This window comes from Roseateles sp. AC306 (genome assembly GCF_979253795.1).
Window position 1 is genome coordinate 1 of sequence record NZ_CEEDEB010000022.1, and the last position, 54,009, is coordinate 54,009.

Annotated in this window: 53 protein-coding genes, 1 pseudogene and 1 riboswitch (1 of these 55 only partly in view); of the genes and pseudogenes, 20 read left to right on the forward strand and 34 right to left on the reverse strand. The window is 68.1% G+C overall.

Annotated elements, in window-relative coordinates; genetic code table 11:
* Positions 1–111: 111 nt before the first annotated feature.
* From AC0IZJ_RS26300 to AC0IZJ_RS26345, 10 genes are all read right to left on the reverse strand, one after another.
* Complete coding sequence (locus AC0IZJ_RS26300; protein ID WP_471854876.1) at positions 112–1,008, reverse strand: ABC transporter permease subunit; 897 nt, start codon at positions 1,006–1,008, stop codon at positions 112–114.
* Entirely contained in the window at positions 1,005–2,018 is a 1,014-nt protein-coding gene (locus AC0IZJ_RS26305) for an ABC transporter permease (RefSeq protein ID WP_471854878.1), read from the reverse strand. The genes AC0IZJ_RS26300 and AC0IZJ_RS26305 overlap by 4 nt, the downstream gene beginning before the upstream one ends.
* A 9-nt stretch (positions 2,019–2,027) precedes the next feature.
* Positions 2,028–2,960 carry an N-acetylmuramoyl-L-alanine amidase gene (locus tag AC0IZJ_RS26310; RefSeq protein WP_471854880.1) on the reverse strand — a complete coding sequence of 311 codons (933 nt, stop codon included), beginning with the start codon at positions 2,958–2,960 and terminating at the stop codon, positions 2,028–2,030.
* A 100-nt stretch (positions 2,961–3,060) separates the two neighbouring features.
* Positions 3,061–3,813, reverse strand: a complete 753-nt coding sequence (locus AC0IZJ_RS26315; protein ID WP_471854882.1) for a hypothetical protein — start codon at positions 3,811–3,813, stop codon at positions 3,061–3,063.
* A gap of 29 nt (positions 3,814–3,842) precedes the next feature.
* Complete coding sequence (locus tag AC0IZJ_RS26320; RefSeq protein ID WP_471854883.1) at positions 3,843–4,487, reverse strand: glutathione S-transferase family protein; 645 nt, start codon at positions 4,485–4,487, stop codon at positions 3,843–3,845.
* A 33-nt stretch (positions 4,488–4,520) separates the two neighbouring features.
* Entirely contained in the window at positions 4,521–5,237 is a 717-nt protein-coding gene (locus tag AC0IZJ_RS26325) for a hypothetical protein (protein WP_471854885.1), read from the reverse strand.
* A gap of 98 nt (positions 5,238–5,335) precedes the next feature.
* Entirely contained in the window at positions 5,336–5,884 is a 549-nt protein-coding gene (locus AC0IZJ_RS26330) for a DUF2894 domain-containing protein (RefSeq protein ID WP_471854886.1), read from the reverse strand.
* Positions 5,884–6,549: an OmpA family protein gene (locus tag AC0IZJ_RS26335; protein ID WP_471854887.1), complete on the reverse strand. Its 666-nt coding sequence runs from the start codon at positions 6,547–6,549 to the stop codon at positions 5,884–5,886. The genes AC0IZJ_RS26330 and AC0IZJ_RS26335 overlap by 1 nt, the downstream gene beginning before the upstream one ends.
* Positions 6,542–9,091: a DUF802 domain-containing protein gene (locus AC0IZJ_RS26340; RefSeq protein ID WP_471854889.1), complete on the reverse strand. Its 2,550-nt coding sequence runs from the start codon at positions 9,089–9,091 to the stop codon at positions 6,542–6,544. The genes AC0IZJ_RS26335 and AC0IZJ_RS26340 overlap by 8 nt, the downstream gene beginning before the upstream one ends.
* The gene (locus AC0IZJ_RS26345; RefSeq protein ID WP_471854891.1) at positions 9,091–9,774 is read right to left on the reverse strand and encodes a DUF3348 family protein; all 684 of its coding nucleotides are present in this window, start codon (positions 9,772–9,774) and stop codon (positions 9,091–9,093) included. The genes AC0IZJ_RS26340 and AC0IZJ_RS26345 overlap by 1 nt, the downstream gene beginning before the upstream one ends.
* 133 nt (positions 9,775–9,907) lie before the next feature.
* Between AC0IZJ_RS26345 and AC0IZJ_RS26350 the strand changes: the two genes are divergently transcribed.
* Positions 9,908–11,014 (forward strand): threonine aldolase family protein, encoded by a 1,107-nt coding sequence (locus tag AC0IZJ_RS26350; RefSeq protein WP_471854892.1) that lies wholly within the window; start codon positions 9,908–9,910, stop codon positions 11,012–11,014.
* On the opposite strand, the gene AC0IZJ_RS26355 is transcribed toward AC0IZJ_RS26350, so the two are convergent.
* The 5 genes from AC0IZJ_RS26355 to AC0IZJ_RS26375 form a co-directional block, all read right to left on the reverse strand.
* Positions 11,015–11,890, reverse strand: coding sequence for an alpha/beta hydrolase (locus AC0IZJ_RS26355; protein ID WP_471854893.1), 876 nt, complete (start codon positions 11,888–11,890; stop codon positions 11,015–11,017).
* A 148-nt stretch (positions 11,891–12,038) separates the two neighbouring features.
* Positions 12,039–12,305 carry a translation initiation factor IF-1 gene (gene infA, locus AC0IZJ_RS26360; protein WP_457418465.1) on the reverse strand — a complete coding sequence of 89 codons (267 nt, stop codon included), beginning with the start codon at positions 12,303–12,305 and terminating at the stop codon, positions 12,039–12,041.
* A gap of 88 nt (positions 12,306–12,393) precedes the next feature.
* The gene (locus AC0IZJ_RS26365) at positions 12,394–12,615 is read right to left on the reverse strand and encodes a hypothetical protein (protein WP_471854895.1); all 222 of its coding nucleotides are present in this window, start codon (positions 12,613–12,615) and stop codon (positions 12,394–12,396) included.
* 77 nt (positions 12,616–12,692) lie between these two features.
* A complete protein-coding gene (locus AC0IZJ_RS26370; RefSeq protein ID WP_348013578.1) occupies positions 12,693–12,905 on the reverse strand; it encodes a cold-shock protein in 213 nt (70 codons plus the stop codon).
* 296 nt (positions 12,906–13,201) lie between these two features.
* Positions 13,202–14,488: a phospholipase D-like domain-containing protein gene (locus AC0IZJ_RS26375; protein WP_471854897.1), complete on the reverse strand. Its 1,287-nt coding sequence runs from the start codon at positions 14,486–14,488 to the stop codon at positions 13,202–13,204.
* A 172-nt stretch (positions 14,489–14,660) separates the two neighbouring features.
* Here AC0IZJ_RS26375 and AC0IZJ_RS26380 point away from each other — a divergent pair, with 172 nt between their 5' ends.
* Complete coding sequence (locus AC0IZJ_RS26380; RefSeq protein WP_471854899.1) at positions 14,661–15,368, forward strand: hypothetical protein; 708 nt, start codon at positions 14,661–14,663, stop codon at positions 15,366–15,368.
* An 8-nt stretch (positions 15,369–15,376) separates the two neighbouring features.
* On the opposite strand, the gene AC0IZJ_RS26385 is transcribed toward AC0IZJ_RS26380, so the two are convergent.
* The 3 genes from AC0IZJ_RS26385 to AC0IZJ_RS26395 form a co-directional block, all read right to left on the reverse strand.
* Complete coding sequence (locus tag AC0IZJ_RS26385; protein ID WP_471854901.1) at positions 15,377–16,108, reverse strand: hypothetical protein; 732 nt, start codon at positions 16,106–16,108, stop codon at positions 15,377–15,379.
* Positions 16,109–16,196: 88 nt separating this feature from the next.
* A complete protein-coding gene (locus AC0IZJ_RS26390) occupies positions 16,197–17,417 on the reverse strand; it encodes a DUF418 domain-containing protein (protein ID WP_471854903.1) in 1,221 nt (406 codons plus the stop codon).
* A gap of 237 nt (positions 17,418–17,654) precedes the next feature.
* On the reverse strand, positions 17,655–18,572 hold the full coding sequence (locus AC0IZJ_RS26395; protein ID WP_471854904.1) for an alpha/beta hydrolase: 918 nt from the start codon (positions 18,570–18,572) through the stop codon (positions 17,655–17,657).
* A gap of 144 nt (positions 18,573–18,716) precedes the next feature.
* On the opposite strand from AC0IZJ_RS26395, the gene AC0IZJ_RS26400 reads away from it, so the two are divergent.
* Positions 18,717–19,667 carry an alpha/beta hydrolase gene (locus tag AC0IZJ_RS26400; protein WP_471854906.1) on the forward strand — a complete coding sequence of 317 codons (951 nt, stop codon included), beginning with the start codon at positions 18,717–18,719 and terminating at the stop codon, positions 19,665–19,667.
* A 14-nt stretch (positions 19,668–19,681) separates the two neighbouring features.
* Positions 19,682–21,058 carry a family 43 glycosylhydrolase gene (locus AC0IZJ_RS26405; protein WP_471854908.1) on the forward strand — a complete coding sequence of 459 codons (1,377 nt, stop codon included), beginning with the start codon at positions 19,682–19,684 and terminating at the stop codon, positions 21,056–21,058.
* Between the two features lie 72 nt (positions 21,059–21,130).
* On the opposite strand, the gene AC0IZJ_RS26410 is transcribed toward AC0IZJ_RS26405, so the two are convergent.
* A complete protein-coding gene (locus AC0IZJ_RS26410; RefSeq protein ID WP_471854909.1) occupies positions 21,131–21,580 on the reverse strand; it encodes a hypothetical protein in 450 nt (149 codons plus the stop codon).
* On the opposite strand from AC0IZJ_RS26410, the gene AC0IZJ_RS26415 reads away from it, so the two are divergent.
* Positions 21,570–22,475: an alpha/beta fold hydrolase gene (locus tag AC0IZJ_RS26415; RefSeq protein ID WP_471854911.1), complete on the forward strand. Its 906-nt coding sequence runs from the start codon at positions 21,570–21,572 to the stop codon at positions 22,473–22,475. The two genes, AC0IZJ_RS26410 and AC0IZJ_RS26415, sit on opposite strands and share 11 nt — an antisense overlap.
* Positions 22,476–22,625: 150 nt before the next feature.
* Here AC0IZJ_RS26415 and zwf read toward each other — a convergent pair whose 3' ends face one another.
* Positions 22,626–24,089: a glucose-6-phosphate dehydrogenase gene (zwf, locus tag AC0IZJ_RS26420; RefSeq protein ID WP_471854913.1), complete on the reverse strand. Its 1,464-nt coding sequence runs from the start codon at positions 24,087–24,089 to the stop codon at positions 22,626–22,628.
* A gap of 138 nt (positions 24,090–24,227) precedes the next feature.
* Here zwf and AC0IZJ_RS26425 point away from each other — a divergent pair, with 138 nt between their 5' ends.
* A complete protein-coding gene (locus AC0IZJ_RS26425) occupies positions 24,228–24,443 on the forward strand; it encodes a hypothetical protein (protein WP_471854915.1) in 216 nt (71 codons plus the stop codon).
* A 146-nt stretch (positions 24,444–24,589) separates the two neighbouring features.
* Here the strand turns inward: AC0IZJ_RS26425 and AC0IZJ_RS26430 are convergent, their stop codons facing one another.
* Both AC0IZJ_RS26430 and AC0IZJ_RS26435 read right to left on the reverse strand, forming a co-directional pair.
* Positions 24,590–27,217, reverse strand: a complete 2,628-nt coding sequence (locus AC0IZJ_RS26430; protein ID WP_471854917.1) for an HD domain-containing protein — start codon at positions 27,215–27,217, stop codon at positions 24,590–24,592.
* A 236-nt stretch (positions 27,218–27,453) separates the two neighbouring features.
* Positions 27,454–29,403, reverse strand: coding sequence for a sigma-54-dependent Fis family transcriptional regulator (locus AC0IZJ_RS26435; protein ID WP_471854919.1), 1,950 nt, complete (start codon positions 29,401–29,403; stop codon positions 27,454–27,456).
* A 263-nt stretch (positions 29,404–29,666) separates the two neighbouring features.
* On the opposite strand from AC0IZJ_RS26435, the gene exaC reads away from it, so the two are divergent.
* Complete coding sequence (gene exaC / locus AC0IZJ_RS26440) at positions 29,667–31,190, forward strand: acetaldehyde dehydrogenase ExaC (protein WP_471854921.1); 1,524 nt, start codon at positions 29,667–29,669, stop codon at positions 31,188–31,190.
* Positions 31,191–31,199: 9 nt separating this feature from the next.
* Here exaC and AC0IZJ_RS26445 read toward each other — a convergent pair whose 3' ends face one another.
* Positions 31,200–31,868: a hypothetical protein gene (locus tag AC0IZJ_RS26445; protein ID WP_471854923.1), complete on the reverse strand. Its 669-nt coding sequence runs from the start codon at positions 31,866–31,868 to the stop codon at positions 31,200–31,202.
* Between the two features lie 231 nt (positions 31,869–32,099).
* Here AC0IZJ_RS26445 and AC0IZJ_RS26450 point away from each other — a divergent pair, with 231 nt between their 5' ends.
* Both AC0IZJ_RS26450 and AC0IZJ_RS26455 read left to right on the forward strand, forming a co-directional pair.
* A complete protein-coding gene (locus AC0IZJ_RS26450) occupies positions 32,100–32,876 on the forward strand; it encodes a fibro-slime domain-containing protein (protein WP_471854925.1) in 777 nt (258 codons plus the stop codon).
* Between the two features lie 193 nt (positions 32,877–33,069).
* Entirely contained in the window at positions 33,070–34,485 is a 1,416-nt protein-coding gene (locus AC0IZJ_RS26455) for a CotH kinase family protein (protein WP_471854927.1), read from the forward strand.
* Between the two features lie 57 nt (positions 34,486–34,542).
* Here AC0IZJ_RS26455 and AC0IZJ_RS26460 read toward each other — a convergent pair whose 3' ends face one another.
* The 5 genes from AC0IZJ_RS26460 to AC0IZJ_RS26480 all read right to left on the reverse strand — a co-directional run bounded on the left by AC0IZJ_RS26460 (position 34,543) and on the right by AC0IZJ_RS26480 (position 40,129).
* On the reverse strand, positions 34,543–35,844 hold the full coding sequence (locus AC0IZJ_RS26460; RefSeq protein ID WP_471854929.1) for an MFS transporter: 1,302 nt from the start codon (positions 35,842–35,844) through the stop codon (positions 34,543–34,545).
* Positions 35,845–36,091: 247 nt separating this feature from the next.
* Entirely contained in the window at positions 36,092–36,607 is a 516-nt protein-coding gene (locus AC0IZJ_RS26465; protein ID WP_471854931.1) for a GrpB family protein, read from the reverse strand.
* Positions 36,604–37,875, reverse strand: a complete 1,272-nt coding sequence (locus AC0IZJ_RS26470; RefSeq protein WP_471854933.1) for a glycoside hydrolase family 10-like protein — start codon at positions 37,873–37,875, stop codon at positions 36,604–36,606. Before AC0IZJ_RS26470 ends, AC0IZJ_RS26465 begins: the two co-directional genes overlap by 4 nt.
* Entirely contained in the window at positions 37,872–39,251 is a 1,380-nt protein-coding gene (locus AC0IZJ_RS26475; protein ID WP_471854935.1) for an MFS transporter, read from the reverse strand. Before AC0IZJ_RS26475 ends, AC0IZJ_RS26470 begins: the two co-directional genes overlap by 4 nt.
* Entirely contained in the window at positions 39,248–40,129 is an 882-nt protein-coding gene (locus AC0IZJ_RS26480; protein WP_471854937.1) for an N-acetylmuramic acid 6-phosphate etherase, read from the reverse strand. The genes AC0IZJ_RS26475 and AC0IZJ_RS26480 overlap by 4 nt, the downstream gene beginning before the upstream one ends.
* Before the next feature lie 228 nt (positions 40,130–40,357).
* Here AC0IZJ_RS26480 and bufA2 point away from each other — a divergent pair, with 228 nt between their 5' ends.
* The 5 genes from bufA2 (at position 40,358) to AC0IZJ_RS26505 (ending at position 44,478) form a co-directional block, all read left to right on the forward strand.
* Positions 40,358–40,612, forward strand: a complete 255-nt coding sequence (gene bufA2 / locus AC0IZJ_RS26485; protein ID WP_471854939.1) for a BufA2 family periplasmic bufferin-type metallophore — start codon at positions 40,358–40,360, stop codon at positions 40,610–40,612.
* Positions 40,613–40,761: 149 nt separating this feature from the next.
* Positions 40,762–41,580 (forward strand): MNIO family bufferin maturase, encoded by an 819-nt coding sequence (bufB, locus tag AC0IZJ_RS26490; RefSeq protein ID WP_471854941.1) that lies wholly within the window; start codon positions 40,762–40,764, stop codon positions 41,578–41,580.
* Positions 41,581–41,722: 142 nt separating this feature from the next.
* Positions 41,723–42,502, forward strand: a complete 780-nt coding sequence (locus AC0IZJ_RS26495) for an HvfC/BufC family peptide modification chaperone (RefSeq protein WP_471854942.1) — start codon at positions 41,723–41,725, stop codon at positions 42,500–42,502.
* A gap of 66 nt (positions 42,503–42,568) precedes the next feature.
* Positions 42,569–43,096: a peroxiredoxin gene (locus AC0IZJ_RS26500; RefSeq protein ID WP_471854944.1), complete on the forward strand. Its 528-nt coding sequence runs from the start codon at positions 42,569–42,571 to the stop codon at positions 43,094–43,096.
* Complete coding sequence (locus tag AC0IZJ_RS26505; protein ID WP_471854976.1) at positions 43,084–44,478, forward strand: amidase; 1,395 nt, start codon at positions 43,084–43,086, stop codon at positions 44,476–44,478. The genes AC0IZJ_RS26500 and AC0IZJ_RS26505 overlap by 13 nt, the downstream gene beginning before the upstream one ends.
* On the opposite strand, the gene AC0IZJ_RS26510 is transcribed toward AC0IZJ_RS26505, so the two are convergent.
* On the reverse strand, positions 44,468–44,947 hold the full coding sequence (locus tag AC0IZJ_RS26510) for a hypothetical protein (RefSeq protein ID WP_471854946.1): 480 nt from the start codon (positions 44,945–44,947) through the stop codon (positions 44,468–44,470). The two genes, AC0IZJ_RS26505 and AC0IZJ_RS26510, sit on opposite strands and share 11 nt — an antisense overlap.
* A gap of 42 nt (positions 44,948–44,989) precedes the next feature.
* Here AC0IZJ_RS26510 and AC0IZJ_RS26515 point away from each other — a divergent pair, with 42 nt between their 5' ends.
* Together AC0IZJ_RS26515 and AC0IZJ_RS26520 are read left to right on the forward strand one after the other, a co-directional pair.
* On the forward strand, positions 44,990–45,610 hold the full coding sequence (locus tag AC0IZJ_RS26515; RefSeq protein ID WP_471854948.1) for a glutathione S-transferase N-terminal domain-containing protein: 621 nt from the start codon (positions 44,990–44,992) through the stop codon (positions 45,608–45,610).
* An 83-nt stretch (positions 45,611–45,693) separates the two neighbouring features.
* Positions 45,694–45,912 carry a hypothetical protein gene (locus tag AC0IZJ_RS26520; protein WP_471854950.1) on the forward strand — a complete coding sequence of 73 codons (219 nt, stop codon included), beginning with the start codon at positions 45,694–45,696 and terminating at the stop codon, positions 45,910–45,912.
* Here AC0IZJ_RS26520 and AC0IZJ_RS26525 read toward each other — a convergent pair.
* From AC0IZJ_RS26525 to AC0IZJ_RS26540, 4 genes and pseudogenes are all read right to left on the reverse strand, one after another.
* A complete protein-coding gene (locus AC0IZJ_RS26525; RefSeq protein ID WP_471854952.1) occupies positions 45,904–47,043 on the reverse strand; it encodes an ABC transporter permease in 1,140 nt (379 codons plus the stop codon). The two genes, AC0IZJ_RS26520 and AC0IZJ_RS26525, sit on opposite strands and share 9 nt — an antisense overlap.
* 86 nt (positions 47,044–47,129) lie before the next feature.
* Positions 47,130–47,792, reverse strand: a pseudogene (gene ccmA / locus AC0IZJ_RS26530) (heme ABC exporter ATP-binding protein CcmA); the annotation flags it as partial.
* Positions 47,789–48,730 carry an HlyD family secretion protein gene (locus tag AC0IZJ_RS26535; protein ID WP_471854954.1) on the reverse strand — a complete coding sequence of 314 codons (942 nt, stop codon included), beginning with the start codon at positions 48,728–48,730 and terminating at the stop codon, positions 47,789–47,791. The pseudogene ccmA and the gene AC0IZJ_RS26535, both read right to left, overlap by 4 nt.
* An 11-nt stretch (positions 48,731–48,741) precedes the next feature.
* Positions 48,742–49,371 carry a TetR/AcrR family transcriptional regulator gene (locus AC0IZJ_RS26540; RefSeq protein WP_471854955.1) on the reverse strand — a complete coding sequence of 210 codons (630 nt, stop codon included), beginning with the start codon at positions 49,369–49,371 and terminating at the stop codon, positions 48,742–48,744.
* 93 nt (positions 49,372–49,464) lie between these two features.
* On the opposite strand from AC0IZJ_RS26540, the gene AC0IZJ_RS26545 reads away from it, so the two are divergent.
* From AC0IZJ_RS26545 to metW, 4 genes are all read left to right on the forward strand, one after another.
* Entirely contained in the window at positions 49,465–51,036 is a 1,572-nt protein-coding gene (locus AC0IZJ_RS26545) for a methyl-accepting chemotaxis protein (protein ID WP_471854957.1), read from the forward strand.
* A gap of 11 nt (positions 51,037–51,047) precedes the next feature.
* Positions 51,048–51,833, forward strand: coding sequence for a substrate-binding periplasmic protein (locus AC0IZJ_RS26550; protein ID WP_471854959.1), 786 nt, complete (start codon positions 51,048–51,050; stop codon positions 51,831–51,833).
* Positions 51,834–51,853: 20 nt separating this feature from the next.
* Positions 51,854–51,929, forward strand: a riboswitch (SAM riboswitch).
* Between the two features lie 42 nt (positions 51,930–51,971).
* Entirely contained in the window at positions 51,972–53,153 is a 1,182-nt protein-coding gene (gene metX / locus AC0IZJ_RS26555) for a homoserine O-succinyltransferase MetX (RefSeq protein WP_471854961.1), read from the forward strand.
* A complete protein-coding gene (metW, locus tag AC0IZJ_RS26560) occupies positions 53,150–53,725 on the forward strand; it encodes a methionine biosynthesis protein MetW (RefSeq protein ID WP_471854963.1) in 576 nt (191 codons plus the stop codon). Before metX ends, metW begins: the two co-directional genes overlap by 4 nt.
* 198 nt (positions 53,726–53,923) lie before the next feature.
* On the opposite strand, the gene AC0IZJ_RS26565 is transcribed toward metW, so the two are convergent.
* On the reverse strand, positions 53,924–54,009 hold the final stretch of the coding sequence (locus AC0IZJ_RS26565) for a hypothetical protein (RefSeq protein ID WP_471854964.1). 121 nt of this gene lie beyond the right edge of the window; 86 of the gene's 207 nt are visible here — the last part of the coding sequence; its start codon lies beyond the right edge, outside the window; its stop codon occupies positions 53,924–53,926.

The window sequence follows — 54,009 nt, forward strand, 5'->3', positions numbered from 1 at the left end:
CGCAGGGGAGAGCTTTTTGCTTACTTTTTGGCGGCGCAAAAAGTGAGTCGGCTGCCGGGACGAAATCCCGGCTGGGCTTAGCCACAAAGCCAAAGCAGCGAGAAGCGTCCATCACGCGACCTTCTTCAACCGCGGATCCAGCGCATCCCGCAACCCATCCCCCATCAGATTGATCGCCAGCACCGTCACCAAAATCGTCAACCCCGGCAGCGTCACCACCCACGACGCCCGCGTGATGTAGTCCCGCGCCGCCGACAGCATCGTGCCCCACTCTGGCGTCGGCGCCTGGACGCCCAAACCGAGGAAGCCGAGCCCTGCCGTCTCCAGAATGGCGGAAGAAAAAGACAACGTCGCATTGACGATCAATGGCGCCATGCAGTTGGGCAGCACCGTGATGAACATCAGCCGCCACACGCCGGCGCCGGCCACACGGCTCGCGGTCACGTAATCCCGCCCGATCTCGGCCAGCGCCGCCGCGCGCGTCAGCCGCACATAGCCCGGCAGCGCGCCAATCGCAATGGCGATCACCGTGTTGACAAGACCTGGCCCCAGGATGGTGATGACGCAGATGGCCAGCAGCAGGGCCGGCAGCGCCAGCACGATGTCCATCACCCGCATGATGGCCGGCGACAGGAAGCGCTGGAAGAACGCCGCCAGCAGTCCCAGCAGCACGCCCGGCAGCAGCGACATCAGCACGGACGCCAGGCCGATGCCCAGCGACACCCGGCCGCCGTGCAGCAAACGGCTCAGCATGTCGCGGCCCAGCTCGTCGGTGCCGAGCAGGAAGCGCGTGTTGCCGCCTTCGGCCCAGACCGGTGGCGTCAGCATGAAGTCGCGGTACTGCTCGATGGGGTCATGCGGCGCGATCAGCGGTGCGAGCAGCGAGGCCAGCGCGATGAGCGCGAAGACGATCAGCGCGATGAAGGCGCCGTGGTTCGCGGTGAAGCCCTGCCAGAACTCGCGCAGCGGGCTGGGCGGCTCTAGTGGCCGGTCAAGCACGGCGCTCAATGCCCACCCCCACGAATCCGCGGATTCACCACGCCATACAGCACATCCACGATCAAGTTCACCCCGATGAACGTCAGCGCCGAGATCAGGATGCCCGCCTGCACCACCGGGTAGTCGCGCCGCCCGATCGAGTCGATCAGCCACTTGCCGATGCCGGGCCACGAGAAGATGGTTTCGGTGAGTACCGCGCCGGCCAGCAGGCTCCCGGTCTGCAGGCCCACCACCGTCAGCACCGGGATCAGCGCGTTGCGCAGCGCATGCACGACGACCACGCGCGTCGGCGACAGGCCCTTGGCGCGGGCCGTGCGTACATAGTCCTCGCGCAGCACCTCGAGCATGGACGAGCGGGTCATGCGCGCCACCACGGCCAGCGTGCTCGTGCCCAGCACCAAGGCCGGCAGCACCAGATGCATCAGCGCCGATTTGAACGCGCCTTCTTCGTCCGACAGCGCCGCGTCGATGAGCATGAAGCCGGTCACCCGCGCCGGGTCGAACTCGATGCCGATGCGGCCGGACACCGGCGTCCAACCGAGGTTGACCGAGAAGAACATGATGAGGATCAGACCCCACCAGAACACCGGCATGGAGTAGCCCACCGTGGCCAGCCCCATGACGCCCTGATCCAGCAGCGAGCCGCGCTTCAAGCCCGCGCTGACGCCGAGCACCAGCCCAAGGACGACCGCGAACAACAGCGCCGCGGTGGCCAGCTCCACCGTCGCCGGGAACAGTGCCTGGAACTCCTTGCTGACCGGCTCGCGGCTCACCAGGCTCTGGCCCAGGTCGCCCTTCAACAGCTTGCCGACATAGTCCGCGTACTGCACCGGCAGCGGCTGGTCCAGGCCCATGCGCTTGACGAGCATGGCGTGGGCCTCCGGGTCCAGCCGGCGCTCGCCCATCATGACTTCGATGGGGTCGCCGGGCACCAGGCGGATCAGCCCGAACGCGACCAGCGTGATGCCGATCAGCGTCGGCACCAGTGTGGCCAGGCGTTTGAGCAGGAAGGCGAGCATCCGCTGTGTTTACCAGCGTGAGGTGTAGGGGCGGGTTTCGCCTTCGGCGGCGCCGGCCACGCGCATTGCGCTGGGCGTGGACGCCACCTCGATGAGCGCCGCCGTCTCGGCGTCGACCACGCCGGAGATGTCGCGCGGCCGGTACTTCATCTGGAAGGTCGCGACGACTTCCTTCGTCATCACGTCCATCTGCCCCGAGCGCGACACGTTGTAGCCGATGCGCGCCAGCCGCTCCTGCAGCCAGCCCACGTCGCGCGGCGCCACCTCGTGCTCCAGCATCTTGACCATCACCAGCGGGCCGTCGGGCCAGGGGATGAGGCCGGCATCGGCGAACTGCTTCCAGGGGAAGGTGGGGCCGGGGTCCTGCTTGCGGCCGGGGGCGATGTCGGCGTGGCCGATGATGCGCTCGGGCTTGACGTTATGGCGCTGCTTGATGTCGCGCACCAGCGCGATGACCTCGTCGATCTGTGCCTGCGGGAAGGGCGCGTAGACGCGCCCGCCGGGGCCGTCCACGTAGCCCGCGTTGACGATCTCGATGCCGATGGAGGCCGAATTGATGTTGGTATTGCCGGCCCAGAAGCTGGCGCCGGCATGCCAGGCGCGGCGGTTCTCGTCAACGAGGGCATAGCTGGCCACCGGGTTGTCGCGCACCAGGTAGTGGGCCGACACCTGGCCGCCGGTCGTCAGCACCTTGAGCGACTTCTCCCAGTCCAGCACGGTGTAGTGCAGCACGATGTACAGCGCCCGGCTGTCCTCGTTCTTCGAGGTGTAGCTGCGGTCGATGCGCGGCGCGCGCACGGCCAGCGACGGAGCGGCGGGGGCAGCGGTGGTGCCAGGTGCCTGAGCGGGCGCGCGAGGCGCTACAGGCACAGGCGGCGTGGCGCAGGCGGCCAGCAGCAGGGCTGCGGCGGCCACGAAAGCGCGGGAGAGGAACGACGTCATGCCCGGATTGTTGCAGCGCACCTGGGATGCCGTCTCCGGACGAGCCCGCAGCAGGCATGTCGGAGGGCGATGTGGGTATGAGTGCAGGTGATGGCCGGCGTCAACGGGCGAGCGGCAGCCGCGGCTCCAGCTCCTGCCGCGCGGCGGGTTCTGACGCGTAGCGCTGCAATGCGGCCAGCAGCACGGGCGCGTCGATGCCGTAGACCGTGCTCATGATGGCGAAGTCCGCGCCGAAGCTGCCACGGGACCGGCCCATCTGCTTGAGCAAGCGGGGCCTGTGCGTGGCGGGCTGGACCTCGACCGCGTCCAGGTCGACGCGCACCAGCACGACGGGGTTGTTGTGCATGTCGGCCCGCGCCAGGCCGGTGATGGCGCCCCAGGGGACGACGGCCTTGCCGTGCCGATTGCCGAAGGTGAGGGCGGCCGGGTCGAACTGGATGTAGCTGGTGCACAGCAGGCCCGACACCAGGCCCAGCAGCATCACCGCGCCCACGGCCACCAGCAGCCAGCCCAGCCCGACCTGTATCGCTTTGGATGTGAAGGCCACATGGGTGATGCCGACGGCGAGCAAGGCGCCAGTCAGCAAGCCCATGCGCGCACGGGATTGCCGGACAGGCACGCCGCCCGTGACGGAGGCCGTCATTGCCACCTGGCGCAACGCGCGCCGCTTGCGCAGGATGACGCTGACGGCATGCGTAAAGCACAGCCCGAAGAACACCAGCGTGACGATGCCGGTGTTGAAATTCCTGGGAAGGATCAGCAGGCCGCCCAGCGTCAAAACGCCGCCGATGACGGCCAGCGCCCAGTCCTGCAAGCTGATGCGGTCGAGTGGGGACGCGTCGTCTTGAGCCATGCGCTGCGTTGTGCCCGGGTGTCAGGCCGTCAGGCCGGGATCGGCGGCAGCTCCGGCGCGTCCAGCCCTGCGAACGGGTCGGCCCAGGCCGGCAGCGCCATCAACCGCGCATGCCACGCGGCCAGGGCGGGGTAGTCGCCCAGCGGCAGCCGGGCCACGTCGTTGTACGGCAGGAAGACGCCCATGCGGAAGTCGGCGTAGGAGAGGCCGCTCGCGAGCAGCCAGTCCTGGCGGCTCAGGTGCGCGTCGAGGATGGCGGCCGTGGCGTGGAAGCGGTCGACGCCGCGCGCCACGGTGGCTTCGTCCAGAGCACCCAGCCGGTAGCGCTGCTTGGTGCCGCGCTCGAAGTGCACCATGTCGCAGGCATGCATGAAGTTGTCGCGCGCCCAGCTGACCCAGCGGATCATGTCCGGCAGCTCCGCGCCCGTGCGCCAGAACTCCGAGCCGACGAGCTGCGACAGCCGGCAGGCGATGGCGTCCGCCTCCCAGAGCGAGCCACCCGCCTCGGCCAGGATGGGCAGGCGCAGCGAGGGGTTCAGCGGCCGAAACTTTTCGTCCTCGCCCGGCGCCAGCGGCGCGGCGAACTCGTAGGTTACCGGCGCGTTCAGGTGCTTTGCCGTCGCGACGGCCAGGCGTGGATTGGGGTTGCGGGAGAAGTAGAGGATGGGCGTCATGGCCAGGCTTCGTCGGGAGGGGCGAGATGCAAGCTATTTCGGCGACTGCGGGGCGGCTGGCGGATTGCGCTGCTCGGCCGCGATGCTCAGCAGATATTCTTTGAACGACGACAGATCGTCCTTGGCTTCGGAGGCATTCAGTTGTGCCAGGTAGGCAGACGCTTGAGCGTCCTTGCCGAGCCGCCGGTTGTATTCGCTCAGCAGGTAGAGGCTTTCCAGCCGCTGGCCCGCTTCCGTTGCTTTGGCCAGCCGGGCCTCGATCAACGGCAGCGCCTTGCGCACGTAGCCCAGGCTGACGTCCGGGCTCTCGCGGGTCTCGAATGCCATCAGCCGATAGAAGTGCGCCCAGAAGGCGTCGTCCATGCCTCGTGCGGCGTAGACCTTCTCCGCCCAGCCGAGGCGCGCCAGGCGTGACTTCAATGGCGTCTTGCGATCGAAGTTGGCTTTCAGCCAGACCGCTAGCGGGGCGACCTGTGCGGGCGTCAATTGCTCGAAGTCGCCTCCAAAGGCGATGTAGCCCGACTTGGGGTTGAACCACAGCCAGTTGCTGTCGGTGTGGGGCCAGAACACCTGGTCTGACTTCTCCGGCCACTGGTAGATGTAGCTGCCCGAGGACATGGGCTCGCTGACGCTGATGCGGGCCTTGGATACCGGGTCGGTGGCCTGACTCGGCGCCCAGGTGGTGGCATACGACGGCGTCGCCGCCACAGCCAGCAGCGCGGCCGTCGCCAGCGTCATCAGCAATCTCATGAACCCCTCTTGTGGCGTCGCGCGTCCCCAGGGTTTCGGGGTCAAGGCGCGCAGGCAATCTAGCAGCTGGCGTGCCGGCCGCGGATGGTGAAAGCCCGTTAGCGACGGCGCGCGGTGACGCGCTTCGGTGCGCCTGAGGCTGCGGCTTCAACTGCCTGCAGCGGCGCCAGTGCGGCCAGCGTGTCGAGCTGAGTCAGCAGGCGTTGCAGATAGTCGGGCGACAGGCCTTGCAGCTGCTGCAGCGCGCGGCTCACCAGCACCTGGCTGTTCAGCGGGCCGAGGTGCTCGGGCACCGGCGCGCTGACCTCGGCCATGCGGCGTGTGAGGCGCAGCGCGCTCCAGGTGCGGCGGTGCAGTTGCACGTTGCGCAGCTCGGGGCCGGCGCCCGGCTGAAGGCGCGCCACCAGCTCGGCCAGCGGGCTGGCCGATGCGGGCGTGCGTGGCGATGATGCTGGAGCTGTGGCTGTGGCCGGCGCGGATGAATGAGCCTGCGCGCGCTCCACCAAGCGGGCCACCAGTCGCTCGCGCAACGCGCCGGGCGGCTGGCGCGCAGCGCGGCGGGCCAGGCCCTCCAGCACGCGGCGGCTGACCGGGTCGGATGCCGGCTGCGCCTGCAGCCAGGCCTGCGGGTCGTCGAGGGCGTTCATCACGGTGCCGACGCCGCAGCGCGCCTGGGCCGAGGCGTGGGTGCGATCTCGACGCGGCGGTTCAGCGCACGGCCCGAGGCCTCGTCGTTGGACGCCACCGGCTGCTGCGGCCCGAAGGCGGCGGCGAACACGGCATCGGGCGGCAGGCCCTCGGCCATCAGCGCGCGAGCCACGTTGAGCGCGCGCTGGGCTGACAGCTCCCAGTTGTCCGCAAACTTCGGCGCGCCCTTGCCAGTCATCAGCCCACGGTCATCGGTGAAGCCGCTGACCATCAGGATCTCGTCACGCTGCGCGAGGTAGGTGCGCAGCGGCACGGCCAGGCTCCTGATCAGCGCGCGGCCGTCGGCGTGCAACTGGTCCGAGCCGATGGCGAACAGCACCGCGCCGCTGATGCCGATGCGGCCTTCCACCAGCGTGATGCGCCCATCCGCCAGCGGCCCGGCCAGAGCGCGCTCCAGCGCCTCGCGGCGGGCCTGCTCGGCCTGGCGCTGGGCCACCTCGGCTTCCAGCTTGTTGGCCAGGTCCAGCTGGCCCACCAGCGCGGCGGCCAGCACCAGCACGAAGGCACCCAGCACGCCGGCCATCAGATCGCCGAATGCGGCCCAGGCGGGCGCGCTAATCCCTTCATCGCGGCCCTCCTGCTCCATCTCCAACTGTTCATCCATTTGCAGCCGCCGTGGTCTGCAGCGCGTCCAACACGGCTTTTTGCGATCCCAGGCACAGGTCGATCACTTCGCGCGCCTGCGCCACGTAATAGCCCAGTTGCTCGTCGCTGCGCGTCATCGCACTGCCCAAGCGTTCCTCCAGCGCGGCCAGGTGCTGCACCAGTTGCGCGTTGGCGCCCTGGAACTGCTCCACCGCCGCGCCAAAGCCCTCGCCCAAGCTGCCCATCTCGGCGGCGCTCGCGGCGATGGTGGTGGCGGCATCGGCGAGCGCCAGGCCGGTCGCATCGGCCTGCGCCGTGAAGCGCTGGCCCAGGGCTTCGAGCTGGGTCGCCGAACTGCCCACGAGTGCGTCGACCTGGGACGCCGCGCCGCCGACCAGCGCGTCGATGGCCGCGCGCTGCTCACCCGCCGCCTGCTGCAGCGAGGCCAGCAGCGTCGACACGGTCTGCATCAGCTCGGCGCGCTCGGCCAGCGCGGCGCGGTCCTGGGCCTGGCTCTGCGCCAGTTGCTCGCGCAGCGCGGCCACCACTTCGACGGCGGCGCGCGGTGCCTCACCGGCCGCCTTCAGCAGCGCGCCGGCCTCGGTCAGCGTCGTCTGCGCCTGGGCCTCGTTCTGGGCGACGAGATCGCGCGTGTTGCGCAGCAGGCCGTCTGCCAGCTGCTGCTGTTGGGCCAGCTGGGCGGCGCCTGCGGCCTGCAGCTCGCTGCGCCAGGCGGCCAGGCGCTCGGCATCGTGGCTGGCGTGGGCGGACTGCAGCTGGCCGTGCGCCTCGGCCAGCGCGGCGATGGCGGCCTGTGTCTGCGTGGCAAAGCGGCCTGTCAGCTCGGCCAACGCATCCTGCGCGCGCTGGCCACTCGCGGCCAGCAGTTGCTGCGCGGCCTCGCGCTGGGCGGCCAACAGCTTTTCGTTGGCGACGCGTTGCTCCACGAGTGCCAGGCTTTCAGCGCGGGCTTCCTCGCGTTGCTGGGCGGCCCACTCGGCCTGCAGCGTCGCGTGGCGGGTCTGCATGTCGGCCATGCGGTCGAGCAGGTCTTTCGTCTGCGCCGCAAAGCCGGTGGTCAGCTCCGCTTGCGCCTGCTGACTGCGGGCGGCGCTGTCGGCCAGCAACTGTTGTGCGGCTTCGCGCTGGGCGGCCAGCAGTTGCTCGTTGGCGGCGCGTTGGCGGGCCAGCGCTTCGGCCTCGGCCAGCGCTTCGGCGCGGCGCTGCGCGTCTCGCTCGGCCTGGGCGGCCTGCTGGCGGGCCTGCGCCTCGGCCAAGCGGTCCAGCAGCTCTTGCGTCTGCGCGGCAAAGCGGTCGGCCGTCTGGGCAATGCTCTGCTGGGCGGCGGCGCGTTGCTCGGCCAGCGCGTCCACCTGGCTCTGCAGCGCGGCGGCGCGGGCGACGTCGGCCTCGGCCTGTGCCGCCAGCAGCGCCTGCGCCTGGCTGGCCCAGCGCTCGCCCAGGCGGTCGACGGCCTGTTGCGTGGCGGCGCCGGTGTCGGCCATCAGCTGCAGCGCGGCCTCGCGCTGCTGGGCCAGGCCTTCGCCTTGCGCGCGCGCGGCGGCTTCGCCTTGCTGCGCGATCTGCGCGGCGCCGGCCTCGAAGCGCGTGCTCAGCGCCGCAAGCTGCTCGCCCACCTGCTTGCCAACGCGCTCATGCAGCGCGCCGGCCTCCCGGGCGATGCCGGCCATCGCGGCCTCGGCGGCGGGCTGGATGGCGGCGCCCGCTTGCGCGACGCTCTCGGCCAAGCTGGTTCGCAATGTGGCGTCCACGCTGGCGGCCAGCGCGGTGTAGGCCTTGTGCGTCTCGCCGTGGAATTGCGCGTTCTGCGCGGCGAGCTGGTCGGCCATCGCTTTAGCGAACTTCTGCAGCTGGGCGACGAGTTCCAGCTGGTTCTGCTGTGCGGCTTCAGTGGCCGCAGCATCGGCGGCCTGCTGCTCGGCGGCGCGGCGGTGCGCCGCCGTCAGCGGGCGCAGGCGGCCCAGCAGGGCCACGTCCAGCCGGGCGGCCACGGCGGCGCGCTCGCGGCGGGCCAGCGCCACCATCAGGCCCAGCATGGCCGAGCCCGTCACGCCGGCCACGCTGGCGCTGAAGGCCAGGCCCAGGCCCTGCACCGGCGCGCCGAGGGCATTGCGCAGCGCGGCGAGGTCGGCCGTCTGGCCCAGCGCGCTGGCCGTGCTGCTCAGCGTGATGACCAGGCCGATGAAGGTACCCAGCATGCCCAGCAGCACCAGCAGGCCGGCCAGGGCCGGCGCCAGCGCCAGGCCGGGCAGGGCCACGCGCAGGCCATCCAGACGCTGCTGCACGGCGGCGCGCAGCGGAGCCGGCACGCTGCCAGCCCAGGCATCGGTCGGCTCGGCGTTCAGCGCCGTGTCGAGCTCGCGGCCAGCGCGACGGAAGGCCTGCAACTCCAGCGCGCCCAGCACGAAGAAGGCCGCGATCAGCAGCGTCATCGCCAGTGCCACCGGGTGGTGGCGGGCGGCGGCCAGCGCGGCGCCGGCAATGCCCGCCAGGCCGGCGGCCAGGGCGAGGGGGTAGAGGGCGTTCAGGAAACGGTTCATCAGGGATCAGTGGGGTTCAGCGCCTCAAGGGATTCCATAAGGCCTTGCACCGGTTGCAATCGGAGGTCGAGTTCGGCCCGCAGCGCGCGTTGCAGGTCGGCCCAGAAGCGTTGGCGCCAGCGGCGCGGGTCGGCGGCGTGATGGGCCTCGGCCCGTTTCGTCAGCAGCGCGGGCAGGCCGGTGAGGGCCTGGCGCTCCTGCACGGCGACGGCGCGCTCGAACACCGCATCCAGCTGCGCCAGGCGCGCCAGCGGGCCGGAGGCCTCGGCCAGCCGGGGCCGCAGCAGTTCACGCAGCGTGGCGATGCGGGTGGCCATGCTGCGCTGCTGCTGGGTGTGGTGCAGGCGGTAGGGCGCCAGCAGGTCGGCCAGCGGCACGCCTTCGGGCGAGGGCTCGGCCGAGTCCGAGGCCAGCAGCGCGTCGTCGAAGGCAGCGGTCAGGTCGGCCAGCAGGCGGTCCAGTGCAGCGGCGGCCCATTCCCGCGCCTCGTGGCGGGCGGCCGTGTTGTCTTCGGCTGTGGGCGCCGTGGCCAGCAATTGCGCCAGGCCGATGGCCTCCGCCCAGCCCAGCCAGCCGCCCAGCCGCTCGGCCACCGGCGCCGTGCGCACCGGCGCCACGCCCCATTGCAGCAGCAACCGGGCCAGGGGCTCGGGTGCAAAAGGCTGCGTCGTGGTGTCTGACATGGAGGCGCCGTGCCCTTGCGGGCGCGCGAGGAAAAAGGGCGAGAGTTTAGTGAACCTCGGCCGACAGGACCCTTCGGCATCGCCGGCGGCGCCCGGCGCAGAATCCCGCGACCCCTCAGTCATGACGCCGCGCATGCCCGCTCCCGCCTCTATCGACGCCGACACCGAACTGCGCAACCACTGCGACCGCTGGCTGAACGGCCACCGGCCGCTGCGATCCATGCGCGAGTCGCTGCTGGCCCTTGCCGACCTGCCGGAGGCTGCGCTGCCGCTGGACGTCTACGGCCAGGGCCCGGCCCTCCAGGCGCTGGAGGCCGAGGTGGCCGCGCTGCTGGGCAAGCCGGCCGCGCGCTTCATGCACAAGGGCGTGGCGGCGCAGCTGGCGGCCTTGCGCGTGCACTGCGGCGCGGGCGACGGCCCGGTGGCGCTGCACCCTCAGAGCCATATCGCGATCGACGAGGCCGAGGCGTTCGAGAAGCTGATGGGCTTGCGCGGGCTGCGCGTCGGCGGCACCGACCGCCCGTCCAACATCGAGGACCTGATGGCCGAGCCCGAGCACCCGGCCGTCGTCACTGTGGAGCTGCCGCTGCGTCGCGGCGGCTACGTGCTTCCCGAGTGGGAAGACCTCGTCATCCTCAGCAACTGGTGCCGCACGGTGGGCGTGCCGCTGCACTTCGACGGCGCCCGGCTCTGGGAGGCGGCGGCCCAATACGGCCGGCCTTTGCACGAGATCGCCGCGCTGGCCGACTCGGTCTATGTGTCCTTCTACAAGGGCCTGGGCGGCCTGGCCGGCTGCGTGCTGGCCGGTAGCGATGACTTCATCGCCCAGGTGGCGCCCTGGCAGACCCGCCTGGCCGGCAATGTCTTCACGCTGCACCCCTTCGTGCTGAGCGCGATGCACGGCCTGCGCACGCAGCTGCCGCGCATGCCCGGCTACCGCGAGCGTGCCCGGGCGTTGGCACAGCAGCTGGCCGCCCAGCCCGGCTGGCGGGTGGCGCCCGAGGTGCCGCAGGTCAACGCCTTCCAGCTGCACCTGCCCGTGGCGCCTGAGCGGCTGCGCGACGCGCTGCTCGAGGTCGCGCGCCGCGACGGCTTCTGGCTGGGCGCGCGAGCGGCTGCGTCGCACCTCATGGCAGGCGGCGCGATGGTCGAGGTGGTCATCGGCGACGCGGCAGATGGCTGGGCCGATGCCGAGGCCGTCAGCGCGCTGCAGCGGGCGGTCGCGCAGGCGTCGACCTGATCAGGCCGGCGGCCCGTTGACGAAGGCCGCCACGTCTTCCAGCACCGGCGCCAGCCAGCGCAGCGGCGCACCGAAGGCGCCGATCATCGTCACGTGGCTGGCACGGTCGTAGAACTTCAGCGTCACCGGCACGCCCAGCGATTGCAGCTTGGTGGCCAGGGCCTGTGTGTTGCGTTGCGGGTCCACCAGCTTGTCGGTGGCGGCCGCGCCCAGGAAGCTGCGCGGCGCGCCCCGGCTGGCGTGCTGCAGCGGCTGGGTGCCGGGCGGGTAGTCGGGGTGGAAGAACACCGGCTGCGCGTCGGGGTTCTCGATGGGCAGGAAGTCATACGGCCCGGCCAGGCCGATGAAGCCGGCCAGCTCGCGCGGCGAACGGCCTGCGGCCTTCAGCCAGCGCGGGTCCAGCGCCAGCATGGCGGCGTTGTAGGCGCCGGCACTGTGGCCCATGACGAACACGCGCTGCGGGTTGCCGCCCAGCCGGTCGGCGTGCGTCAGCGCCCAGGCGAGTGCCAGGGCGCTGTCCTTCAGGAATTCGGGATAGCGCACCTCGGGATAGAGGCGGTAGTCGGCCACCATCGTCAGGATGCCGCGCGAGGCCAGCGCCTCGCCGACGAAGGCGAAGTCGGCGCGCTCGCCTTTGTTCCAGGAGCCGCCGTAGAAGAACACCACGACCGGCCAGCCGCCACGCGGCGCGGCGCGGGCCGGGCGGTACACGTCCACCAGCTGGCGCGCGCCGGGGCCGTAGGACGCGCCCTTGCTCACCGTGTGCGTGTTGCTGGAAGCCAGCGCGTTCAGCACCTTCACCGGCGCGCAGGCCACCAGCACGCTCGCCAGCGCGACCGCGGCGAGCAGGACGAGGCCAAGCTTGGGCAGGTTCATGACGGCCCTACGCCGCCCGGGCCGCGCTGGATGCGACCCGCAAGGACAATCGGCCGCCAGGGCATGCCGTGGCGACCGATTGGGGGCCCGATGAGCTTGAGTTCAACGGGCTGAACGAAGGATGAAGGGCTTGAAAGGCCGCGAGGCCTTACCTACGACCCGAACCACCGCCGCCAGGAGGCGGGCCGGAGCGGCGCTCCAGATGGCGGAAGGTGATGCGGCCCTTGCTCAGGTCATAGGGCGACATCTCCAGCGACACGTTGTCGCCGGCCAGGATGCGGATGTGATGCTTGCGCATCTTGCCGCCGGTGTAGGCGATGACCTGATGGCCATTCGTCAACGTCACACGAAAACGCGAGTCGGGCAGGACTTCGTGGACAACGCCCTGCATTTCGATCAGTTCTTCTTTGGCCAAGTGTTGGGCTCCGTTGCGAGAAATTAGACGGGAGGCCGAGCACGAGGCCGTGCCGGCGACGATTGCGGCCGGTCAAGGCCGCGCGTGGTCAGTGGCAATGCGCCCAGGCCAGACCTTCGGCCCGGGCGTAGCGCAAGGCTGCCGTCGAGCTGGGAAAGTGCGGCGTGAATTGCATCACGCGGTCCACGCTGGCCATACCCTGGCCGGACCGGATCGACACGAGGGCGTCATAGCCGCCGTCGTTGCGAGCCTGCGTCATGGGCGAGACGACATAGCGCCCCACCTCGATATTGTTGTTCTTCTTCTGCATGTTCTTGTTCTTGATTGCGCCGCAGCGGGCCGCGTGCGGCCGCTACGGTTTGGGCGCCGGGTGGCGCCCGGGGTTGCTCAAAGCGAGCGGATGTTCGAGGCCTGCAGACCCTTGGGGCCTTGCTTGGTCTCGAATTCCACCTTGGCGCCTTCGGCCAGCGAGCGGAAGCCGCCGGCGTTCTTGATTTCGCTGTGGTGGGCGAACAGGTCCTTGCCGCCGCCGTCAGGCGTGATGAAGCCGAAGCCCTTGCCGTCGTCGAACCACTTCACGGTGCCGATTTCTGTAGTCATGGTGTTTCCTTTTGGGATTTTGGAATGGAAGAACACTCCGCCGGCAACATGCCATGCGGAGACAGAAACACTCAAGAACACTCACCGGGAGTTGCTGAAGCGAGCCGCTCGCGAGAACGGGCCAGGGGATGGCCAGCGGGGCTGCAGATAAGACCTTGAGAAAACGGTCTTGTGCGAATCTATGGGGGGATTTTACACGCCAAGTGCCACCTTGCGCCAGAGCGGGCCTTGCGCATGGCCCGCATGTCCGGTAGTAAGTCATCGTGGCGCGCCTTGAGCGCCCCCGGCAGCGGCGCTCAAAGCTGCGTGCGCAAGGTCCTGGCCAGCATTTCCCAGAACCGTTCCGACCAGGGGCGCTGCCGCCACTCTTGCAGCGTGATGCGGCGGGCCTTGGCCCAGTCTGCGTCGAACACGGCTTGCTGCTCGCGGCCGAAATCGGCGTTCAGCACATTCAGGTTCGCCTCGTCGTTGAGGCGGAACGAGCGGTTGTCGAAGTTGGTGGAGCCCACCGACGCGAAGATGCCGTCCACCACCAGGCCCTTCACATGGAACATCGTCCGCTGGTACTCGGCGAACTCGATGCCGGCTTCGAGCATCGGGCCCCAGCTGCTGCGCGAGGCCTTGCGCACGGTTTCCGAGTCGATGTGGCTGCTTGGCGTCAGTATGCGGATCTTCACGCCGCGGCGCGCCGCGTCCACCAGCGTCTGGATCGTCAGGTCGTCGGGCACGAAATAGGAGTTCGCCAGCGCGATGGTCTTGCGCGCGGCCGTGATGGACAGCATGTACATCAGCTGCATGCTCTCGCTGCCGCCAGTCGGCGAACTGCTGAACATCTGCGCCGTGTACGGCCCCACCGGCTTCAGCGCGGGGAAATAGGCCTCGCCATGCAGCACCTCGCCCGTGGCGCGCATCCAGTTGTCCAGGAACACCGACTGCATCTGCGCCACCACCGGCCCGGCGACGCGGTAGTGCGTGTCCCGCCACTCGTTCTCGTTGCGCGCATTGCCGCGCCACTGGTCGGCGATGCCCACGCCGCCCGTGAAGCCGACGCGGCCGTCCACCACCAGCAGCTTGCGGTGGGTGCGGTTGTTCAGTCGGCCCCAATGCTTCCAGCGCGGCTCGTGGAAGCGCTCGCAGGCCACGCCGGCCGCCTTCATCTCGTCCAGCATCGCCTGGTCCATCTTGATGCTGCCGACCCAGTCCAGCAGCACGTTCACCTTGACGCCGGCCTTGGCGCGCTCCGTCAGCGCGTCGACGAACTCCCGGCCGATGCTGCCGGACCAGTAGATATAGGTCTCGAAGTTCACCGTCGCCTTTGCGGAGCGGATGGCCGCGAGCATGGACGGAAAGATCTCGTCGCCGTTGCGCAGCGTCTGCACCTCGTTGCCCTCCACCAGCGGCGGGCCGAGCAACGAGCCCAGCGCGCGCCTGAATTCGGCGTCATCGGTTTCGTACAGCTTGGGCAGTTTCCGGTCGATCTTCGTTTCGTGGGTCGACAGGTTCTGGAACAGCAGCACGCCCAGCAACGTCGCCACGACCGTCGCCAGGATCACGCCCCAAGTGGAAGTCTTTGCCGCCTTCATGATGTTGTCCTGCGCGCGTGCCGAAGTCGGCCGCAGGCATCGTAGGCAGCGCCGGGCCCGGCTGGCGTAGGTCGGTGCCGCGACCTCGCAGCCTCGCCCTTATGCTGCGCCGCGCCGCGCAGCCCTCGGCCGCAACCCACTGCGGCACATCCGCTGGCGGCCAGGGAGAGACATGACCATCAAAGACCTCATGATCGGCGGCGCAGCAGGGGCGGCGCTGGCCGTCCTCGGCACGCTCTACTTCGGTGGCGCCACGGCCACCCCGACCGCCGCAGCGGTCAAGCCGCCTGATGTTGCGGCGCCGGCTGCTCCTTCGACCTCAGCCTCGCTGGTGGCCAGCGGCGCGGCGTCGGCCGGCAGCATTGCCGCGCCGGCCGTCACCACGGCCAGCGTCGCGCCGGGCTTGGCGTGCCCGCCACCGGCTGCTGCGGTCGATCCGCGCAAGGCCGCCTCCGCTGCGGCGCCCGCCGCTGCCGCACGCGTCGACGTGCCGGCCGTCGCACTGTCGGCCGAGCACGCCAAGATGCTGCTCAGCCCGGACGACCAGCCACCGTCATTGCCCGAACTGCACGCCCGCTTCGCCGGCGAGCCGCTGGACCCGGCCTGGTCGCAGCAGATGGAGGCGCAGCTGCGCCAGGCGCTTCAGGACGCCGGCGTGCAGAAGGGCTTCGAGTTGCTGGCCGTTGAATGCCGCCGCACGCTGTGCGAGCTGCGGCTGTTCGGCACCTGGCCGGAGGCCGGGCAGCGCTGGGGCGCCATCTCTGGCCAGCTCAGCCAGCAAGCCTGGTGGGGGCAGAACTTCGGCGGCGTCAGTTCGTCCACCACCGGGCTCAACGACCGCTCGGTCATTGCCACCATCCTGCATCGCGCGAAACGCTGAGCGGCGCGTCAGCGCGCCACCAGGTCCGAAACGATCTGTGCGGCCAGCTGCTGGCTGGCCGACGTCAGGCTGGTGTCGACGAAATCGCTGCCCGGGTCCAGCCACACGGCCAGGGGGCTGTAGGCGCTGAGATAGGTGTACTCCTTGGTGCGCCAGCGCCGCTCCGTGCCCGCCGTGGCCGGCGTGTCCACGACGACGGTCACCAGCACCGAACAGCGGATCTGCTCGTCGCGCGTGCTCATCAGGCGCAGGTCCTGCACCTGGATGCTGATGCGGTTGCCGGTCGCTGCGCCGTCCACTGTCCAGTACTTGCGGGCCCGCGTCGTCACGTTGCTGTCGATCTCGGCCACCAGGTTGTGCGAGCGCGCCACGGCAGCCAGCCGGTCGCGCAGCTGGGTCGCCTTCTCGTCGCCCAGCATGCCGGTCACGCCCACCACCGCGCCCGCGGTGCCGCCGGCCAGCATGCCCGTGAGCGCGCCCACCGGCACGCACAGCAGGGCCAGCGGCCCGCACGTCAGGCCCCACAGCCCGCCGGCCAACGCGCCGCCGCTGCCGCCGCCACTCACGCTGCTGCCCAAGGATTCATTGCTGATGTCCAGCTTGCCGCCGCCCTGCGGGCTGGCCGCCACGGCAATGGCGACGGCCTCGCCGTTGGCAATGACCGGCATGCGCGGCGCACCGGCGCAGGCGCTCAGCAGCAGTACGGCCAGGCCGAGGGCAGACAGTCTCTGAACTTGCATGCGGCGCCTTTCGAGCGGTGCCCGCGCCGGTTCGGCGCGCTTTGCGGCCGCATTCTGCGCGACGCCTGCGCCTGCGCCTGCGCCGCGCTCAGCCTTTCGCCATCGGCTGCCACTTGAAGAAGGTCGCCGAGCGCCACAGCCATTCGACCGGGCCGTAGTGGAAGCGGCCCAGCCACCAGCGGCTGAAGGCGATCTGGAACGCAAAGATGCCGAAGCAGATCAGTACGTTCACGGCCGGCGAGGTCTTGGCGAACAGGGCCAGGCCGAAGCTGTAGAAGATCAGCAGGCCGAAGAGCGTCTGGGTCAGGTAGGACGTCAGCGCCATCTTGCCGATGTCGGCCAGCGGCGCCAGGCGCCGGGCCCAGTTCGGCCTGGCCATCAGCAGGGCGATGCCGCTGATGTAGAACACCGTGCAGGCGGCGTTGTAGAGGTCGATGGGGAATTCGGCGGCCCAGTAGGCCCAGCCCTTGTCTTCCAGCTTCACGGAGAGGGCCATGGCGGTGCCGACGATCACCAGGCCCAGCACCAGGCTGACGAGCATGAGCTGCCAGGAGCGCTTGAAGACGGCCTTGAACGTGGGCAGGGCGGCCTTGTCAAACCAGCCGAGCCGCCCGACGAGCATGCCGAGCAGGAAGAAGCCGAAGGTGATCCACAGCCGGCCGCTGGTGAGCTGGTAGTCGACCTTGGCGCCGATGGCGTGCAGGTTGCCCCACAGCATGTCGACGAAGCCGCTGTTCTTGACGAACTCGAAGTAGGCGGCGCTCTCCTTCGCGTAGTCGCCGGCGATGAAATCGACCTTGCCGGTGCGCAGCAGCGCCATCAGCTCGAACACCTTGGTCGGCAGGTTCAGCACCAGCACGATGCCCAGCACCAGCAGCGCCTTGTTGCTGAGATGACGCGCAAAGATCAGCAGGAAGCCCAGCGGCACGTAGACGGACAGGATGTCGCCCCGCCACAGCAGGTGATGCACGGCAGCGATCAGCCCCAGCACCGCCAGCCGCCAGCCGAAGCGCAGCGCCACGTTGTCGCCGCGCCGGGCGAGGCTGTTGATCTGGATGGTGAAGCTCAGCCCGAACAGGAACGAAAAGACCGAGAAGAACTTGCCCATGACCAGCAGGACATTCGCGCCGAAGGCGATGCCGGTCGGGATGGTCTGGAACTTCGCGAACAGGTCCTGCGGCAGCGGGCCCGCCGTGTACCAGGCAATCATGTGGGCATAGAGGATGCCGAACAGCGCAAAGCCGCGGAGCACGTCGACGGTGATCAGGCGCTCGTGGGGCGGCGGGGCGAGGTGGGGTGTCGTGGCCATGGCGTTCCGAGGGGGCAGTGGGCTTGAGGGCGGGCGCTTGGACGGTCAGCGCCCGGTCCGGCGGCACCGTAGCACCGCGGGTTGCGCTGTCCAAAGCCGCGTCTGACGATCTGCAGAACGGCGGGGACGAGCTGCAGATGCGCGGCCGCCACGCCAGCGGCGCACCTCGTCAGGGCGGGTGTGCAGACTCCCGGGCAAGCGCCCCAGCAGCCGCTTGGCGCGGCGCTGCGGCCCGGCTCAGCGGAACAGCCGCTGCGCGAAGTGGAAGAGGTTCTCCGCCCAGCTGTCGCGGTCGTGGCCGTACTCGTCCACGTTCCAGATGTGCGGGATGCCGCGCGCCTTCAGCGCGCGGTGCACACCCTGCGAGACGTTGATCAGCCCGTCCTTGTTGCCGCAGGACAGGTAGAGCAGCGCCAGCTGGCGCCGTGCGGCTTCGGGCTCGGGCAGCAGTTGATCGGCGGGCTTCGTGTTGGGCGCCGACGAGAAGCCGCCCACCCAGGCGAAGCTGTCGAGGTGGGCCAGGCCAAAGTTCAGCGCCTGGCCGCCGCCCATCGACAGCCCGGCCAGCGCCCGGTGCTGCCGGTCGCTCGCGACGGCGTACTTCGCGTCGATGGCCGGAATCAGGAACTCCAGCAGGTCCCGCTCGAACTTCGCGAACCCGGCGGCGTTTTCCGGCGTGAACACCTTGTCCGCTGGCGGCGTGCGGTCGTCCGCCAGCGCGCGGCCGTTGGGCATCACGACGATCATCGGCAGCGCCTTGCCTGCGGCGATCAGGTTGTCGAGCACCGCAGGCGCACGCACGTAGCCGCGCCACTCGTGCTCATTGCCGCCGATGCCGTGCAGCAGATACAGCACGGGGTAGCGCTTCTCGGCCGAGTAACCCGCCGGCAGGTAGACGCTGGCCTTGCGTTGCGTGCCGGTCACGCCGGAGGCATAGCTGAATTCCTCGACGCGCCCGGCGGCCACACCGGCGCGGGCATCGGCAAAACCGGCCGGCGGCGCGGGCAAGGCGCGCACGTCGTCGGCCGCCAGCGTGATGGGGCGGGCGAAGTTGGCGCGCGCCCTGTCGGGGGTGGCCTCTTCGACGGCCTGCGCTGCGCAGGCGGCGGACAGGGTCAGCAGGGCGAGGGCGATGAGGGAGTGGGTGCGTTGCATGGGATGGGTGGTGGGTCGGGTCGGCGTGATCATCCCTTGGACTGCCCAACGCGGGCGACCCCGAACCCGGTAAGCCCGGTGGCCGCCCGCGCGACGCCGCGCTATCGTGCGCGCCACCGCTCAGAGCCCCCCTCGGACCGCACGATGAAACAACGCCTTGCCGCCTTCGCCCTGCACCTCGCCGCCCTCTGTGCCGGCCTCCTCGCCAGCGCCAGCCACGCCGAGGAAGACCGCGCCGCACCGCGTCGCTACCTCAACGCCGTGTTTGCGGAGCACGTGCGCCACGGCAACCTGGTGTTTGCCGAGAACGTGAACAACCTGGACGGCAAGGTCGAAAAGCTGACGATGCGCGTCTTCGAGCCCAAGGGCGACACGGCCGCCAAGCGCCCGCTGCTCGTCCTCACGCCCGGCGGCGGCTTCGTTCGCACCGACGACACCTGGATGGACGACTTCGGCGAGGAGCTGGCGCGCGCCGGCTACGTGGTGGCCGTCAACCGCTATCGGCTCTCCAGCGACATCAACTCCCAGGCCAGGTTCTATGACGCCCTCTTCAAAGCCATGTCGGACCAGAAGGCCGTCATCCGCTATTTCGTCAAGGACGCCGCCGGCCCCAACCGCTTCAAGGTCGACGTGGACAACATCTTCATCGGCGGCCATTCCGCCGGCGCCATCACCTCGATGTACACGGCCTACCTGGACGCCCGCAGCAAGCTGCCCGATATGGGCGGCGCCGCGCTCAAGGCCAACGGCGGCCTGGAGGGCAGCACCAGTAAGGAGCCGCTCAAGTTCAAGGTGCGCGGTGTGATCAACCTCTCTGGCGCGGTAGGCGGCAGCGATCTCGACATGCTTGAGGCCAACGAGCCCGCCCTGCTCAGCATCCACGGCGACAAGGACGATGTGGTGCCGTTGGCCTCGAACGGCGGGATGCATGGCTCCGCCACCCTTCACAAGCGCGCCGTGTCGCTGGGCCTCAAGAGCGTGCTGCAAGTCGTTGAGGGCGGTGACCACATCGACCCCGCCGACCCCAAGCGCTGCCCCGAGTGCCTGCCGCTCATCAAACGGTTCATGTTCACCACAATGGCGCGCGGGCAGTAATTCAATCGATGACCATGAAATATTGTCTGCGTAGTTTTCTGGTTCTTGGTATCGCGGGATTCCTGAACATCGCGCCCGCCTTTGCGGCCAACCCGTTGATCATGGATCAGTTCACTGCTGACCCAACGGCACGGGTATTCGAAGGCAGGATCTATGTCTATCCGTCGCACGACATCAAGGCACCGCCAGATTACAAAGGAAAACCTGACTGGTTCGTCATGCCGGATTACCACGTGTTCTCCTCCGAGAATCTCACGGACTGGAAAGATCACGGCATGATCATTTCGCAAACCGGCGTGGATTGGGTTGACCCCACGGCCTATGCGATGTGGGCGCCGGATTGCGTCTACAAGGATGGCAAATATTATTTCTACTTCCCGGCCATCGCCAAGAAGGACGGCAACGCCAAGGCTGAAGGCGATAAAGACCGCCCAGAGTTCAGAATCGGCGTCGCAGTGGCAGACAAACCCGCTGGGCCGTTCAAGCCGCTGTCGACATACATCCAGGGCGTGAAGGGAATCGACCCCAACGTGCTGATCGACAAGGACGGCACCGCCTACCTGTATTACTCCGCAGGGAAGATCTATGTCGCCAAGCTGAAACCCAACATGACGGAGATTGACGGCGAGCCGATGGTCATCGACAACCTGCCCCAAAAAGGATTGATCGAAGGTCCCTTCGTCTTTGAGCGCAACGGCATCTACTACCTGACTTATCCGCACGTGGCGAACAAGATCGAACGGCTCGAATATGCGATGGGCCCCTCACCTCTGGGGCCGTTCAAACACGCCGGCGTCATACTTGATGAATCCGAGACCGGTTGCTGGACGGTGCACCATTCCATTCTCGATTGGCAAGGGCAGTCCTATCTGTTCTATCACGACAGGGATCTCTCGCCCGCCTTCGACAAGAACCGATCAATTCGCGCCGACAAACTGTTCTTCAATGCCGACGGCACCATCCAGAAAGTGATACCGACGCTGCGCGGTGTCGGGTTGGTGAATGCCGAGAGCGAGATTCAGATTGACCGCTACAGCGCGAAGAGTCCCCAAGGCATCGCAATTTCTTTTCTTGAAGAATCCAATCCTCATGCCGGATGGAAGACCACATTCGGCACCGAAAAATCATGGGTGCAATTCAACGATGTCGATTTCGGTCGCGGTGCGCAGAAATCAATCAAGGTGCTCGCCAAGGCAGGCGGCGCAAGCACACTCGATATCCATCTCGACAGCCCGGATGGGCCCTTGCTGGGTCGGGTGAAGATTGACAAGACCAGCGGCTGGCAAATGACCAACGCGATCGCCCAGAAACTTCCAAAGGGCGTGCGCAACATCGTGATCACCCAACCGGGCGGCCATGCCGTCGAGGTGGATTGGGTGAGTTTTCGATAGATTCATCGCAGGCCGCGCCACGGCATCAGCAGCAATGCCGGGCGAGCCGGTCCCGGCCGCCGCCGGCCGCGCTCAATAGCCGGTGATCAGCATCGGCGTGGGGCGCACGAACGGCACCGCGTCCTTCTTCCAGTCGCCCGTACCGCTGTAGCTGTCCTCGGTGTACACAAGCGTCGAAACGCCGGACTTCAATTCGCGTTTCACGACCACGTGCACCTTCGGGTTGTCCAGCCGGTCGCCCACTTGCCAAAGCACGCCTGCCGCGTCGAACTTGCCGCTCACATACGGCCTGACGTTCGCCGGCAATGCGGCGAAGGGGCCTTCGTCGACGACGGTCTTGGGACGGCGTGTCGGCGGCTGTTGCGGGTGCCGCTCGTCATGCCGTCGGGCGGCGTGCGCGGCTGGCGGTGCAACCCATGCCGGCAGATTTGCCGTTTGTCGCACGGCGCCGGCAGCAACGCGAGGGCGCCCATACAAGCGCGGCCTTGTCTTGTACTGATGGACCGAGCCGATGCCCTTCATTTCCCTGTTCTCCCGCCACGCCGCGCCGCTGTTGTTGGCCCTGCCCGCCCTCTGGGCGGCGGGCGCCGCGCTGGCCGCCCCGCCGATCGAGCTGACGCGACTGCATGGCCAGGCGGTGGAGCTGCGCCGCGTGCCGCCCGATGCACTCCCGGCCGCGGGCACCATCGTGTTCGAGAACGGCCTGCGCGGCGACCTGGAAGGCTGGGTCGCCGTCATCGACGGGCTGGCGCCCGCCACGCGCCAGGGCTGGGCCTTGTTCGCCTACAACCGCCCGGGCACCGGGCGCAGCGAGGCGACCGAGCGCCCGCGCGATGGCCAGCAGGTGGTGGCGGATCTGCGCGAACTGCTCCGCCAGCACGACCTGAAGCCGCCTTTCCTGCTGGTGGGCCATTCGCTGGGGGGCCTCTATCAGCAGCTGTTCGCACGCACCTTTCCCGGCGAAGTGCGCGGGCTGGTGCTGGTGGATTCGGTCTACCCGGGCGTCATCAAGAAGCCCGAGGACTTTCCGTTCTACGCCCGCATCGGCAAGAGCCTGCTCATGAGCCGCATGGAGGCCCGCGAGGCCGAGGCCATCCATGCCACGGGCGAGCAGGTGCTGGCGCTGCCCTGGCCGGCGCAGATACCCGTGGAGCGGCTCGTCAACGTGCCCAAGTCACCCGGCGCGATCGGCATCGATCTCGGCGTGATCAACCTCGACGAGGCCACCGCCGCACGCGTGCGGGCCATGTACCCCGGCGCCCGCACCACGGTGCTGGACTCCAGCCACCAGATCCAGAAGACCAGCCCCGAGGCGGTGGTGCGGGCGGTGATGGACCTGATCGGCCCGGCCGCCCCCGCAGCCCGCGTCGCCGCGCGCGTCACGGCGGGCGGCGTGAGCCAGGTGTCCAGCCGGTAGTGCGGCGCCGGAATCAGCGATGCGAGTTTGTAGGTTGGGGTGAGCTTGCGAACCCCAAATATTGGACTGCTGCGTCCGTTGGGGTTCACGTTGTTCACCCCAACCTACGACCTCCGCCGGCGCTGACAGCCAGCGCCCGTGAAAACCGTCTCAGCCCCCCGACTTGTCCGGGTTGCGCCAGGCCCGCTCGAAGGGCAGTCGCCACGCGTGCGGGGCGATGAGCTGGTGGACGGACTTCGGGCCCCAGCTGCCCGGTTCGTACAGGCGCACGGGTGGCGGCGAGTCCCGCAGGGGGCTCGATACCTCCCACAGGCGCTCGATGCCTTCGGCGGTACAGAACAGCGTGTGGTCGCCCTTCATGGCGTCGAGGATCAGGCGTTCATAGGCCTCCAGCACCTCGTCCGCCAGGCCGGTGTCGTGCATGGCGAATTGGAGGCTCAGCTTGTCGAGCCGCATGCCGGGGCCGGGGCGCTTGCCGTAGAAGCTGAGGCTCATCTTGCTGGCGTCGGCGAGGTCGAAGGTCAGGTGGTCGGGCCCCTGGGCGCCAACGCCGCTGCCGGGCGGGAACATGCTCTTGGGCGGCTCGCGGAAGGCGATGGAGATGATGCGCTGGCCCTCCGCCATGCGCTTGCCGGTGCGCAGGAAGAAGGGCACGCCCGCCCAGCGCCAGTTGTCGATGAAGCACTTCAGCGCAATGAAGGTTTCGGTTTCGCTCTGCGGGTCCACGCCCGGCTCGGCGCGGTAGCCGCTGTACTGGCCACGCACCACGTCGGCGGGCTGGATGGGCAGCATGCTGCGAAAGACCTTGTTCTTCTCCTCGCTGATGGGCGCCGGCTCCAGCGAGGTGGGCGGCTCCATGGCCATGAAGCCGAGGATCTGGAAGAGGTGCGTCACCACCATGTCGCGGTAGGCGCCGGTCTGCTCGTATAACGCACTGCGCTGCCCGAGGCCCAGCGTCTCGGGCACGTCGATCTGCACGTGGTCGATGAAGTTGCGGTTCCAGATCGGCTCGAACAGCCCGTTGGCAAAGCGGAAGGCCAGGATGTTCTGTGCCGGCTCCTTGCCCAGGAAGTGGTCGATGCGGAAGACCTGGTCTTCGGCAAACACCTCGTGCACGGCGCGATTGAGCTTCACGGCACTGGCCAGGTCCGTCCCGAAGGGCTTTTCCATCACCACCCGCGCATTCGCCACCAGGCCGGCTTCGCCCAGCACCTTCACGGCCGAGAGGGCCGCGTTGGGTGGCACGCTCAGGTAATGCAGGCGTTCGTTTTGGCCGCCAATGGCGGCTTCGGCGCGCGCGGCGGCCTCGGCCAGGGCGGCGGGGCCAGCGGCGAGCGGCACGTACTCCAGCCGCGCGGCAAACGCGGCCCAGTCGGCGTCACTCACCGGGCGATTGAAGAACTCCGCCAGGGCCTGCCGCGTCAGCGCGCCAAAGGCGGCGGTGTCGATGTCATCCAGCGAGATGCCGATGATCCGGTAGTCCGGCAGGAAGCCCGCCGTGCACAGGTGGAAGAGCCCCGGCAGCAGCTTGCGCTTGGCCAGGTCGCCGGTGGCGCCGAACAGCACCACCAGCTGAGGTAAGCGCGGGCCAACGCCGGGGGGAATCTTTGCCATGTTTGAGGTGCTCATGCGGTCAGCTGTAACGCTGGAAGGGCTAGCAAAGATTGAACCATCGGGCGGCTGGGCGCAGCCGGGAGCAGGTGCGGGTCTCAAATCTAAATCCGGCGAGCCCATTCTGCGGTGGGGCAGGGAATGGCAGCACCTCGGGAGGGTTTGGTTTTTTTAGACCTGACCCCGAACCTCGTGGTGCCGCAGGGCTCCGCCACCCTCCATAAGCGCGCCCTGTCGCTGGGCATCAAGAGCGTGCTCCAAGTCGTCGAGGGCCGCGACCACATCGGCTCCGCCGACCCCAAGCGCGGCCCTGCGTGCCTGCCGCTGATCAGGCGGTTCATGTTCACCACCATGTAGCACTTTCGGTAGGCCTGATTCCCAAATTCGTAAATTTCGGGGTCAAGATTTAAGGAAGTGCGCAGCAGGAATTCAGACTTGAGACCTGCCCCGGAAGCCGGCGGGGATCTGACGCCCGAACCGGATGACCATGCAGGCAGCCTTGGTCATGCGATTGGTCGTTTGACAACGGTGGCTCTGGAACGTATTTCAAGCCCATTTGCAGTCCCAATTAAAACGTCTGATTCACGTTCAAGGTCATTGAACTTAACTATGTGTTGCACCGGCACGTTCCAGGCTTGCGCTATTGACTCAATTAAGGCGCCACCCAGATTGTTGAGTAGGCCGCTTTCGGATTTGTAGGAGAAATATTCCGCATCATCAAGGTCATCTTGAAATATTACGGTTACTCCAGAAGTCTCTGTGCAATATGCGTTGTCCAAAAAGGAAAATCCTTCCAAATGCTTTAGTTCATATTCTTGTGTAAATCTGTCTATTATGATTATGGTATCGCTTGGTTGAGTTGCCAGGATATCATTTGCCGAAATGTAGCGCCCCTTGTGTTTGGCAATTGGCAAGACGCCCGTGTGCCCTCCGCACAAGCGGACAATTTGCGCAGCAGACATCTGTGATTCAACGTCAGGATATATATTTGGAATTTTGGCCGCTTGATTTGTGGCCCATTTCGAAAGCTGTTTGACGGATAGATGAAGCGACGCCCTATCCCTAGCCGCCCGTTTGGCTTCCCCTGTAATAAAGCCTGCTATCCCGGATATTGTGGAAGTTGCAAATCCGCCAACTGTTACGGCCCCTTCAAAAAGTGGGGTTGGTAGTGTGTAAGAGCGCGCTCCCGCCAATATACAAATTCGGCCAAGTGCCTCGCCGCTGTCGCTGTAAACTACTTCAAGGTTTTGTGCAGCTTGTTTTGCGAAGCGCAATCGGTCCTTTTTTGAAAATCGATCATCGTGTTCTTTTTTGCAGCGTTCAAATAAAAGGCGATCACCGGCTATCTTGAGCCAATCGTTAGGGGCAATTGCAACTTCCGACTTTCCGTGTTCAATGACTACAAGTTGGGTGTCAAGTGAAGGTGCCAGTTTCTTGCAAAGTTCCTGCAGGGATATGGTTTCATCTTCATGTTTCAGAAAAAGGAATCCGTCTGGTTTGTAGGGTGAAGATCGAAGTTGGAGTTCGACGACTGTTCCCCCGTCAATCAATTGTTCTTGCTTGGAAGCGGGTCTTAGTAGTGGCCGGCCTTTGATTCCGGAGCCAAATTCAAGGACTAACGTATCGGCAGCTGCCCAATCAGGCCGGCGCGTGATAACTTTCACGCGGTCTGCAGCCATAAATACTGAAAAGAAGCCTACGCCATATTTTCCTGTGCTCTTAAAGCCAGAAGAAATCAGGCCCGGAAATTCTTCTTGGACTTGAGGGGTACTCCAAAAACTGCAACCAAAATCAAGAAGATGTTGTGTAAGAACGCGACGCGACATTCCGACACCATTGTCGTGAACTCTTAAGAAGAACGAGCCGGAGCGTTCCTGAACGGTCACTTCAACTTTTCCAAAATCCAGAGGGCGGTTTTCTAAATGGCGTCTTGCGCGTATTGCATCGCACCCATTTTGAATTAACTCGCGAACTGGGACTGTTGGGTTTCGTCCGTAAAGTTCTTCGCCACCAAGGCTGTTAATTAGGCCTGGCAAATCAGAGATATGGAGTTTGGCATTGATTGGATGCCAGTCTAATGTCTGTATATAAGCTGCAAGCCTTTCAGGGTTGTCGACCCCGGCAACTCGGCGCGCGACAAATCGGCGAATTGATCTGGAAGTAAGCAGGCTATCGACACCCCTTAACTCGTTGTCGATCATTTTTAAAGCGTCTAAGCATAGCCACCATGAATTGGCCTCTTCTAGAGGAAACGATTGGCCCGACGTGAATACTAGTGCGTCCTCATTGATGTAGAATTTATTTAATTTGCTCTGAAAGTTCCAATGTTCTGCCGACGATTTTGAGATGTTAAGAAAGGCCCGCTGAAAGCTCGGAGCTCGGCGGGCATCAATGTGTGCCGCGTCTGCCACTCGTAATATGCAGGCTAGTTTCAATGGATCAATGGTCCAGGAAGATGGGGCCCAATGAGGTGCGCCTATCTGTCGGTCAAAGCGCTTCTCTAGCTCGGACAGCGACCACCAATGGCTGTGAGCGATTTGTCCAATTGCTCTGCCAAAAGTTTGTCGCAGTTCTATTTCGCCAATTAAGTATTCTGCAGCATCGCCAGATCCAAATTTAGCAAATGCTATTTGTTCGGCGTGTTCGGCATGCAGCATTCGCAAAAGGGAAAATAATGCAATCGAATAGGCCTCTTTTGGTGGATTCTCTACCTCTTGAGCGGTTGGAGTGCGGTCATGGCGAGACCGAAAGTACATGCAAATGGTGTCATTCCAACGAACATCTGCCTTTAAAGAAGCAATCCCTCCCGGAGTGGCTGCTACTGACATGGCTAAATCGTGTAGCAATATGGCGCCTCCAAGAACGTACCCTTCGGTGGGTGTTAGTTCATAGCCGATGCCAGTGATTTGAGATGCGACTTCCCATAACGCATCTAAGTGCGTTATGTCGTGAATTGTTAAATCAGGGAGATCCCTTTCAATCTGAGTTGCTAGTAGGCTGGCGCGCTCTCTGAACCCACAAAACGAGGTTCGGAGCCTTTCGCGTTCAAGTTGATGCTGGTCGTTGTCGACGCTGGCGAGAGTTGCGTTCCACAGCGCAGATTGTTCGATTGCCTTTGAGAAGTTAGTCATGTTGCTCCCTGTGAATGGCAGTGAGTAGAACTCGCTCCGCATCGGTCTACAACCGCATTTGTCTGTATGGGGAGGTTCTCCTGCTATCGCCCAACCTCGGCGCAGCTACGAATTCAACGCCAGATGCCGTCTTAACTTTCAAGACGGCAGCTGGCGTCAAACCGTGATCAACAAGCACGTCAGAGAACTAGCGTCCACGGACCCCCGCGGATCGGCGACAGGTCTCAAATCAAAAATCAGGCCGGGCGACCCGACCGGTGCAGTCGGCGATAGAGGGTGTTCCTGCTGACGCCAAGTCGTCGTGCTGCTTCGGACACATTGCCATCCACGGCTGCTAGCGTTTCGCGGATGCGTGTCTCAGCCAACTGATGCAGATCGGCACCATGTGAAGCGGCTATTTGCCCTGCACCGACGCCCTCCGACGCCTCCTTCATGTCATCGGCCAACTGCATGCTTGTAACGTCGCTTTCGCCGTCGTCCAGCAGCGCTACGGCCGTTCTCAACACGTTGGCCAGTTGCCGCACGTTCCCTGGCCAGCGGTAGCGGCCAAAGAACGCCATCACGTCGGCGTTCACGTGAAGCGCGCGCGCGGGAGCCTCGCTCTTCAACAGCCGAGCCACCAACTCGCCAATGTCCGACCGCTCCCGCAGCGGCGGCAGGCTCAGCGTCAGCCCGTTGAGTCGGTAGTACAGGTCTTCCCGGAAGCGGCCGGCGGCGACTTCGTCTTTCAGGCGGTGGTGGGTGGCGCAGATCAGCCGGAAGTCCACGTCCACCGCCGCGCCGCCGCCCAGGGGCGTGACCTGGCGGTCTTGCAGCACGCGCAGCAGGCGGGCCTGCATCGCCAGCGGCATGTCGCCGATCTCGTCCAGGAAAAGCGTGCCGCCGTGGGCTTCGCGGATGCGGCCGGGGGCGCCGTGGCGGTTGGCGCCGGTGAAGGCGCCGGGGGAATAACCGAAGAGTTCGGCCTCGATCAGCATTTCGGGCAGCGCCGCGCAGTTGACGGCGACAAACGGCTTGTCGCGGCGCGCGCTGCTGCTGTGGATGGCCTTGGCCAGCAGTTCCTTGCCGGTGCCGCTTTCGCCTTGCAGCAGCAGCGGGATGGCGGGCTTGTCGAGCAGCTTGCGGGCGCGGGCGAGCAGGGCGCTGAAGGCGGCGTCGCCGGTGTCCAGCGCGGCGAGGGCGTCTTGCGGGCGCCAGGCGGCGTCTGTGGCGGGCAGCGTGGGCGCCGGGCGGGCCGACGATGCGGGCGCGGCGGGGCTGTTGCGGCGCAGCGTCTGGCCGGGTTCCAGGCGCAGCCACAGCGAGGCGCTGCCGCCGCGTGGCAATGCGCGCGGCGCGGCGCCGAGGGCAAGCAGCGCGCGCAGGTCCAGGCCGAGCACGCGCTCCACGGTGGCGGCGCCGATGTCGCGGCGGGCCAGGCCCAGCAGCTCCAGCGCGGCGGTGTTGGCGCCGGTAACCCAGCCGTCTTCGCTGAGCGCGAGGAGGCCTTCGGTGACGGTGCCCAGGCCCTCCATCTGCGCGTGCAGGCGCAAATGCAGGCCGGCGCGGAAGCGGTCGAGGAAGAGCTGGTGCTCGATCATGCGGGCGCCGCTGCGGGCCAGGGCCAGCGTGTGGCGGTGGTAGCCGCGGCGGTCGCCGGAGATGTCGAGCACGCCGAGCAGCTGGCCGGCGGGGTCGGCAATGGGGGCGGCGGCGCAGGTGAGGAAGCCGTTGCGCGCCAAGTAGTGCTCGCCGGCATGCACGACGACGGGCGCGCCCTCGGCCAGCGCGGTGCCGATGGCGTTGGTGCCGCGCCATTGCTCGCTCCACACGGCGCCGGGGCGCAGGGCGACGCGGGCGGCGCGGTCGGCAAAGTGGGCATCGTCACCACTGGCGTGCAGCAGCAGGCCGTGGGCGTCGGCCAGCAGTACGAGGCTGTCGCTGCCTTGCACCTGCTCGTTCAGGAAGGCCATGACGGGCCGGGCGTGGGCCATCAGCGCGTGGCGGTGCTCCAGCGCGCGGGCGAGCTGGGCGGCGCTGGCGTGCGGCGCGCCTTGCGGGCGGCCTTCCGGCGCGAGGCCGAAGTCGCGGCAGCGCGCCCAGCTGGCTTGCAGCGGGCCGGCAATGAGGCCGCTGGCGACGGTGCCGGTGTCCAGCCACTGGCGGCGGGCCAGGCGGATGCGCTCGGGCGGGGTGGGGGCGGGCATGGCTGTCTCCGGTGGCCTTGTATTGAAGGCTCTGCGGCGGACGGTAGCCTGACGGCGGGGCGCGTCAAGCGCTTGTGCCGGAATGGCACGGTGTGCGGTACGGGTGTTCCATTTCGGGACAGTGCGGGAGCGGCCGGCGCGGGGTTTCAACACGCGGCTGCGGCAGGCTTGGCGCAAGCACGGCTGGCATGTGCCTTGCGCTGAAGGAGCTGACCCGCGCGCCATTCAGCACGCCGGGCACACATCCATCTGGAGACAAGCCCATGACCGTTTACGCCGCCCCGGGCGCCGCTGGCGCCAAGATTGCCTACAAGCCCCGTTACGACAACTTCATCGGCGGCAAGTTCCAGCCGCCGGTGGAGGGCCAGTACTTCGACGTGATCTCGCCGATCAACGGCAAGGTCTACACGCAGGCCGCGCGCTCGGGCGCCAAGGACGTGGAACTGGCGCTGGACGCCGCCCACGCCGCCGCCGCGGGCTGGGGCGCCACGCCGCCGGCCGAGCGGGCGAATGTGCTGCTGCGCATTGCCGACCGCATCGAGCAGAACCTGGAGCTGCTGGCCTACGCCGAGACGGTGGACAACGGCAAGCCCATCCGCGAGACGCTGAATGCCGACCTGCCGCTGTGCGTGGACCACTTCCGCTACTTCGCCGGCTGCGTGCGTGCGCAGGAGGGCGCTTTGAGCGAGATCGACGGCCACACCATCGCGTATCACTTCCACGAGCCGCTGGGCGTGGTGGGCCAGATCATTCCGTGGAACTTCCCGCTGCTGATGGCGGCGTGGAAGGTGGCGCCCGCGCTGGGCGCCGGCAATTGCGTCGTGCTGAAGCCGGCGGAGAGCACGCCCATCGGCATCCTGCTGTTTGCCGAGCTGATCGCCGACCTGCTGCCGCCGGGCGTGCTGAACATCGTCAACGGCTACGGCAAGGAGGCCGGCACGCCGCTGGCAACGAGCAAGCGCATCGCCAAGATCGCCTTCACGGGCAGCACGGTCACGGGCAAGCAGATCGCGCAGGCCGCGGCGGCCAACCTGATCCCGGCGACGCTGGAGCTGGGCGGCAAGAGCCCGAATCTGTTCTTCGACGACGTGATGGCCGAGGACGACGCCTTCCTCGACAAGGCCATCGAGGGCCTGGTGCTGTTCGCGTTCAACCAGGGCGAGGTCTGCACCTGCCCGAGCCGCGCGCTCATCCAGGAAGGCATGTTCGACAAGTTCATGGAGCGTGCCGTCAAGCGTGTGGCGGCCATCAAGCAGGGCAACCCGCTGGACACCGAGACCATGATGGGCGCGCAGGCCTCGGCCGTGCAGATGGACAAGATCGAGACCTATCTGGCGCTGGGCAAGGAGGAGGGCGCCAAGGTGCTGATCGGCGGCAACCGCGCGCAGCTGGGCGGCGACCTGGCGGGTGGCTACTACATCCAGCCGACGCTGTTCCAGGGCCACAACCAGATGCGCATCTTCCGCGAGGAGATCTTCGGCCCGGTGCTGGCGGTGACGACCTTCAAGACCGAGGCCGAGGCGCTGCAGATCGCCAACGACACGCCCTACGGCCTGGGCGCCGGCGTGTGGACGCGTGACGGCAGCCGCGCCTATCGGCTGGGCCGCGCCATCCAGGCGGGGCGCGTGTGGACCAACTGCTATCACGCCTACCCGGCGCATGCGGCCTTTGGCGGCTACAAGGAATCGGGCATCGGCCGCGAGACGCACAAGGGCATGCTGGACAGCTACCAGCAGACGAAGAACCTGCTGGTGAGCTACAGCCCGAACGCGCTCGGGTTCTTCTGAGGCGCTGGTTCAGCGGCGGCGCCGTGCGAGAGGCACCGCCGCCAGCGCCAGCATCGCCAGCGGCAGCGTGCCGGGCAGGGGCACCTGGTTGACCGTCGTGCGCATGGCGACGCGCAGGTTGTCCAGCGAGGTCTCTTCGTTGGCGCCATTGCCCTCGAGTGCCTCGGCCCACTTGAAGGAGGTGATCGCCGAGTCCGAGATCACGCCGACGAAGACGGGCGAGCCGGTGGCGTTGCCGAGCAGGGCGATGTCCTGCGTCGAGCCGTCGCTGAACGAGAAGGTCATCAGGCCCGGGCCGGGGGCGGTGCTGCTGTCGCCGGGGATGGATTCGAAGGAGGTGATGTCCAGCGCCGCGGCGAGGAAGGGCAGGGCGTAGTTGCCTTGGTAGTAGGCATTGCCGTTCGCACGCGCCGTCCCGCCAAAGGCAAAGGCTTCGTTGTCAGCGCTGAACACACGCACCGGCCCGCTGATGTTGCTGCTCAAGGTGAGCCCGGGCAGCACCGCAACGCCGGTCAGGTCGGTGCCGACCGCGTAGCCGCTGAAGTCCTGGAGCTGCGCCGGACTGCTGAGGGCCGCCGTCCAGGCGGCGAGGTCGGTGAAGACGGCCACGGTGGCGGCCTGTGCCATGCCGGCAGACAGGGCGACGGCAAGGGCGAAGGCGGTGGGGGTGCGGCGCATGTCGGTCTCCGGAGTCTCGGTGGGTGGTGCGCCATTGGCCGCCTGCGGCGACGTGTTGCCCAGCCCAAGTATTTGGGGGCGCCCCGCAAGCCCGGGGGGTGTCGGGCGAATTGACAGCTCGCCGTGATGCGAGAGGCCTCGCTGGGCCAAGTGGTTGATTTGCAAAGAAATGATTCGACGGCATCAGAATTGCGTTCCGGCAGTTACCCCTAGCTGGCCTGGAGCCACGTCATGCGCACACTTTCCCGCCTCGCCGCTGTCGTCGCCCTGGCGCTGCCTCTCGCCGCGCTGGCCGCGCCGATCACGCTGACGGGCACGATCCGCGACTTCAACTCAGCCGGCTCGCCGATGGGCCACCCCGACTTTGAGGCCTACCTCGGCTCGTACGCGGGCATCGTGCAAACGACGCTCGGCGCCGATGGCAAGCCGGTGCTGTCGGCCTCCCACCCCACCGTGACGAGCGCGGCGTCCTTCCACCAGTGGTATCACGACGATCCGACCGTCAACATGTCGCAGAGCATCAGCATCCAGCTCGATCCGATCTCGGCGACGACCTACCAGTTCAGCAGCAACGCCTTCTTCCCCATCGACGGGCAACTGCTGGGCACGGGCGTCCCGGGCCAGAACTTCGGTTTCACGACCGAGTTCCACACGCAGTTCACCTACAAGGCCGCCAACAACGACGACTTCGCGTTCACAGGTGACGACGACGTGTGGGTGTTCATCAACGGCATCCTGGCCATCGACCTGGGCGGCGTTCACGGCGCGCTCGGCGGCAGCGTGAACCTCAACGCCTTCGCCCTCGCGAACGGCCTTGTCGACGGCACCGACTACAAGCTGGACGTCTTCCAGGCAGAGCGCCACACCACGGGCTCGAACTTCACGATGACGACCTCGCTGCAGCTCGTCGCCACGACGCCGAACGGCGTGCCCGAGCCGGCCTCGCTGGCGCTGGTGGGCGCGGGCCTGCTGGCCGCTGCCGCCGGCGCGCGCCGCCGCCGCCGCTGAACCTGCGCGTCGGCAATGCCAGGCCGCCTTCGGGCGGCCTTTTGCTTTCTTGCGTGAGTGCCGGCCGGCGCCTGCCGCGCCACGGTAACGAAGCCGTAACCCGCACCGAGCCGATCTGCCTACACTCGCGCCCCGCAGCCAAGCTGGCTTGCCTCTGACGCGCCGCGCCAGGGTCTGCGCTGAGGTGGACACGATGGCAGGAATCACGCGGTGTTGGGTAGCGGCGCTGGCCGCCTTGTGCGTGGCCGGTTGCGGCGGTGGCGGTGCAGGCAGCAGCGCACCGGAAGTGCCGCCGCCACAGGTCGTCGTGGTGGCCCCGCCGCCGCCCGTCGTGGCAACGCCGGCCTGGTTTCCGACGGGTACGGCTGATGCGTTTGCCCAGTTGGAGATCACGACCGCCGCCAGCGCGCCCATCCTCAACCGCGAGGACTATGTGAAGGGCAGCTTCAAGCTCTTCGGCGCGGGGCTGACGGCGGCCGAGGGGGCGCTTGAGATTCGCGGCCGCGGCAACTCAACGTGGGACTGGCCCAAGAAGCCCTATCGCCTCAAGCTGGGCACGGCCACGGCACTCGCGGGCATGCCGGCCAGCAGGCACTGGGTGCTGCTGGCCAACTTCGCCGACAAGACGCTGGTGCGCAACGACATGGCCTTCATGCTGAGCCGCAGCATGGGGCTGGCCTACACGGTGCGCGACCAGATCGTCGAGGTGACGCTGAACGGCCAGTACCAGGGCCTGTACCAGCTCGCCGAGCATGTGCGCATCGCCAAGGACCGGGTCGACATCCCCGAGCTGAAGGCCACCGACACGGCGGCTGACAAGGTCTCGGGCGGCTACTTCGTCGAGGTGGACTTCCGCATGCACAAGGACTACTGCAAGGACCCGGCCGTGCTGCCCTATTCACCGTTCTGCGTGGCCGGCGTCAACACGCAGCGCGACAGCAACTTCTGCGTCGACTCCATGCGCGCCGGCATGGCGCCCTTCTGCGTGAAGGAGCCCGAGTCGCTGCTCGAGCCGGCCTGGGCGGCGCAGCGCGCCTACATCACCGCCTACTTCAACGACACAGAGGCGGCGCTGTTCGGCGCCGATTTCAAGGACCCGTCAACCGGCTATGCCAAGTATCTGGACGTCGACTCGGTGGTGAACTACTACCTCATCAACGAGCTGAGCAAGAACGCGGACGGCGCGACGGCCAGCTTCTTCATGGCCAAGAGGCGCGATGGCAAGCTGCACTTCGGCCCGGTCTGGGACTTCGACCTCGCCTTCGGCAACGCTGGCTATGACGGGCTGGCGCTGACGTCGGGCTGGCACCTGCGCCGCTCGCCGTGGTTCGCGCGGTTGTTCGAGGATCCGGCATTCGCAAAGAAGGTGAAGGACCGCTGGCTGGCGCTAAAGGCCGAGAACGCCTTCGAGCTGATGCTGATGTACGGTCAAGCCCGCGCGACCTGGCTGGACAAGGGCCAGCAGAAGAACTTCAGCACCTGGCCCAACCTCAACTGGGTGAGCTGGTACACCCGCGTCGTCATGGGCAGCCACGACGGCGAGGTGAAGGAGATGATCCGCTGGCAGCGCGAGCGGCTGGCGTGGATGGACGCGGAACTCGCCAAATGAAAAGCGCCCCGATCGGGGCGCTGAAGGCAAGCGACGGCGGGGCAGAACGCCCCCGGCTCAATGCGGGTGGCCGTTGTCCGGCTTGCGCGGGAAGGGCGCGAACATCGCCCCGAGCACCGACGGGATGGCCGCGAACATGACGACGATGAAGTAGGTCTTGTAGCCGAGGTGGTCGGCCAGCGGGCCCGAGATCATCTGCGTCGGCACCAGCGTCAGGTTCATGATCGAGTTGGCAAACGCGTAGTGGGTCATGTGGAATCGACCCGGGGAGATCTGCTGCATCATGTACAGCATGTTGGCGACGAAGCCGAAGCTGTAGCCGAACTTCTCCAGCGTCACCAGGCTGGCCACGGTCCAGAACGACAGCGCATGGCCCGGGCCGGCCAGCTGCGACAGGATGACAAAGGCCAGGTGCGGGATGTTCAGGCACAGCGCCATGATCACCAGCGTGCGCCGGTTCAGGCCGTACTTGGCCATGAAGGCGCCGCCCAGCAGGCCGGCCCCCAGGCTCACGACCGTGGCGATGGTGCCGTCGATCAGGCCCTTGTCCTTCAGCGACAGGCCGACGCCACCCAGCTCGGGCGAGGCCTGCAGGAACAGCCCGCCCTCGATCAGCAGCAGGCCTTCGGAGCTGCGGTAGAGGAAGACGAACATCAGCATGCCCCAGATGCTGTCCTTCTTGAAGAAGTCGACGATGGCCTCGCCGAAGCGGGCGAAGGCGGCCTTCATGCTGACGGGCCGGTCGCCGACGCTGCCGGTGGGCAGCACGAACCAGTGGTAGGCCGCCAGCAGCGCGAGGGTGGCCGCCGACATGGCCAGGGCCCAGCTCCAGGCGGCCGTGGTGCTGAAGTGATGGTCTTCCTTCAGCGAGCCCGCCATCCACACCACCAGCGCGGTGCCGAACAGCCGGCCGACGTTCCAGAACACGCCCTGCACGCCGATGTACTTGGCCTGGCCTTTTTCGTCCAGCGAGGTGATGTAGATGCCGTCGACGCAGATGTCCTGTGTGGCCGAACAGAAGGCCAGCACCCAGAGCACGGCGATGGTGATCTGGAAGTAGTTGGGCAGCGGCAGCGCCACGGCGATGCCGCAGAGCAGCACGGCCATGATGACTTCCATCCACAGCACGAAGAACTTCTTCGTCTTGAACATGTCCAGGAAGGCGGCCCACAGCGGCTTGAGCGACCAGGCGATGCCGATGCTGGCGGTGGCCAGCGTGATCTCCCCGTCGCTGTGGCCCATGTCCTTGAGCATCGTGCCGGCGACCCAGATGACCATCGCGAACGGGATGCCCTCGGACAGGTAGGACGAGGGAACCCAGGACCAGGGGTTGCGGATGCGGGTGGGGCTGCTGCTCATGCGAAGTAACCGGGTGGAATTTTTCGAGCCCGGAGATCGCCGAGCGAGGTAGCGCGTCGTCCGATTGGACAACGTTGTCATTTTCGCTTGGTCGAGTGCCCCGGGAGCCGCTTGGCCGCGCGCCCGGGAGGCTGCCACAGCAAGCGTGCCGGCATGCTAGGTTTGAAACCGCCCGTTCCTCATCCAGGGTTACGCGGATGCCGAGAAGGCGACGGCCCCCGCAGGCGCGGGGTCGAAGGCGGCGGTTTCAGCGCGTTGCTGGACGCGCCATCACGGCGCGGACGAACGGGCCCTTGGCCTCTGTGTACGCTGCCTTGTCGATGGCGTGCCGCGCCGCGAGCTCGCGCTTGAGCGCCGCATAACGTGCCGCCAGCGCCGCGTCGGCGCGCAGCGCGTCGCGGAATGCGATCTGGTCGCGCCAGAACGCGCCGCCGCGCACGACGGCGTGCAGATGGACGCGCAGCTGCATCGGGCCGGCGTCGCGCGTGAAGTACCGTCGCTCGGGCAACTGGGCTTCATGCTCCGGGCGATAGCGGTAGCCCAAGGCCGCCAGCGCCTCGCGGTGGGGGTCGACGTCCGATAGCTGCGTCACGCCCAGCAGCAGGTCGAGCACGGGCTTCGCGCACAGCCCCGGCACAGCGGTGCTGCCGATGTGCTCGATCGAGCAGGCCGTGACCGCGAAGGCGCTGCGCAGCGCCCGGGCAGCTGCCTCGAACTGCGCCGGCCAGCCGGGGTCGGCGTCGACAAGCCGGACTTCGCTCACGAAGGGCTGCGCGGTGCGTAGGGCCCGGTGCGCAGCGCCTCGGCGATGCCCTTGCGGTTCTGAGCCAGCGCCACCAGGCTGAAGTGGATGTGGCCGCTGCCGGGCGCCAGGCGGCGGATGCTGGCGATCTGGCCGACGATCTCGTCCGGCAGCCAGCTCTGCGGCGTGGCGTCGATGCGGCTGGTGAACAGACCCGGGTGGATCGGCCGGCCCAGCGGGTTCAGCGCAGCCCAGGATTGCAGCAGCGGCTCGAAGGCCTGGGCGGCTTGCGCGCGCGGCCAGTAGAGCTGCGGCGCCAGGTAGTCCAGCCAGCCCTCGCGCAGCCAGAGTTCCACGTCGGCATACAGCTTGTCGTATTGGCTGAAGCCGGTGATGCCCGGCGGGCGCAGGTCGGGCCGCGGCAGGCCGAAGGGGCTGATGCCGACGCGCGTGCCGGGCCGGGCCTGGTGCACGGTGGCGTAGAGCCGCTGCACGAGGCTGTTGACGTTGTAGCGGCGCCAGTCGGCGCGGGCGAGGCTGCCACCGCTGGCGAGGTACTTCTGCCAGCTCGGCTCGTCGGGAAAGTCGACATCCACCTTGGCCGCATCCTGAATCGGGTAGGGGTAGAAGTAGTCGTCGATGTGGATGCCGTCGACGGCGTAGCGGGCCAGCAGGTCGCGCACGACGGCCAGCGTGTGCTCGGCGGCAGCGGGCTCGCCGGGGTCGATCCAGAGCTGGTCGCCATAGCGCTTCGCCCAGTCGGGCTGGCTGCGGCTGACGTGCGTGGCGGCGGATGCCGACTTGGCCGTGCTGGAGCGGGCGCGGTAGGGGTTGAGCCAGGCGTGCAGCTCCAGCCCACGCAGCCGCGCCTCGGCCAGCCAGACGGCCAGCGGGTCGTAGCCCGGGTGCTGGCCCTGCGTGCCGGTGAGGAACTCGCTCCAGGGCTCCAGGGCCGATTCGTAGAGGGCGTCGGCGCTGGGGCGCACCTGCAGGATCAGCGCGTTGAGGCCGATGCGAACGGCGGTGTCGCACAGGCTGCGGATCTCGGCCTGCTGGGCCTCGGCGCTCAGGCCTTTCCTGCTGGGCCAGTCGATGTTGGCGACGGTGGCGACCCAGGCGGCCCGCCATTCGCGCGGCGGCGGGCCGGCGGGCGCGGCGGCCGATGCGGCCGGCTGCGGTGTGGGCACGGCCTCGGCGACGGGCGCTTGATGGGCCACCGGATCAGGCGACGTCGCGCAGGCCGCGAGCAGCGGCGCGGTGGCCAGGCCCAGCAGGTCGCGGCGCTTCATGGCGTGTCTTCGGCCTTCTTGCCGAAGCCGTCGGGGATGCTGATGAGGGCCGCCATCACCACGCTGGGCAGCGTGGCCACCAGCACCCAGATGAAGAAGGGCACATAGCCGATCTGGTCCTGCAGCCAGCCGCTCCACATGCCGGGAATCATCATGCCCAGGGCCATGAAGCCGGTGCAGATGGCGTAGTGCGCGGTGGCCGGACCCCCAGGCTTCGCCGCAGCGGCCGACTGCGTCGGCTGCTGCGGCTGTGCCACCCCCCGAGGGGGCTGAGCCGCCTCGGGGCGGCCCGTCGCCGGCTCGCTCTCACCGCTGGCGACGTGGATCATGTACATCAGGTAAGCCGTGAAGCCCAGGCCATAACCGAACTGTTCAACGGCAAGCGCGGCGCTGATGACGGCCAGGCTGGTCGGGTGCGTCATGGCGAGCAGCAGGAAGGCGATGTTGGGCACATGCATGGCGGCCACCAGCGGCCACAGCGCGCGCTTCAGGCCGATGCGGGAGATGACCCAGCCGCCGCACAGGCCGCCCAATGTCAGCGCGATCAGCCCCACCGTGCCGTAGGCGATGCCGACTGCCTTGGTCGACAGGCCCAGGCCGCCTTGCTCGACCGGGTCCAGCAGGAAGGGCGAGGCCAGCTTGAGCAACTGCGCCTCGGGGAAGCGATAGAGCAGCAGGAAGCCGAGCGTGACCAGGATGCCGGGCTTCTTGAAGAAGCTGGCGAACACGGCGAAGAATTCGGCCACCAGCCCGCGCGCGGCGGCGCGGCCGGGCCCGGCCACATCGGCTGCGGGCCGCGGCAGCACGAACGCGTGCCAGGCCGCCAGCGCGATGAACAACCCCGCCAGCAGCCAGAACACGCCGCTCCAGGCGGTGACGACGGAGCCTGTGCGCTCGGTCAGCTCACCCGCCAGGTAGACGAGGGCGCCCTGGCCGGTGATGTTGGCCAGCCGGTAGAAGGTGGAGCGCACGCCGACGAAGGCGGCTTGGCTGTGCTGCGGCAGCGCCAGCATGTAGAAGCCGTCGGCGGCAATGTCGTGCGAGGCCGACGAGAACGCCATCAGCCACAGCACGGCCAGCGAGAGCTGGAAGGCGCGGTCGGTGGGCAGGGTCAGCGCCACACCCGCCAACGCGGCGCCGACGAAGAACTGCAGCACCGCCACCCAGGCCCGCTTGGTGCCGAACAGCTCGGCCAGCGGCGACCACAGCGGCTTGAGCACCCAGGGCAGGTAAAGCCAGCTCGTATAGAGGGCGATGTCGGTGTTGGAAATTCCCAGGTTCTTGTACAGCACCACCGACAGCGACATCACCGTCACGTAGGGCAGGCCCTGGGCGAAGTAGAGGCTGGGGATCCAGCTCCAGGGCGAGCGCGTCATGCGGCGAGGGCTCTGCTCACGCTGCCCTCTGCGGAGTCCAGCAGCCGGCGCGCCTCATCGGGGCCAACGCCGCGTTTGAGCATCACCAGCGCCGTCTTCACATGGTTGTCGCACTGCGCCAGCGCCGCCTGCGCGTCACTCTCGCTGGCACCCGAAGCGCGTACGGTCAGCGCGAGCGCCCGCTTCACCAGCTTCGCGTTGGTGGCCTTCAGGTCCACCATCAGGTTGCCGTAGACCTTGTTGAGCTTCACCATCAACGCCGACGAGAAAGTGTTCAGCGCGATCTTCTGCGCCGTGCCGGCCTTGAGCCGCGTGCTGCCGGAGATGACCTCGGTGCCGGTGTCGAGGATGACGCCGATCTCGGCCTGCTGCGCCACCGGCGCGCCGGGGTTGTTGGCGATGCCGATGGTCAGCGCGCCCGCCGCGCGAGCAGCCTCGATGGCACCCAGCACATAGGGCGTGCCGCCGGACGCGGCCAGCAGCAGGGCCACGTCGTTGGGCCCCGGGTTCAGCGCGGCCATCTCGGCGGCGCCCTGGGCGCGGTCGTCCTCGGCGCCCTCGACGGCGACGAACATCGCGCCCTGGCCACCGGCAATGATGGCCACGGCCCGCTCGCGTGGCCAGGAGAAGGTGGGGTAGAGCTCCACGCTGTCCAGTACGCCGAGCCGCCCGGACGTGCCGGCGCCCGCGTACAGCAGCCGCCCGCCGGCGCGGATGCGCGGCAGGGCCGCGTCCACGGCGGCTGCCAGCTGCGGCGCGGCGGCCTGCACGGCTGCGACGGCGGCGTTCTGGTCGGCGATGAATGCATCCAGCAGGGCCGGGGTGGCGTAGCTGTCCAGGTCGGGATGCCGCGTGCTCGGGGTTTCGGTGTTCAGCATGAGGGAATGGGGCGCCAAGGCCACAGGACTCTAGCTTGGCGCCGGGCCATGACGAATGCCACGCATTGCGGTCGGGCCGCCGGGTCATCAGAATCCGGCAGCCGGCTGTAAGGAGCGGGGCATGAGGCCCGACAGACGTTGGCAAGTCGAAGCCGGGGCTTTTATTACCGGAGTCGACCTGTGGTGAACCCGATCGCTACCACTTCCCCTTTTTCTGGAGACTCCCAAATGAACGCTTCCCTCAAGACCGGCCTGGGCATTGCTGCCGCCGCTGCCGCCCTGTTCGCGACCGCCGTGCCCACGACCGCCCTGGCGGCCGACGGCATGGTCAAGTGCTCCGGCGTGAACAGCTGCAAGGGCACCTCCGACTGCAAGACCGCCAAGAGCGACTGCAAGGGCCACAACAGCTGCAAGGGCCAGGGCTGGGTCAGCAAGAAGACGGCCGACGAGTGCACCAAGGCTGGCGGCAAGGTTGAGAAGTAAGCCCACCCCCGAGGGGCAGGCCCACCCCCGAGGCGCTTGACGCGCCTCCCCCTCAAAGGGGCGCACTGAGCGGCCCGGCAAAGCCGGTTCCGCCAGTGCCGCTGGATGAGGCGCGCGCCTGTGGCGTCGCGCCGTTTTTCTTTTCACGCATGACCAAGATCCAAGGCTTTGGCCTCGGTCTGCGCGTCGAGCACTACGCGGCCTTCGAGGCTGGCGTCGCTGCCGACCAGCGGCCCGACTGGCTGGAGATCATTTCCGAGAACTACCTGGTGCCCGGCGGCCCGCCACTGGCGCACCTGGAGCGCATCCGCGCCGACTACCCACTCGTCATGCACGGCGTGTCGCTGTCAGTCGCCGGCCCCGCGCCGCTGGACCTGGCCTATCTGCGCGAGCTGAAGGCGCTGGCCGACCGGCTGGAGCCCGGCTGGGTGTCGGACCACCTCTGCTGGAGCGCCGATGCGCACAGCCAGCTGCACGATCTATTGCCCGTGCCGCTGACGCGTGCCGCGCTTGATCACGTCGGCGCCCGTATCGCCGAGGTGCAGGACGTGCTGGGCCGGCCGCTGGTGCTGGAGAACGTGTCCAGCTATGTGCGTTTCCAAGCCGACGAGATGAGCGAGTGGGACTTCATTGAGCAACTGCTGGCGCAGACCGGCGCGCGCCTGCTGCTGGACGTCAACAACGTCTACGTCTCCAGCCGCAACCACGGCTTCGACCCGCTGGATTACCTGAACGCGATTCCCATCGAGGGCGTCACCCAGATCCACCTCGCCGGCCACGAGGACCGCGGCGACATCGTCATCGACACGCACGACCACCCCGTGCGGCCCGAGGTGTGGACGCTGTACGAACACGCGCTGAAGCGCTTCGGCAAAGTGCCCACCATGATCGAGCGCGACGACCACATTCCGCCGCTGCCCGAGCTGCTGGCCGAACTGGCCATCGCCCGCCGCCTGGCAATAACATGAGGCCCCTCGTCCAAGGAGTACCTTGGCCGGTCCCCCGCGGGGACGGCGATGCTTGCAGCATTGAGCTGCAAGCACATCGCCATGGCGGGCCGGCTTGGGAGCGGCCCGGCGCTCGGCCCGCTGAATTCCCCACGGACGACCAATGAGCATTGCCGCGCAACAGCAGCAACTCGCCGCCGCCATCCGCGACGGCCACGACGCTGCCGGGCTGCTGGCCGGCAACTTCGCACTGGGCCTGGACGTCTACCGCCAGGCCTACCGCGCCCGCCTCGTCGCCGCGCTGACCGACAACTACACCGTGCTCGCCCGCGCGCTGGGCGACGAGGCCTTCGACGCGCTGGCCCGGGCCTACCTCGACGCGCAGCCCAGCCGCCACCCGTCCATCCGCTGGTTCGGCCACGAGCTGGCCGGCTTCATGGGCGAGGCCAGCGACGAACTTGTTCCGCACGCCAGCCTGGTCGATTTCGCCGCCATGGACTGGGCGCTGCGCGGCGCCTTCGACGCCGCCGAGGCGCCCTTGCTGGACCCCGCCACGCTGGCCGCGCTCGGCCCCGATGACTGGGCCGGCCTCGTGCTGCACCTGCATCCCAGCGCGCAGCGCGTGCGCCTGGGCCACGCCATCGAGCCCGCCTGGCGGCTGCTGCGCGAGTGGGAGCCCGAGTCGGGCGATGACCAGCCCGAGCTGCCCGAGCCCCAGCCGCATGAGCATGTGCTGCTGACCTGGCGCCAGGCGGGCGAGACCCGCTGGCGCTCGCTCGAACCGCTGGAGGCCACGCTGCTGCAAGCTGTTGCCGAAGAAGCGCCCTTCGCGCTGCTGTGCGAACGCGCCGCCGAGGAGCTGGGCGACCCCGAGGACGCCGCACCGGCCGTCATTGGCGCGCTGCAGCGCTGGCTGGCCGACGGGCTGTTGCGCCAGCCCTGAACCCCTCGGCCGGCGCAGGCCGTGCCGCTTGGCTATCCTGCGCCCACCCGATCACCGAGGTTCACCATGTCCCGACTGCTGATGGCCCTGCTTGCGGCCTTTCTGATCCCCACCGCCCAGGCCGCGCTGAACGTTGGCGCCGCGGCGCCCGACTTCAAGACCGACGCCGCCGTCGGCGGCCAGCCCTTCAAGTTCCACCTTGCCGAGGCGCTGAAGAAGGGCCCGGTGGTGCTGTACTTCTACCCCAAGGCCTTCACCAGCGGCTGCACCGTCGAGGCCCATCAGTTCGCCGAGGCAACCGACAAGTTCGCGGCTGCGGGCGCTACGGTCATCGGCATGTCCAACGACGATATCGACACGCTGAAGAAGTTCAGCGTCGAGGCCTGCCGCAGCAAGTTCGCCGTGGCGGCCGACGCCGGCGGCAAGGTCATCAAGGACTACGACGTGGCGCTGAAGATGGTGCCCGGCACCATGGCCGACCGCGTGTCCTACCTGATCGGCAAGGACGGCAAGGTCGCCGCCGTGCATGCCAGCATGAACCCCGACGGCCACATCGACGCGATGCTGAAGGCTGCTCAGCAATTGAAGAAGTGATTGCGCTCGGCGCCGTCGAACTGTTGGCGGCCTATGCCCGGCGCGAGCTCTCGCCGGTCGACGTCATGCAGGCCGTGCTGGCGCATGCATCAGCGCGCGAGGGCGAGCTGCACGCCCTGTGCGCCGTCGATGCCGAGGCCGCCCTCGCGGCGGCGAAGGCCAGCGAGGCCCGCTGGCGCGCCGGCACTCCACTCGCGCTGGACGGCCTGCCCGTCACGCTGAAGGAAAACATCGCCGTGCCCGGTGCGCCCTATCGCCTAGGCACGGCCGCCACGCCGGCCGATGCGGTGGCCAGCTTCGAGGCCCCACCCGCCGCCCGGCTGCGCGAGGCCGGCGCCATTGGCTGGGCGCGCACCACCATGCCGGACTACGGCATGCTCAGCTCGGGCCTGTCCAGCCTCTACCCCGAGCCGGCGCGCAACCCCTGGGATGTGCGCATGACGCCCGGCGGCTCCAGCGCCGGTGCCGCCACTGCGGCCGCCGCCGGCTACGGGCCGCTGCATCTGGGCACCGACATCGGCGGCTCCATCCGCCTGCCGGCCGGCTGGTGCGGCCTCGTCGGCCTCAAGCCCAGCCATGGCCGTGTGCCCATCAAGCCCGGCTATGCCGGCCGCGTCGCCGGGCCGTTGACGCGCACGGTGGCCGACGCCGCGCTCATGCTGGCAGTGCTGTCCCAGCCCGATGCGCGCGACCCGACCCAGCTGCCGCCGGGCCAGGTCTTGCCTCGGCCGCTTGAACTGAAGAGCCTGCGCATCGGCCTGATGCTCGACGCCGGCTGGGGTGACGCCGTGCAGCCCGAGGTCGAGGCTGCCATCAACGCAGCGGCTCGTGCCTTCGAGCAGGCCGGCGCCATCGTCGAGCCGCTTGCCGGCTTCACGACGCGTGAGATGGCGGACGGCATCGACCGCTTCTGGCGCATGCGCTCCTGGCTCGATATCTCGACGTTGCCGCCCGAGAGGCTGGTGAAGGTGCTGCCCTACATCCTCGACTGGGTGTCGCCCGCTGCCCGCTACGACGGCTCGGCCGTCTTCCACGGCTACAGCCAGATGCAGGCGCTGCGCGAGGCGGCCAACGCCGCCATGGACGGTCCTCAGCCGTTCGACTTCGTGCTCTCGCCCGTCAGCCCCATGCCCGCCTATGCGGCCCACCAGGCCAGCCCGTTGCACGACCCGGCGCGGCCCTTCGAGCACATCGCCTTCACGCTGCCCTTCAACATGAGCGAGCAGCCGGCGCTGTCCATCAACGCGGGCTACACGTCCACCGGTTTGCCGGTCGGTCTGCAGATCATCGGCCGCCGTTTCGACGATGCCGGCGTGCTGGCGCTCGGCGCGCTGTGGGAGCAACTGCGACCCGCACAACGGCCCTGGCCCTTCACGGCCTAGGTGGAGGCTCCTGCGGCGGTAGGCCGGCGGCTTTCAGGTCGGCATTGACCAGCGCCCATGCCGCGTCGAAGTTGTCGGCACGGCGCACCGGCCGGCTGCTGCGCCAGATGTCCATCAGCGCCGGCAGCCGCTCTATGCCCGGCAGGCCCGCCGGCACGAGGAAGACGGTGGAGATGGCGACCAGGCCGTGCCTGGAAAAGCTCTCAATGCTGGCGCGCAGTTCGCCCAGCGCGTCGGCATCCATCACCAGGCTGCCGCGGATCTCGAGCAGGTCGCCAAAGCGACGGTCGGCCGGCAGCCGCTTGCCGGCCAGCGCGATGGCGCGCTTGGTGGCGGCCATCAGCTCGGCGTCGAACGGCCCCTCGGCGATGGAGACCATCACGCGGCCCTGCACGCCCACACTGACGCGCCCGAAGCTCGGCTTGAAGGCAGGGCGGCGCGACGGCGGCAGGGTGGGCGAGGGGCTCATGATGTGAGACGATTTTGCACGCTCGATGGAGGGGTCAGGACCATGTTGACTTTGTATGGCACGAAGGGTTCCGGGGTAGCCGCCATAGAGGCCGCACTGGCCCGCGCCGGCCTGGCTTGCACCAGCGTCGACGCTGCCTCCTGGAACCCCGGGCCGGGCCTGGACGCGCTGCTGCGCGTCAACCCGCTGGGCCAGGTTCCGACGCTGCTGCTGGACGACGGCACCGTGTTGACGGAGAGCGCGGCCATCCTCATCCACCTGGGCCTGACGGCCACGCCCGGGCTGCTGCTGCCGGTGGACGCCAGCGCGCGGGCGCGAGCCATCCGGGGCCTGGTCTACATCGCGGCCAACTGCTATGCGGCCATCAGCGTCATTGACTACCCGCAGCGCTGGTGCGAGCCCTGCGACGACGCGACCCAGGCGCAGATCGTGGCCGGCACGCGGGCGCGGCTGCATGAGCATTGGCAGGTGTTCGCCGATCAGTTCGCGAGCGGCTTCGACGCCGCCTCGCCCGGCGCGCTGGAACTGCTGGCCACCGTGGTGTCCAAGTGGTCGGGCGCGCGGGCGCATCTGCAGGCCGAGCGGCCGGCCTTCCACGCACAGCTGCTGCGCGTGGAGCAGCACCCCGACGTCGCCCCGGTCTTTGCGCGCCACTGGCCCTGACGAGCGCACTGCAGGACCGCAGTTTCGGAGAAGCGCGGCGGCGGCGCGGCGGCAACACTGGGCGCTCATTCGATGGAGACCCGATGAACCGCAGCCTTGAACACTGGACCCGGCAGAGCCACCGCTGGCTGTCCATCGTCTTTACCGTGACCGTCGCGGCCAACTTCGTGGCCCGGGCGATGGTGGCTGGCGAGCCGCCGCCGTGGATCACCTATTCACCGCTGCCGCCGCTGTTCCTGCAGCTGTTCTCGGGCCTCTACCTGTTCGCGCTGCCGTACTTCAGGAGGCGGCCATCAGTCTAGGGTTTGCCGGTAGCGCGCCAGGGCCACGCTGCCCGCCACCGCCAGGAAGGCCAGCATCGGCCACACCTCCGGCAGCAGTTCCGCGGTGCCGGAGCCCTTGAGCATGACGCCGCGCACGATGCGCAGAAAGTGCGTCAGTGGCAGCGCCTCGCCGAGGTATTGCGCCCACTGCGGCATGCCGCGGAACGGGAACATGAAGCCCGACAGCAACATCGACGGCAGGAAGAAGAAAAACGTCAGCTGCAGTGCCTGGAGCTGGTTGCGCGCCAGCGTCGAGAACGTGAAGCCCACACCCAGGTTGGCCAGCATGAACACGCCGATCATCGCCAGCAGCAGCGTGACGCTACCCACCATGGGCACGTTGAACAGCAGGAAGGCCGCGCCGAGGATGACGCCGAGCTGCACATAGCCCAGCACGACGTAGGGCAGGATCTTGCCGGCCATCACCTCGATGGGCCGCACCGGCGTGGCCAGCAGGTTCTCCATCGTGCCGCGCTCGCGTTCGCGCGTCATCGCGAGTGCCGTCAGCATGACCATCGTCATCGTCAGGATGGTGCCGACAAGACCCGGCACGATGTTGTAGCGCGACAGGCCCTCGGGGTTGTAGCGGCGCTGGATGCGCACCTCGAAAGGCAGTGGCTGCGGCGCGTGCGAAGCCAGCGCGCCGCGCAGGTCGCGGTTCAGCGCGGTCTGGCCCAACTGGCTCAGCGCGGCGATGGCGTTGCCGCCGGCCGAGGGGTCTGTCGCGTCTGCGGCGATCAGCACAGCCGGCTTCTCGCCGCGCACGACCCGCGCGCCGAAGTCGCCCGGCACGATGACGAGGAATTGGATGGCGCCGCTTTGCAGCAGCGCGTCGCCGCGCGCCTCGCTCATTGGCACATCCAGGCCGCTCTCGACGACATGGAAGTAGCCGCTGGTCTGCAGCGCCGCGACCAAGCTGCGCGCCATCGGGCTGGTGTCCTGGCTGACGATGGCTGTAGGCAGACCCTTGGGATCGGTGTTGATCGCGTAGCCGAACAGCACCAGCTGCATGATGGGCACGCCAACCGCCATCGCAAACGTCAAGCGGTCGCGCAGCATCTGCTGCACCTCCTTCAGCGCGATGGCGAATGTGCGGGCCAGGGCTTGCATCACCGTCAGGCCTCGGCGAAGTTGTCGGTGGCCTGGTCGACGAGCTTGACGAAGGCGTCTTCCAGATCCTTGGCGCCGGACGTATCGACGATGGACGCCGCGCTGCCGCGCGCCAGCACGCGGCCGTAGGCGATGTAGACCAGCTCGTCGCAGCGCTCGGCCTCGTCCATGTAGTGGGTGGAGACGAGCACGGTGATGCCCTCCTGCGCGAGCTGGTGGATCTGGTCCCAGAACTCGCGCCGCGCCTTGGGGTCGACGCCGGCCGTGGGCTCGTCCAGCAGCAGCAGGCGCGGCTGGTGCAGCAGGCACGCGGCCAGGGCCAGGCGCTGCTTCCAGCCGCCGGAGAGCGACCCGGCGAGCTGCTTCTGACGCGTCTTCAGCCCGAGGCGATCCAGCGCGCCGTCGACGGCCTCGCGGCGGTTCGGCATGGAGAACAGCCGCGCGACGAAATCGAGGTTCTCTCGGATGGACAGGTCTTCGTAGAGGCCGAACTTCTGGGTCATGTAGCCCACCTGCCGCTTGACCTCGGCGGCCTTGCGGCGGAAGTCCAGCCCCAGCACCTGGCCCTCGCCGGCGTCGGGTGTCAGCAGGCCGCAGAGCATGCGCAGGGACGTCGTCTTGCCGCTCCCGTTGGGGCCCAGGAAGCCGACGATGCGGCCCGTGGCGACCTGCATGTCAACGCCGTCGACGACCTTGCGGCCGGCGTAGGACTTGCTCAGTCCCTTGACGTCAATCGCAAGGTCGCTCATTGCGAAACGTCCAGCGGCTGCCCGGGATGCAGTCGCTCCGCGTCCTCCGCTTTCAACGGCCGCGCCTCGACGAGGAAGACGAGCTTGTCGCGCTGCTGGTTGGAGTAGATGACCGGCGGCGTGTACTCCGGCCCGGCGGCGATGAAGCTGATGCGCGCGGGAATAGCCGCGCCGCAGCCGTCGCAGCGCAGGTTGACGGCCGCGCCCAGCTTGAGCCCGCCCACCGCCGACTGCGGCACGTAGAAGCGCGCCTTGCGGTTGGCCGGCGGCAGCAGGGCCAGCACCGGCTGGCCGGCGCCCACCCATTCACCCGGACGCATGAACACGTCCTGCACGCGCGCCGGCATGGGTGCGCTCTGGCGCGCCTGCTCGACGCGCCAGGCCGTCTGCGCGCGGCCGCTCTGCGCGGCGTCGGCCAGCGCGCGGGCGGCGGTGCGCGCGTCGTCACGGGCGGGCAGGCGGGCCACCTGCACGGCGGCGTCCAGCTCGACGACACGGGCGCGGGCCTGGGCGAGCGTCGTCGCGGCATCGTCCAAGCGCGACCTGGCGACGAAGCCTTGCGCGAGCAACTCCTGCTGCCGGGTGAGGTCGATGCTGGCCAGACGCTCGGCGGCGCGGGCCTGGTCCAGCTGCGCGCGGGTCACGGCCAGCTCGGGCGCACGTCGGCCCTTGTCGGTGTCCTGCGCCTGGGCTTGTGCGCTCTGCATGCGGGCGCGCGCCTCGGCGTCAGCGGCAAGTGCGGGCGTCGCGTCCAGCTCGAACAAGGCCTGGCCGGTAGCCACGGCCTCGCCCGAGCGCACGGCCAGGTGGTTGAGCCGCCCGGCCACCGGCGGCGCGATGTAGACCAGCTCGGCCTCGGCATAGCCCGTCCAGCCCTCGGGCGGCTTGGGCGCGCAGCCGGCCAGCAGGGCGGGGATCAACAACAGCGCAACTCTCATCGGCATCTCCATCAGACTCCGCTCGCCAGGCCCAGCAGCGCCCATTCGATGCGGCGCTCCAGTGCCGCATCGGACAGCACGTCCTCGTCCACCGTTGCCAGCAGCATGGGTGGCACGGCGTTGACGGCCTTCATGCCGCCCACCAGGATCAGCGGCGCGATGACGGCGCCCATCAGGAAGGAAAAGCGCGTCAGCAGCGGCTGCCGCGGCAGGCGGTCCTGGGCCTCAGCCTCCTGCAGCAAGGCCATCAGCACGCCCAGGTGGCGCGGCGCGTTGGCACGCAAGAAATCCTGCGCCACGGCCTCGCCGGCCTGGGCATCGGCCCAGACACGGGCGATCAGCGGCCGGTGCTCGCGCACGAAGCGGCCCACGCCCAGCAGCGCAGCGCCCAGCCGTGCCATCACGTCAGCCTCGCCCTGGCTGGTCAGCGACAGCACGCTGAACATTTCCTCGTAATGGCGCTGCAGCAGCGCACGCAGGAAGGCGTCCTTGCTGCCGAAGTGGTAATGGACCATGGCCGGGTTGACGCCGGCCGCCTCGGCCACGCGCCGTACCGACAGCCCGGCGCAGCCCAGCTGCGGGTAAAGCGCGGCGCCGGCGGCGAGCAGCAGCTGATCCTGATCCTGTCCGGGGCGTGGCATGCGGTGGATTATTGGTCAGCTGTTCAATAACGGCAAGCTGACTAGGATGCGTCGCACCAAGACCTGCCCCCGAGCAGACCTTCAGGAGACACCATGGACCTCGCCACCTGGATGCGCAGCTTCACCATCCGCACCCGCATGCAGGGGGCCATCGCTATGGTGCTGCTGATGTTTGCGGCGCTCGGCCTCACCGGCCTGCTGGGCGGCCGGCAGCTGATGGCACTCAATGTCGACGTGACGACGCACAGCATGCATGACCTGCAGCAGCTTGCTGCCATCCGCCAGGGTCTGGCCGATGTACGGCTCGAGGAGAAGCAGATGGTCATCGCCTACGAGGACCCCGACCAGGTGAAGCAGTTCCGCCAGCGCTGGGACGCCGCCGCGCAGCGCCTGGCCACGGCCCTGCAGGGCCTGCAGGCCGGCAAGCAGGAGGACAACAAGGCCGTGGCCACCGAGGCGCTGAAGTTTCTGCAGGACTACCGCACCGCCGCCCAGCCCGTGCTCAGCCAGATCGAGGCCGGCGGCTTCGATACGGCCAAGGTGGCCGACCGCATGCTGAACCGGCCCAAGGCGGCCATGCGCGAGATCGAGCAGCGCGTGGAGAAGGTGGCCGGCCTCATCGAGGCGCAGGCCAAGGCGGCGGAGGCCGAGTTCGGCGCCGAGATGGGCCGCATCGGCTGGCGCTCGCTGGCCGTGCTTGTCGCCGTGATGGTGCTGGTGGTGCCGCTGACGCTGATCAACTCCGCCACCATCACCAGCCCCATGCGCTACGCCGGCAGCGTGGCCGAGTCGATTGCGGGCGGCGACCTGGACAACGACATCCGCGTCGTCGGCCGCGACGAGGCTTCGGACCTGCTGCGCGCGCTGGACGCCATGCAGACCAGCCTGCGCGAGCTGGTGCGCCAGGTGAAGACCTCCGCCCAGAGCATAGAGACGGCCAGCAGCGAGGTCGCCTCGGGCAACCAGGACCTGAGCCAGCGCACCGAGCAGGCGGCCGCCAGCCTGGAGGAGACGAGCAGCTCGATGGAAGACCTGACCAGCGGCGTGCGCCACGGTGCCGACGCGGCCGGCAAGGCGCGCCAGCTGGCCGAGAGCGCCGCCGAGGTGGCGCGCCGTGGCGGCCAGGAGGTGGCCGAGGTCGTCACCACCATGGCCGAGATCAACACCAGCTCGCGGCGCATCGGCGACATCCTCGGCCTCATCGACAGCATCGCCTTCCAGACCAACATCCTGGCGCTGAACGCCGCAGTCGAGGCCGCGCGGGCGGGCGAGCAGGGGCGGGGCTTTGCAGTCGTTGCCAGCGAGGTGCGCCTGCTGGCCAAGCGCTCGGCGGACGCGGCACGCGAGATCAAGTCACTCATCGCCGCCAGCCTGGAGCGCACCGAGGCCGGCACCCGCCTCGTGCAGCACGCCGGGGCGACCATGCACGACATCGTCAGCCATGTGCAGAAGGTCAGCGACATGATCGGCGAGGTGGCCGAGGGCGCGGCCGACCAGAGCGCCCGCATTGGCCAGATCAATGGCGCCGTCACGCAGCTGGACCACATGACGCAGCAGAACGCCGCCCTGGTCGAGCAGTCAGCCGCCGCGGCCGACAGCCTGCGCCAGCAGCTGCAGTTGTTGACCGGTGCGGTGGCGCAGTTCCGGCTGGACGGCCGGGCGTGAGGGCGCGCACGATGGGACGCGGCACCGACGACGGCCTGTGCTCGATGCTGGATCGCCGCCAGGCCCTGGTGCTGGGGCTGACGGCAGGGCTGGTGCCAGGCGCGCGCGCTGCCGGGGCGCCGCAGCTGGTCAGCGCCGACTTCCCGGCCCTGATCAGCCCGCACGGCAGCGACGCGCCAGGGCCTCTGGGCGAATTCCTGGTGCAGCTCTGCGCGCTGGCCGGCTGGAGCCTTCAGCCGCAGTTCTACCCCTTCGCGCGGGCCACGCAGATGGCCCGCACCGGCTCGCGCGTGCTGATGGCGCCGCTGTCCCGCACCCCCGCGCGTGAAGGCCAGTACCGCTGGCTGCTGCCGCTGTTCACCCACCGCTATGTGCTGATGGGCCTGCGCAGCCGCTGGCCCGCCGGCATAGACACGGCCGAGGCTCGCCATGCGATGGTTCTGGCGTTGCGGGGCGCACTCAGCACCGAGAGCCTGCAGCGCCAGGGCTTCACCCGGCTGGCGATGGAGGGCAACTATGCGGCCCTGCTGCGCCGCATCGACGATGGCAGCGCCGATCTGCTCTATGCCGCATTGCCCGTCATCATGGCCGCGCTGCGCGCCGCCGGCCGGGACCCGGCGCACTGGGTCCAGGGCGCGAGCTTCGACCAGCACGAGATCTGGCTGGTTGGCAGTGCCGATCTGCAGGCTGGCGAGGTCCAGGCGCTTGCAGCGGCGCTGGAGAAACTCAAGCGCGATGGCGCGCATCAGCGCCTGCTGCAGCGCATCGGCGCCCAACCGCCGGGAGCAGCTTCCTAGGCATCGGGCTGGCTCTAGAATCCCGCCACAGCGCCGATTTGTTCCGGATTGCGGGCGCTCTACAAATGCCGCTAAACAGGGCGCTCCGATCAACCGGCGTCCCGCAAGTGGCACCGGTTTTTTTCTTGGAGTAGGGCCATGACGGGCCGAAGCGTGGGCGAGGTATCGCCGCAGAGTTTTCATTTCGACGAGCCCCTGCCGCTGCGCAGCGGTGCCAGCCTGCCGGCCTATGACCTGACGGTCGAGACCTATGGCCAACTCAATGCCGAGCGCAGCAACGCGGTGCTGGTCTGCCATGCGCTGAACGCCAGCCACCACGTCGCCGGCACCTACGCCGGCCAAGCCAAGAGCGAGGGCTGGTGGGACAACCTCATAGGCTCGGGCAAGGCGCTGGACACCGACAAGTTCTTCGTCATCGGCGTCAACAACCTCGGCTCCTGTTTCGGCTCCACCGGCCCCATGCACGTCAACCCGGCCACCGGCAAGGCCTGGGGCGCGGACTTCCCCGTCGTCACCGTGCAGGACTGGGTGGACGCGCAGGCTCGCCTCGTCGAGCGCTTCGGCATCGTCAAGCTCGCGGCCGTGCTGGGCGGGTCCTTGGGCGGCATGCAGGCGCTGGACTGGGCGCTGCGCTACCCCGACCGGCTCGGCCACTGCATCGCCATCGCCACTGCGCCCAACCTGTCGGCGCAGAACATCGCCTTCAACGAGGTGGCCCGCCGCGCCATCGTGACGGACCCCGACTTCCACGGCGGCCATTTCTACGACCACGGCGTGGTGCCCAAGCGCGGCCTGCGCGTGGCACGCATGATCGGCCACATCACCTATCTGAGCGACGACGTCATGGCCGAGAAGTTCGGCCGCGAGCTGAAGAGCGGCAAGGGCGGCGCGCTCGGCTATTCGACCCAGGAGATCGAGTTCCAGATCGAGAGCTACCTGCGCTATCAAGGTGACAAGTTCAGCGACTACTTCGACGCCAACACCTATCTGCTCATCACGCGCGCGCTGGACTATTTCGACCCGGCCGCCGAACACGGCGGCGATCTGACGCGCGCCTTCGCCACCGCGCGGGCCAAGTTCCTCATCGCCAGCTTCACGACCGACTGGCGCTTCTCGCCCCAGCGCTCGCGCGAGATCGTCAAGGCCCTGCTCGACAACCGGCTGGACGTGAGCTACGCCGAGATCGACGCGCCGCACGGCCACGACGCCTTCCTGCTCGACGACCCGCGCTATCACGGCGTGCTGCGCGCTTACTTCGAGCGCGTGGCGGCGGAACTGGAGCGGCCGGTGGCGCTTCAACTCAAGGGAGTCGCGGTATGAGCTTCGACCCTGCCATCGCGGCGCTGGTGCCGCCGGGCTCGCGGGTGCTCGACCTGGGCTGCGGCACCGGCGAGCTGCTGGAGCACCTCATCAAGCACAAGGGCTGCAGCGGCTATGGCGTCGAGCTGGACGACGCCAACCTGCTGGCCTGCATGAAGCGCGGCGTCAGCGTCATCCAGCGCAACCTGGAGGAAGGCCTGGCCATCTTCGAGGACCAGAGCTTCGACGTCGTGCTGCAGCTGGAGACGCTGCAGAACCTGCGCAACGCCGAGGCCATGCTCAAGGAGACGGCGCGCGTCGGCAAGATGGGCATCGTCAGCTTCCCCAACTTCGCCCACTGGCCCAACCGGCTGCAGGTGCTGTTTGGCCGCATGCCGGTCACGCGGGCCCTGCCTTACGAGTGGTACGACACGCCCAATATCCGCGTCGGCACGCTGGCCGACTTTGCCGTGCTGGCGCGCAAGAACCGGCTCAAGATCCTCGACAGCTTCGGTCTGCAGAACGGCGCCGTCGTGCGCAGCATGCCCAACCTGATGGCCAGCGTGGCGGTGTTCAAGTTCGAACGCGAGTGAGTGAAGCCCCTCGCCTGGCCGCGCCGCGCTGAACGCGGGCGCGTCCAGTCGGTCCCCCGAGGGGACGGCGATGCTCGCGGGGAATGCCTCGCTCGCACATCGCCAGGCGGGCCGGCTTGGGAGCGGCCCGGCGCTCGGCCCGAATGCAATAACCCCGGGCAGTCGCGTCGTGCGACGGGTCAGCCTGCCTCTGCCGCGTCAGTGCGTGGCCTTGCGTGAGCCCTTCTTCGCGTGCTTCTTGTGCTTGGCCTTGCCTGCCTTCTTGGCGACTTTGGCGGTCTTTC

What these genes read in the sequence shown, in the direction of transcription:
- AC0IZJ_RS26365 (WP_471854895.1), bottom strand. Translation starts at nt 12,615, where the DNA reads ATGCAGAAGAAGAACAACAATATCGAGGTGGGGCGCTATGTCGTCTCG.
- AC0IZJ_RS26310 (WP_471854880.1), bottom strand. Translation starts at nt 2,960, where the DNA reads ATGACGTCGTTCCTCTCCCGCGCTTTCGTGGCCGCCGCAGCCCTGCTG.
- AC0IZJ_RS26335 (WP_471854887.1), bottom strand. Translation starts at nt 6,549, where the DNA reads ATGGATGAACAGTTGGAGATGGAGCAGGAGGGCCGCGATGAAGGGATT.
- AC0IZJ_RS26500 (WP_471854944.1), top strand. Translation starts at nt 42,569, where the DNA reads ATGTCCCGACTGCTGATGGCCCTGCTTGCGGCCTTTCTGATCCCCACC.
- AC0IZJ_RS26355 (WP_471854893.1), bottom strand. Translation starts at nt 11,890, where the DNA reads ATGAACCTGCCCAAGCTTGGCCTCGTCCTGCTCGCCGCGGTCGCGCTG.
- AC0IZJ_RS26370 (WP_348013578.1), bottom strand. Translation starts at nt 12,905, where the DNA reads ATGACTACAGAAATCGGCACCGTGAAGTGGTTCGACGACGGCAAGGGC.
- AC0IZJ_RS26545 (WP_471854957.1), top strand. Translation starts at nt 49,465, where the DNA reads ATGGACCTCGCCACCTGGATGCGCAGCTTCACCATCCGCACCCGCATG.
- AC0IZJ_RS26415 (WP_471854911.1), top strand. Translation starts at nt 21,570, where the DNA reads ATGCCCTTCATTTCCCTGTTCTCCCGCCACGCCGCGCCGCTGTTGTTG.
- AC0IZJ_RS26375 (WP_471854897.1), bottom strand. Translation starts at nt 14,488, where the DNA reads ATGAAGGCGGCAAAGACTTCCACTTGGGGCGTGATCCTGGCGACGGTC.
- AC0IZJ_RS26325 (WP_471854885.1), bottom strand. Translation starts at nt 5,237, where the DNA reads ATGAGATTGCTGATGACGCTGGCGACGGCCGCGCTGCTGGCTGTGGCG.
- exaC (WP_471854921.1), top strand. Translation starts at nt 29,667, where the DNA reads ATGACCGTTTACGCCGCCCCGGGCGCCGCTGGCGCCAAGATTGCCTAC.
- AC0IZJ_RS26400 (WP_471854906.1), top strand. Translation starts at nt 18,717, where the DNA reads ATGAAACAACGCCTTGCCGCCTTCGCCCTGCACCTCGCCGCCCTCTGT.
- AC0IZJ_RS26395 (WP_471854904.1), bottom strand. Translation starts at nt 18,572, where the DNA reads ATGCAACGCACCCACTCCCTCATCGCCCTCGCCCTGCTGACCCTGTCC.
- AC0IZJ_RS26470 (WP_471854933.1), bottom strand. Translation starts at nt 37,875, where the DNA reads ATGAAGCGCCGCGACCTGCTGGGCCTGGCCACCGCGCCGCTGCTCGCG.
- AC0IZJ_RS26340 (WP_471854889.1), bottom strand. Translation starts at nt 9,091, where the DNA reads ATGAACCGTTTCCTGAACGCCCTCTACCCCCTCGCCCTGGCCGCCGGC.
- metW (WP_471854963.1), top strand. Translation starts at nt 53,150, where the DNA reads ATGAGCTTCGACCCTGCCATCGCGGCGCTGGTGCCGCCGGGCTCGCGG.
- AC0IZJ_RS26320 (WP_471854883.1), bottom strand. Translation starts at nt 4,487, where the DNA reads ATGACGCCCATCCTCTACTTCTCCCGCAACCCCAATCCACGCCTGGCC.
- AC0IZJ_RS26495 (WP_471854942.1), top strand. Translation starts at nt 41,723, where the DNA reads ATGAGCATTGCCGCGCAACAGCAGCAACTCGCCGCCGCCATCCGCGAC.
- AC0IZJ_RS26515 (WP_471854948.1), top strand. Translation starts at nt 44,990, where the DNA reads ATGTTGACTTTGTATGGCACGAAGGGTTCCGGGGTAGCCGCCATAGAG.
- AC0IZJ_RS26445 (WP_471854923.1), bottom strand. Translation starts at nt 31,868, where the DNA reads ATGCGCCGCACCCCCACCGCCTTCGCCCTTGCCGTCGCCCTGTCTGCC.
- AC0IZJ_RS26345 (WP_471854891.1), bottom strand. Translation starts at nt 9,774, where the DNA reads ATGTCAGACACCACGACGCAGCCTTTTGCACCCGAGCCCCTGGCCCGG.
- AC0IZJ_RS26315 (WP_471854882.1), bottom strand. Translation starts at nt 3,813, where the DNA reads ATGGCTCAAGACGACGCGTCCCCACTCGACCGCATCAGCTTGCAGGAC.
- AC0IZJ_RS26305 (WP_471854878.1), bottom strand. Translation starts at nt 2,018, where the DNA reads ATGCTCGCCTTCCTGCTCAAACGCCTGGCCACACTGGTGCCGACGCTG.
- AC0IZJ_RS26410 (WP_471854909.1), bottom strand. Translation starts at nt 21,580, where the DNA reads ATGAAGGGCATCGGCTCGGTCCATCAGTACAAGACAAGGCCGCGCTTG.
- AC0IZJ_RS26460 (WP_471854929.1), bottom strand. Translation starts at nt 35,844, where the DNA reads ATGAGCAGCAGCCCCACCCGCATCCGCAACCCCTGGTCCTGGGTTCCC.
- AC0IZJ_RS26330 (WP_471854886.1), bottom strand. Translation starts at nt 5,884, where the DNA reads ATGAACGCCCTCGACGACCCGCAGGCCTGGCTGCAGGCGCAGCCGGCA.
- metX (WP_471854961.1), top strand. Translation starts at nt 51,972, where the DNA reads ATGACGGGCCGAAGCGTGGGCGAGGTATCGCCGCAGAGTTTTCATTTC.
- AC0IZJ_RS26435 (WP_471854919.1), bottom strand. Translation starts at nt 29,403, where the DNA reads ATGCCCGCCCCCACCCCGCCCGAGCGCATCCGCCTGGCCCGCCGCCAG.
- AC0IZJ_RS26525 (WP_471854952.1), bottom strand. Translation starts at nt 47,043, where the DNA reads ATGCAAGCCCTGGCCCGCACATTCGCCATCGCGCTGAAGGAGGTGCAG.
- AC0IZJ_RS26475 (WP_471854935.1), bottom strand. Translation starts at nt 39,251, where the DNA reads ATGACGCGCTCGCCCTGGAGCTGGATCCCCAGCCTCTACTTCGCCCAG.
- AC0IZJ_RS26550 (WP_471854959.1), top strand. Translation starts at nt 51,048, where the DNA reads ATGGGACGCGGCACCGACGACGGCCTGTGCTCGATGCTGGATCGCCGC.
- zwf (WP_471854913.1), bottom strand. Translation starts at nt 24,089, where the DNA reads ATGGCAAAGATTCCCCCCGGCGTTGGCCCGCGCTTACCTCAGCTGGTG.
- AC0IZJ_RS26380 (WP_471854899.1), top strand. Translation starts at nt 14,661, where the DNA reads ATGACCATCAAAGACCTCATGATCGGCGGCGCAGCAGGGGCGGCGCTG.
- AC0IZJ_RS26425 (WP_471854915.1), top strand. Translation starts at nt 24,228, where the DNA reads ATGGCAGCACCTCGGGAGGGTTTGGTTTTTTTAGACCTGACCCCGAAC.
- AC0IZJ_RS26455 (WP_471854927.1), top strand. Translation starts at nt 33,070, where the DNA reads ATGGCAGGAATCACGCGGTGTTGGGTAGCGGCGCTGGCCGCCTTGTGC.
- AC0IZJ_RS26540 (WP_471854955.1), bottom strand. Translation starts at nt 49,371, where the DNA reads ATGCCACGCCCCGGACAGGATCAGGATCAGCTGCTGCTCGCCGCCGGC.
- AC0IZJ_RS26385 (WP_471854901.1), bottom strand. Translation starts at nt 16,108, where the DNA reads ATGCAAGTTCAGAGACTGTCTGCCCTCGGCCTGGCCGTACTGCTGCTG.
- AC0IZJ_RS26450 (WP_471854925.1), top strand. Translation starts at nt 32,100, where the DNA reads ATGCGCACACTTTCCCGCCTCGCCGCTGTCGTCGCCCTGGCGCTGCCT.
- AC0IZJ_RS26480 (WP_471854937.1), bottom strand. Translation starts at nt 40,129, where the DNA reads ATGCTGAACACCGAAACCCCGAGCACGCGGCATCCCGACCTGGACAGC.
- AC0IZJ_RS26535 (WP_471854954.1), bottom strand. Translation starts at nt 48,730, where the DNA reads ATGAGAGTTGCGCTGTTGTTGATCCCCGCCCTGCTGGCCGGCTGCGCG.
- AC0IZJ_RS26520 (WP_471854950.1), top strand. Translation starts at nt 45,694, where the DNA reads ATGAACCGCAGCCTTGAACACTGGACCCGGCAGAGCCACCGCTGGCTG.
- AC0IZJ_RS26405 (WP_471854908.1), top strand. Translation starts at nt 19,682, where the DNA reads ATGAAATATTGTCTGCGTAGTTTTCTGGTTCTTGGTATCGCGGGATTC.
- bufA2 (WP_471854939.1), top strand. Translation starts at nt 40,358, where the DNA reads ATGAACGCTTCCCTCAAGACCGGCCTGGGCATTGCTGCCGCCGCTGCC.
- AC0IZJ_RS26430 (WP_471854917.1), bottom strand. Translation starts at nt 27,217, where the DNA reads ATGACTAACTTCTCAAAGGCAATCGAACAATCTGCGCTGTGGAACGCA.
- AC0IZJ_RS26350 (WP_471854892.1), top strand. Translation starts at nt 9,908, where the DNA reads ATGCCCGCTCCCGCCTCTATCGACGCCGACACCGAACTGCGCAACCAC.
- AC0IZJ_RS26390 (WP_471854903.1), bottom strand. Translation starts at nt 17,417, where the DNA reads ATGGCCACGACACCCCACCTCGCCCCGCCGCCCCACGAGCGCCTGATC.
- bufB (WP_471854941.1), top strand. Translation starts at nt 40,762, where the DNA reads ATGACCAAGATCCAAGGCTTTGGCCTCGGTCTGCGCGTCGAGCACTAC.
- AC0IZJ_RS26510 (WP_471854946.1), bottom strand. Translation starts at nt 44,947, where the DNA reads ATGAGCCCCTCGCCCACCCTGCCGCCGTCGCGCCGCCCTGCCTTCAAG.